General features: G+C 38.4%; 42 protein-coding genes (1 of these 42 only partly in view). 20 read left to right on the forward strand and 22 right to left on the reverse strand.

From position 1 onward, the window contains the following. The 17 genes from DRF67_RS08240 to DRF67_RS08320 all read right to left on the reverse strand — a co-directional run. Positions 1-275 carry the 5' end (the start) of a DUF2062 domain-containing protein gene (locus tag DRF67_RS08240; protein ID WP_115927816.1) on the reverse strand. The gene continues 898 nt to the left of window position 1, outside the view, so only the first 275 of its 1,173 coding nucleotides appear in the window; the start codon lies at positions 273-275; its stop codon lies off the left edge, out of view. 4 nt (positions 276-279) lie between these two features. Then, the gene (locus DRF67_RS08245; RefSeq protein WP_115927817.1) at positions 280-756 is read right to left on the reverse strand and encodes a hypothetical protein; all 477 of its coding nucleotides are present in this window, start codon (positions 754-756) and stop codon (positions 280-282) included. Further along, complete coding sequence (locus DRF67_RS08250; RefSeq protein ID WP_115927818.1) at positions 753-1,133, reverse strand: 3-hydroxyacyl-ACP dehydratase; 381 nt, start codon at positions 1,131-1,133, stop codon at positions 753-755. The genes DRF67_RS08245 and DRF67_RS08250 overlap by 4 nt, the downstream gene beginning before the upstream one ends. Before the next feature lie 4 nt (positions 1,134-1,137). Continuing rightward, positions 1,138-1,737, reverse strand: coding sequence for an outer membrane beta-barrel protein (locus DRF67_RS08255; protein WP_115927819.1), 600 nt, complete (start codon positions 1,735-1,737; stop codon positions 1,138-1,140). 10 nt (positions 1,738-1,747) lie between these two features. Next, complete coding sequence (locus DRF67_RS08260; RefSeq protein WP_115927820.1) at positions 1,748-2,383, reverse strand: hypothetical protein; 636 nt, start codon at positions 2,381-2,383, stop codon at positions 1,748-1,750. Beyond that, positions 2,349-2,975, reverse strand: coding sequence for a LolA family protein (locus DRF67_RS08265; protein ID WP_115927821.1), 627 nt, complete (start codon positions 2,973-2,975; stop codon positions 2,349-2,351). The genes DRF67_RS08260 and DRF67_RS08265 overlap by 35 nt, the downstream gene beginning before the upstream one ends. Further along, positions 2,968-3,723: a polysaccharide deacetylase family protein gene (locus DRF67_RS08270; RefSeq protein ID WP_115927822.1), complete on the reverse strand. Its 756-nt coding sequence runs from the start codon at positions 3,721-3,723 to the stop codon at positions 2,968-2,970. Before DRF67_RS08270 ends, DRF67_RS08265 begins: the two co-directional genes overlap by 8 nt. Before the next feature lie 66 nt (positions 3,724-3,789). Next, positions 3,790-4,851 carry a beta-ketoacyl synthase N-terminal-like domain-containing protein gene (locus tag DRF67_RS08275; protein WP_115927823.1) on the reverse strand — a complete coding sequence of 354 codons (1,062 nt, stop codon included), beginning with the start codon at positions 4,849-4,851 and terminating at the stop codon, positions 3,790-3,792. Further along, positions 4,848-6,047 (reverse strand): beta-ketoacyl-[acyl-carrier-protein] synthase family protein, encoded by a 1,200-nt coding sequence (locus DRF67_RS08280; RefSeq protein ID WP_115927824.1) that lies wholly within the window; start codon positions 6,045-6,047, stop codon positions 4,848-4,850. The genes DRF67_RS08275 and DRF67_RS08280 overlap by 4 nt, the downstream gene beginning before the upstream one ends. Before the next feature lie 76 nt (positions 6,048-6,123). Next, positions 6,124-6,381 carry a phosphopantetheine-binding protein gene (locus tag DRF67_RS08285; RefSeq protein WP_115927825.1) on the reverse strand — a complete coding sequence of 86 codons (258 nt, stop codon included), beginning with the start codon at positions 6,379-6,381 and terminating at the stop codon, positions 6,124-6,126. Positions 6,382-6,540: 159 nt separating this feature from the next. Continuing rightward, positions 6,541-7,080 carry a 3-oxoacyl-ACP synthase gene (locus DRF67_RS08290; RefSeq protein ID WP_115927866.1) on the reverse strand — a complete coding sequence of 180 codons (540 nt, stop codon included), beginning with the start codon at positions 7,078-7,080 and terminating at the stop codon, positions 6,541-6,543. 4 nt (positions 7,081-7,084) lie between these two features. Further along, positions 7,085-8,218, reverse strand: coding sequence for a beta-ketoacyl synthase N-terminal-like domain-containing protein (locus DRF67_RS08295; RefSeq protein WP_115927826.1), 1,134 nt, complete (start codon positions 8,216-8,218; stop codon positions 7,085-7,087). Then, positions 8,215-8,643, reverse strand: a complete 429-nt coding sequence (locus DRF67_RS08300; protein WP_115927827.1) for an acyl-CoA thioesterase — start codon at positions 8,641-8,643, stop codon at positions 8,215-8,217. The genes DRF67_RS08295 and DRF67_RS08300 overlap by 4 nt, the downstream gene beginning before the upstream one ends. Then, positions 8,633-9,901, reverse strand: a complete 1,269-nt coding sequence (locus tag DRF67_RS08305; RefSeq protein ID WP_115927828.1) for an ABC transporter permease — start codon at positions 9,899-9,901, stop codon at positions 8,633-8,635. Before DRF67_RS08305 ends, DRF67_RS08300 begins: the two co-directional genes overlap by 11 nt. Continuing rightward, on the reverse strand, positions 9,888-10,646 hold the full coding sequence (locus tag DRF67_RS08310; protein ID WP_115927829.1) for an ABC transporter ATP-binding protein: 759 nt from the start codon (positions 10,644-10,646) through the stop codon (positions 9,888-9,890). The genes DRF67_RS08305 and DRF67_RS08310 overlap by 14 nt, the downstream gene beginning before the upstream one ends. A gap of 1 nt (position 10,647) precedes the next feature. Further along, positions 10,648-11,643: a BtrH N-terminal domain-containing protein gene (locus tag DRF67_RS08315; protein WP_115927830.1), complete on the reverse strand. Its 996-nt coding sequence runs from the start codon at positions 11,641-11,643 to the stop codon at positions 10,648-10,650. 60 nt (positions 11,644-11,703) lie between these two features. After that, positions 11,704-12,108: a hypothetical protein gene (locus tag DRF67_RS08320; RefSeq protein ID WP_115927831.1), complete on the reverse strand. Its 405-nt coding sequence runs from the start codon at positions 12,106-12,108 to the stop codon at positions 11,704-11,706. A gap of 292 nt (positions 12,109-12,400) precedes the next feature. Between DRF67_RS08320 and DRF67_RS08325 the strand changes: the two genes are divergently transcribed. The 3 genes from DRF67_RS08325 (at position 12,401) to DRF67_RS08335 (ending at position 17,736) form a co-directional block, all read left to right on the forward strand. Further along, positions 12,401-13,210, forward strand: coding sequence for a helix-turn-helix domain-containing protein (locus DRF67_RS08325; RefSeq protein ID WP_115927832.1), 810 nt, complete (start codon positions 12,401-12,403; stop codon positions 13,208-13,210). A gap of 66 nt (positions 13,211-13,276) precedes the next feature. Then, positions 13,277-14,545, forward strand: coding sequence for an erythromycin esterase family protein (locus DRF67_RS08330; protein ID WP_228435764.1), 1,269 nt, complete (start codon positions 13,277-13,279; stop codon positions 14,543-14,545). A 278-nt stretch (positions 14,546-14,823) separates the two neighbouring features. After that, complete coding sequence (locus DRF67_RS08335; protein ID WP_115927833.1) at positions 14,824-17,736, forward strand: M16 family metallopeptidase; 2,913 nt, start codon at positions 14,824-14,826, stop codon at positions 17,734-17,736. A gap of 431 nt (positions 17,737-18,167) precedes the next feature. Here DRF67_RS08335 and DRF67_RS08340 read toward each other — a convergent pair whose 3' ends face one another. From DRF67_RS08340 to DRF67_RS08360, 5 genes are read right to left on the reverse strand one after another with little or no spacing between them, the layout of a single operon-like run. Next, positions 18,168-18,605, reverse strand: a complete 438-nt coding sequence (locus tag DRF67_RS08340; RefSeq protein WP_115927834.1) for an ABC transporter permease — start codon at positions 18,603-18,605, stop codon at positions 18,168-18,170. 6 nt (positions 18,606-18,611) lie between these two features. Next, positions 18,612-19,043 (reverse strand): hypothetical protein, encoded by a 432-nt coding sequence (locus tag DRF67_RS08345; protein ID WP_115927835.1) that lies wholly within the window; start codon positions 19,041-19,043, stop codon positions 18,612-18,614. Next, a complete protein-coding gene (locus DRF67_RS08350; protein ID WP_115927836.1) occupies positions 19,043-20,182 on the reverse strand; it encodes a beta-ketoacyl-ACP synthase III in 1,140 nt (379 codons plus the stop codon). The genes DRF67_RS08345 and DRF67_RS08350 overlap by 1 nt, the downstream gene beginning before the upstream one ends. A gap of 1 nt (position 20,183) precedes the next feature. Then, complete coding sequence (locus DRF67_RS08355; protein ID WP_115927837.1) at positions 20,184-21,098, reverse strand: hypothetical protein; 915 nt, start codon at positions 21,096-21,098, stop codon at positions 20,184-20,186. A 42-nt stretch (positions 21,099-21,140) separates the two neighbouring features. Further along, entirely contained in the window at positions 21,141-24,794 is a 3,654-nt protein-coding gene (locus tag DRF67_RS08360; RefSeq protein ID WP_115927838.1) for an MMPL family transporter, read from the reverse strand. 193 nt (positions 24,795-24,987) lie between these two features. On the opposite strand from DRF67_RS08360, the gene DRF67_RS08365 reads away from it, so the two are divergent. From DRF67_RS08365 to DRF67_RS08445, 17 genes are all read left to right on the forward strand, one after another. Beyond that, positions 24,988-25,995, forward strand: a complete 1,008-nt coding sequence (locus DRF67_RS08365) for a hypothetical protein (RefSeq protein WP_115927839.1) — start codon at positions 24,988-24,990, stop codon at positions 25,993-25,995. Between the two features lies 1 nt (position 25,996). Beyond that, positions 25,997-27,136 (forward strand): EpsG family protein, encoded by a 1,140-nt coding sequence (locus DRF67_RS08370; protein WP_228435765.1) that lies wholly within the window; start codon positions 25,997-25,999, stop codon positions 27,134-27,136. Between the two features lie 305 nt (positions 27,137-27,441). Next, entirely contained in the window at positions 27,442-30,864 is a 3,423-nt protein-coding gene (locus DRF67_RS08375; protein WP_123912716.1) for a T9SS type A sorting domain-containing protein, read from the forward strand. A 268-nt stretch (positions 30,865-31,132) separates the two neighbouring features. Next, positions 31,133-33,712: a type I DNA topoisomerase gene (topA, locus tag DRF67_RS08380; RefSeq protein ID WP_115927841.1), complete on the forward strand. Its 2,580-nt coding sequence runs from the start codon at positions 31,133-31,135 to the stop codon at positions 33,710-33,712. A 147-nt stretch (positions 33,713-33,859) separates the two neighbouring features. Continuing rightward, positions 33,860-34,930 carry a formimidoylglutamase gene (locus DRF67_RS08385; protein ID WP_115927842.1) on the forward strand — a complete coding sequence of 357 codons (1,071 nt, stop codon included), beginning with the start codon at positions 33,860-33,862 and terminating at the stop codon, positions 34,928-34,930. A 3-nt stretch (positions 34,931-34,933) separates the two neighbouring features. Then, positions 34,934-35,935: a glycosyltransferase family 2 protein gene (locus DRF67_RS08390; protein WP_115927843.1), complete on the forward strand. Its 1,002-nt coding sequence runs from the start codon at positions 34,934-34,936 to the stop codon at positions 35,933-35,935. Positions 35,936-36,047: 112 nt separating this feature from the next. Continuing rightward, positions 36,048-37,166 (forward strand): glycosyltransferase family 4 protein, encoded by a 1,119-nt coding sequence (locus DRF67_RS08395; protein ID WP_115927844.1) that lies wholly within the window; start codon positions 36,048-36,050, stop codon positions 37,164-37,166. Positions 37,167-37,201: 35 nt separating this feature from the next. Beyond that, entirely contained in the window at positions 37,202-38,083 is an 882-nt protein-coding gene (locus DRF67_RS08400; RefSeq protein WP_115927845.1) for a polysaccharide biosynthesis/export family protein, read from the forward strand. Between the two features lie 2 nt (positions 38,084-38,085). Then, positions 38,086-40,593, forward strand: coding sequence for an exopolysaccharide transport family protein (locus DRF67_RS08405; protein WP_115927846.1), 2,508 nt, complete (start codon positions 38,086-38,088; stop codon positions 40,591-40,593). Between the two features lie 213 nt (positions 40,594-40,806). Then, entirely contained in the window at positions 40,807-41,697 is an 891-nt protein-coding gene (porG, locus tag DRF67_RS08410; protein WP_115927847.1) for a type IX secretion system protein PorG, read from the forward strand. A 1-nt stretch (position 41,698) separates the two neighbouring features. After that, a complete protein-coding gene (locus DRF67_RS08415) occupies positions 41,699-42,448 on the forward strand; it encodes an isoprenyl transferase (protein ID WP_115927848.1) in 750 nt (249 codons plus the stop codon). Between the two features lie 28 nt (positions 42,449-42,476). After that, positions 42,477-45,011, forward strand: a complete 2,535-nt coding sequence (bamA, locus tag DRF67_RS08420; protein ID WP_115927849.1) for an outer membrane protein assembly factor BamA — start codon at positions 42,477-42,479, stop codon at positions 45,009-45,011. Positions 45,012-45,019: 8 nt separating this feature from the next. After that, positions 45,020-45,577: an OmpH family outer membrane protein gene (locus tag DRF67_RS08425; RefSeq protein WP_115927850.1), complete on the forward strand. Its 558-nt coding sequence runs from the start codon at positions 45,020-45,022 to the stop codon at positions 45,575-45,577. Positions 45,578-45,635: 58 nt separating this feature from the next. Further along, positions 45,636-46,139, forward strand: a complete 504-nt coding sequence (locus DRF67_RS08430; RefSeq protein WP_115927851.1) for an OmpH family outer membrane protein — start codon at positions 45,636-45,638, stop codon at positions 46,137-46,139. A 70-nt stretch (positions 46,140-46,209) separates the two neighbouring features. Next, on the forward strand, positions 46,210-46,695 hold the full coding sequence (locus DRF67_RS08435) for an acyl-CoA thioesterase (protein WP_115927852.1): 486 nt from the start codon (positions 46,210-46,212) through the stop codon (positions 46,693-46,695). 43 nt (positions 46,696-46,738) lie between these two features. Next, positions 46,739-47,602 carry a dTDP-4-dehydrorhamnose reductase gene (gene rfbD, locus DRF67_RS08440; protein ID WP_115927853.1) on the forward strand — a complete coding sequence of 288 codons (864 nt, stop codon included), beginning with the start codon at positions 46,739-46,741 and terminating at the stop codon, positions 47,600-47,602. A gap of 4 nt (positions 47,603-47,606) precedes the next feature. After that, a complete protein-coding gene (locus tag DRF67_RS08445) occupies positions 47,607-48,287 on the forward strand; it encodes a sugar phosphate isomerase family (protein ID WP_115927854.1) in 681 nt (226 codons plus the stop codon). Positions 48,288-48,529: the final 242 nt, after the last annotated feature.

The following is a 48,529-nucleotide window of genomic DNA, read 5'->3' on the forward strand; positions in this document are numbered from 1 at the left end:
TAGTCATAACCGATTTCAAGTGCTTTTCTGAAGCCTGTTTTAAGTGCGTTTCCTTTTCCTTTATTTTCGGAAAGGGTGATCACTGTAATCTGCGGATACTGAGCAAGAATATGTGATGTGGAATCTGTAGACCCGTCATTCACCACCAGAATGTTTCCGGTATAGAGTAAAACACCGTCAATGACCCTTTTCAGGGTTTTCTCGTTATTATAGGTGGGGATTAAAACGCAGATTTTCTTTTCAGAAATTGCATTTTGTACGTCAGGAAGGAGCATTGCTTTATTTTAAAGTGGCTCTTTCAGCCTCTGTAATGGTTTTAGACTGCATGGCAAACCTCTTGATATAGCTTTTCAGTGCCGTATTTTGTTTGCTGTAATTGTTCAGAAGAAATGCCTTATCATCTTTAAGGCTTCCACGATATCCTACAATTTTAGGGATATTTTCCTGTACACTTAGTCGGATCAGACGCAGTTCGGCGTTATTCGGATTGCTTTTGATGATGCTTTCCAGATTGGTAGCTCCTGTTTTCACCAGGGCTTTTCTGTTGCCTTTAGTGATCTTTGCTTCCATGATCTTTGCCGCTGCTTTATAGCCTAAGGTTACAGGGTCAGAACCTGTCTGCTTATCCGCAGTTTCGATGAAGCTTTCTGTATTGGCATTAGAACTGGTCGATTTGGCATAGCTGTTTCTCAAGGCCTCCATATCAGATTGAAAGAAAAAAACAAATGCCGTAACCAGTGATAAAATTAGTTTCATGACGGTAATTTTTTATAGCTTACAGACAATTTTAATGCAATAGTCTCGCCAAAGGAAGTCGTATTTTTCACTTTAACATCCTCACCGTTCTCATCAATATCCAGGTAAAGATCCAGATCAGGCGTCTCAAAAGGATTAATAATAGCCATGAATTTCACATTCGAGGCTGTTTTTAAGAATAATTTAGATCCAATAAATTCCTCAGTCAGTTCTTTGATGATCTGCATCATACAGACTCCTGGGGTTACCGGATTTCCCGGGAAATGGCCTTTGAAAATTTCATGATCCTTATTCAGGGTGATGTGGGCAACAAATTTTCCATCTGCTTCTTTTTCGTATGATGATAATGTATAAAAGTCTGTAAGAATCGTTTGCATGATCTTATTTTTTAAGATTAAATGTATAATAAACTCCAACCTGGAAGGTTACATTGGTATGGTTATTATTGATGTGAACAAATCCTTTTTTTATTCTGGCTTCAACACCTATATTTTTTGTGATATCATATCCTGCACCAGCCAGCAGCCCAAGATCGGCATCTGTAGGAAAATCAATCTCCTTATGATCGGTAAGAAATTCTAGAGTAGGACCGAAATGGATGTTAAACTTATCAAAATAAAACTTATTCACTACCGCACCGCCTACATATGAAAGTGTAACGTTTTTAGAAGCTACAGAAGGATTTTGACTTTCAAATTTTGCTCCTTGGCGTGTATAATAGATCTCCGGTTGAAGAGCATAGAATTTAGCAAAACGAATATTGGCCTGGAAGCCGATATAAAAATCAACTTTGGATTTGATGTCAAAGCCGTTGCTTGTATAATGATAGCCCTGGTTGTCATTGTAGTACCTGTAATCATAGGCCGGTCCGTCAGATAAATGCGAGATATTGGCACCTAACCTGATTCCCGGATTAAAGGTTACCTGTGCAATAGATAAAGAAGAGATAAGTAAAATAAGGAAGAAATATATTTTTTTCATGGGGGAAGTATTACTCCGTTTCGGTTATTTGAAATAGTTTTATATTGATCTTAAAGTCCTTGTGCCGGAGGTTTAAGCTATCCGCGAAGATAGGCTTTTTTGCATCAAAAGTGAAATCGATTTTCTCCTTGTTGTTTTTCGTGTAGATGACTTGTTTCAGTAAATGATCTTCTTTGCCAAAGAAGAGATAATATCCCCTATGATCGATTCTGGAAAGATAAATGACCGCATTTTTATTTTCGAAGGTTTCGCTTACCGGATATTTTCTTTTCAGAAGTTGCTGAAAATCATTTTTCAGGAAATTAATAACCATTTTTTTATCAAGATCCGGCAGGACGTAATTGAGCTTAAAGCGGTCGTCAGAAATTTCAAAATCAATCAGCTTATTTCCAAAATCTGAAGTGAGCGCCACACGGTGTGTGCTATCACTCATTTTTTTTATGATCAGAATGCCGCTTACATGATGTTTATAAATGTCCATCTGGCATTTGTACACATAATCTTCATTCGAAGAAAAGTATAAATTTTCAACCTTTTTTTGTGTTGTCGGAACTGGTTTCGCAGCAATAAGCTGATACGTCTTACAGGAAACCGTCAATAGGACGATGAGGCTATAAGCTAAACTCTGATGCAGGTATCGAAGCATTGATCTTGGTGTTTTTGAAAACGATATGGGTAGTATCTCCTGATGCTTCTGTCATATTAACCTGGGAAACCGTAGACTGGTTTTTTGGAAAATAAAGTTCAATCTGTCTGATGTATTTCAGCAGTTGGGTAGTTTTGGGAACGAACTTAGCAACGTGATAATTTCCGTTTTTAAAATAGGTAACCGTGAATTCAGGATCACTGAACATGGTGCCGTTTGAGCTTCCTACAATAAGTTTATTGATCTTCTCGAATGTTTTACTCTTCGCATCTACTGACGACTTTTTGCCCTGGTCGTTGATGAAAATTTTATTGCTTTTAAACACAATGCTGTACTGATAAGGTTTGGTGTACTTCCAGCTTAGCATATTGGGCGTCTGCAAAGACATTTTTCCATACGTTACAATATCTTTATCCAAAAAGTCCATTTTTTTGGTCTGGGTAAAGTCACTCTGAAGCGTTTTGATTTGCTTTGTTTCTGATGATATTTTGGATACGAATGCTTTGGCTTCAGCTCCCGACATTGCCGTATTTTGTGCAAAAAAGAAGCCTGAAACTAATAAAAATGTTCCAAAAGCAATATTTTTAATCATTTTTCTTTGAATTTGTAATTGAATCAACGGTAAAGGTTGAATATTTCTGGTCGTTCAAAAATACTAATAAATCTACCAGGACCCGGTATGTTTTTTCGGAAGTGTCATGCAGAAGGATTATGCTGCCTTTTTTCAGGCTTTTGGTAATTCTCCTGTAAATTTTCTTTTCATCATCAATCATGGTATCCAGAGAGCGGACATTCCACCCGATACTTTTTTTATGTGTTTTTTTTATTGCTTTTGCAATATTCGGATTGGTTACACCGAATGGTGGGCGGTAGAGGTCTGTGGTTATATTTCCTGTATTGCGTATGACTTCATCACACTTTTCAATCTCTTCAATCATTTTAGAGGTCGATAAAAAGCCTGTTGACCTGGCATGGGAAAGGGTGTGATTTCCTATGGTATGACCTTCGGCAATGATCCTCTGAAATGTATCAGGATATTGTTCAATCTGCTTCCCGATACAGAAAAAGGTCGCTTTTACGCCGTGTTCTTTTAAAAGATCTAAAAACTGTGGGGTGAATTCTGTAGGCCCGTCATCAAACGTTAAAGCTATTTCTTTGGTTTTTGTCCGGCGGTGGGTAATGCTGTTGACAAAATATTCCAGCCCGATATCAAATGATCCCCAAACCACGACTGCTGAAAATCCCAGAAAGCATACCAGGTAAACCCAAAAGCTTCCCTGGAACGCATAAATAAAAACGTTACAGAAAAGGTAAAACAGAATAAATGGGTAGTGTTTCATTGCTGGCTGTTTTTAGGGATGGTAATATAATAGGCAAATGAAGTCCGTTTTTTTGCTTTTCATCTATTAAGCCTTCTCCAATAGGACCAGGCTATGATCACTTCCTCCAAGATGGTTATACAGAAGGACATTTCTGATCTCTTCTTTCTGAACAGTATTGATCTTCATCACTTCCGGAATCTTCTGATCTCTGAGAATGTGACACGCCATAAATATAGAAAATCCACTGGCGGTATTGAATTCCCCACTCAGATGTTTGTAATACAGCTGTGATGAAGCTGGAAACAGCTTACTGGCTTTTGTATAGTAAGCATCTGAGCCTGCATCACCACTGAAGCCCAAAATAACAGCATCAATATCGTTATGAGAAAGGTTGTTTTGACTTAAGAAGTTCTGTATAAAAACCTCAACTTCGCCCAACAGGACACGGTTACTGATATTGATATTCTTAAGCTTTGCGTAAGTACTTTGGGTCTTCTCTTTTCCTACCACAAAGAAGCTGGCGCCCTCCCCCCAAACTACTCCGCTGGTGGAAGAGTTCAGATAATCTGCAGGGAGATCCGTTTCTTGTTTTATCGTATGATTGAGAACGTAGAGTTCCATTGTTCTGTCTGTTTGTTCATCGGTAGAGCCCACAAGAATATTTTGTGCTTCTCCGTCATTGATCTGAAGCTGCGCATCCAGTAATGAAAACTCCAGAGAAGAAGAGGTATTCACATACGTGAAGTTATAAGCATGGCACTGTAATCCGAGTGCAATCTGTCCGGCAACGGTGTTGTGGGTAGACTGGATAAAAAATGTAGGGGTTAAAAATTCCTCACCATGATCGATTACGTTTTTCAGAAATTTTTCAGAATCCTGGGAACAGCCCATTCCCGTTCCTACGATGATGGCATCCGGCTGATCGATTCCAGCTTCTTGTAATGCGTGATGAGAAGCGACAGAGCTCATTTTTACCGTTTTAGACATTCTCCTGATCATGGCAGGCGGAATAAACTCTTTATAGGGAGGTTCTATCGCTTTGATGATATTGGAAGAACTTACAGGCGTAAGGTTCTGAAGGATGTTTTCTTTTAAAGTGTCCTGAACTGAGATACAGGATGCACTGTTGATGTATACTGCGCTCATGACTTTGAAAAAATTAATGTTGAGCAGTTTCCTCCAAATCCAAATGAATTGGAAAGAACATGGTTAATGCTTTTCTCTTTCAATTCGGTTACAGGGGTAAGATCAAACTCTTCCATTTTGGTTTTGAAATTCAGGTTGGGGAAAATTAGGCTGTGCTGCATGGATAGAATAGAAAATACCGCTTCTATACCGGCTGCTGCGGCTAAAGTATGCCCTGTAAATGCTTTGGTTGAGCTGAACTCGGGCACCTGATTTTCACCGAAAATCCTGATCATTGCAATTCCCTCTGACAGATCATTGTTGGGTGTTGCAGTTCCGTGAACGTTGATATAATCGATATCATCTTTCTCCAGACCTGAAACCTTCAGAGCCTGCTGCATTGCCAGAAAAGCGCCCTGACCGTTTTCTGAAGAAGCGGTCTGATGATGAGCGTCATTGGCATTTCCATATCCGGAAAGATAGGCCAGAACAGGTTTATTTTCTTTTTTTACGGCTTCCTCGGATTCAAGAACCAGAAAAGCAGCAGCTTCTCCAAGATTCAGCCCCTTCCGGTCGTTGTCAAATGGGGTGTTGTATGAATCGGTAAGAATCATCAGGGTATTGAAACCATTCAAAGTAAACTTGGAGAGGGAATCTGTTCCCCCGACGATAACACGGTCTAAAACACCACTTTTAATAAGTTTTGCCCCCATCATGATGGCGTTGGCTGCGGATGAACAGGCTGTACTGATGGTAGAAACCATCCCTGTCAAACCGAGATAACCGGCAATTGCCAGTGAAGAGTTTCCCGCGTCGTGAGCATCAATGTATTTTTGCTTTTCAGGAAAGTTTTCATATGAGTAGAAATATTTTTCGGTAATATCCATCCCTCCTACACTGGTAGAAGAAATAAGCCCCGTCCTGCAGCTGTTGATATCTGAAATTCCCGCACTTTCTACCGCTTCTTTTGCTGCCATCATCCCCAATAAAGATGTTCTCGTTACGTTGTTGTCTTCTTTGAGCTGAAGTTTACGTATAAGTTCTTCATTAGATAACTTTATCTCACCGGTTTTGATGGAGCCTGCATGACGGGTTTCAAACATCTGGATGTCTGAAATGCCATGTTTCCCGGACTGCAGTGAAATAAAGTTCTCCTTCACTGTGTTTCCAATGGAGGAAATAATGCCCATTCCTGTTATGGCAATTTTTTGACTCATGGTATTCTATAATGTACCAATGCAACAGTATATCAATTTACCAATACTGCTACACTGTTAGATTGTTACATTAGTTTTATTTTGTTCTGTTCTCGTCAATGTATTTAGCCATAACATCGATGGATTGAAAAATTTCCTTTCCTTTTTTAGGATCGGCTAATTTTATTCCATAATCTTTATCAAGAAGAACGATCAGCTCCAAAGCATCGATAGAGTCCAGACCCAATCCGCCTCCGAATAATGGATCTGCATCTTTGATCTCCTCTACAGAAACATCTTCAAGGTTAAGGACTTCAATAATTTTGTGCTTCAATTCAGTTTTTAGGTTTTCCATAAAAGGTTTTAATTTGAAAATATGTTAATGAGATAATTTGAAAATATAGTGAACTCTATCAGACATTGGGTTTTAAATTAAAAAAAACTGTTAAGCAGTTATTTTACCTAATTCTAACATTTTACATTGTCGAATGAGCACATTTTCAAATTTTCAAATTTATAATGTGAGCAAATATACAAAAGCTTTATAATTTTCCCGGTACAATTCTACCCATCCGCATAATACCTTTTCGGCTTTTCCGGACTTCAGGATCTGTTCAGCATAATTGTTTAAAAATTTTTCGTCAAATTCATCCAGAACAAAAAAAGCATTCTCTGTCTGCATCCGGTGCCTGATACTTATTTCTCCTACACAGATGTTGGGTAGGGTATACACAAAAACAGCCGGGCTTGGATAGAAGTTTTCCTGATCGTTAATGCTTTCCTGGTATTTGACGTCGGTATCCAGGCTTGATGACCTGTTTGCAAAAACGATGGCTGTTCTGCTGTGATCTTCATCTTTCAGAAGCATTTCAGCAGCCAGAAAGGCCAATTTACTTAAACTGTCCATCTTATGGAACTTCGGATAGCTGATCTCCAATCCTTTATAAGCCTCTTTAGCGAATTCATGAAAATTGTCGCTCTGGCTTTCAAAAATAAGTTGGCCATCAGTGGTTATCCTGGAGTTTTCTACGATACAGGTGTGTGTGTACTTCATCTCTTTAACATTTTTCCAGTATAACAGCAGCATTGCATCCCCCAAAACCAGACGCTGTCTTTAAGATATGACTGATTGTGGCAGGCTGATTTTCTTTTATAATATTCAAAGGCTGAGAAACGCCCATTTCTTTAAAGTTTTTAGAGGGGATAAGGGTTTTGTGAAGAACGCTTTCCATTGAGATAATGCTTTCCAGAAGTCCCGAGGCTCCCAGGCAGTGTCCGTAGAATCCTTTCATACTGTTTAAGGGAATTTGCTGTAATCCCATTCTGTTGAAAGCGATGGCTTCCATTTCATCATTATATGCTGTAGCCGTACCGTGGGCTGAAATAAATCCGATCTGCTCAGGAGAAACACCGGCCTCTGTCATTGCGTTTCGGATACTGGCAAATAAGCCGTCTCCTGTTCTTGAGGGTCCGGAAATATGGTTGGCATCATTAACTGCGGAATCGCCCGCAATTTTAAATAAAAATTTTTCATCTTCAGATGGAGATGAGGTGACATAAACCGCTGCTGCGGCTTCACCAATATTGATTCCGTTTCTGTTTTTATCATAAGGCTTACACGGTTCACTGCCGATAGCCTGGAATGAGTTGAAACCGGAAATTACAAATTCTGAAATCTCATCACCAGCCAAGACAAACGCATCACGGTATCTCCCTGTCATGATGATGTTTTTCGCAACGGCAATAGCCATCACTCCGGAAACACATGCATTGGAAACTACAATAGGTTTTGTTTTGAATCCAAAGAAATCTGCAATTTTCTGAGCCAATTTTGATAGAAAAGCGCCTTCAGGTAGGTCAGGTTGATTTTTTAGTAAGCTGATATTTCCTTTTGTGGTTGAGAGAATAAAAGCCGTATCTTTTGTGATGGGGTGTTGTTCAATCAACGGTCGAAGACTGAGAAGCAACATTTTTTCCAGTCTTGTAAAGTTTTGATTCCCGAAAGAACGATTGAATTCCTCATTCAGCTTTTCAGAATCTATTTTCGAAGCATAATATGCATCCTGATTTTCAATAACCTTGTGTAGAGCGACACCTGATTTTCCTTTCAAAAGGGCATCCCAATTAGAACGTACGTCAAATCCCAGAGGAGTTACGCAGTTATAATCTGTAATATAAACGTCTTTCATCATGCTAATCCCATTTTATCTTTCCAGTTTTGAAAAAAATCAGGATTGTAAAGACACAGGCTCCCGTCACTGTCAAGGAACACCTGAATGGTTTCCCCACTGCACACTAACTTACCGTCCTGGTTGAAAAGTTCGTATGTGTAGATCAGTTTGGCAGAAACCGTGTTCACAAAAGTGGTTACAATCTTGAATGTTTCTCCATATTTTAGCGGAAGAAAATGTTCACAGGTACTTTTTACAATGGGTGTTACATATCCGGCATTCTGAATGTCAAGATAGGTAAGGCCGTGCTGGCGTCCGAAAGCTTCTCTTCCATCCTCAAAATAGACGATATAGTGGCCATGCCAGACAATTCCCAATGGATCGGTCTCGTTAAAACGTACTCGTACTTCTTCCGTACATGTTAATATATTCTCGTTAGACTGCATTTTGCTTTTTTTCGTAAAAAATGGAAATGGATACGGTTGCAAGGTAAAATAAAAACAGGAATACCAGTTCTTTGGCAATGCCTCCAATTCCGCTGTTTCTTAAAATAATATCGTAATAGGCATTTAAGCCCCAGTTCATAGGTGAAAATTTTGCTATGGTCTGCATGAATTCCGGCATCAGGAATACGGGTACCCAGATTCCGCCGATCGCTGCCAGAACAACTACGGAAGTGGCTCCAAAAGGAGCGGACTGTTCCTGTGTATCTGCGATTGTTCCCAGTAAAACACCAAACCCTATTGCTGCCAATCCTGCAAATAAAGTGACTATGATCAGCTGAAACATTTTTCCTGACACATCAAATGCCGGAAGATCCATATAGGGAAAGAGGTAGATTCCCACGGCGACCATAAGCAAAAACTGAATGACACAGATGATAAGGTAGGTAAATGTCTTTCCTAAAATATGGACAAAATACGGGGTAGGGCTTATCCTTGCCCTTACACTGGTCCCCTGGCTTTTCTCTTTAACGAGATTGATTGATAGGGGAACTACAATGAAAAAGATAGCAAAAAGGGTCCATGCCGGAACATTGTGCTGAACAGAATTCGGCATTACGTCCATTTCTCCTTTTTTTGGAGTAATCTCTTTAAAGCTGATCAGGTTTTTGTTTTCTTCAAGGTTTTCTTCGGTTCCCAGCTGATCCTGGAATGCTTTGTAAATCTTTTTGTTCTCAATCTCAAAAACCATTTTGTTGACAGAATTCATCACGGAATTTTTGAACCCTATATTGGTGGCAGGGTCAAAGTACAAATGAATTTCTTTGGCTTTTGGAGCAGCTGTTTTTGCTTTTGCAGAGTCACCTTCGAGCCCGAATGAGCTTACAATGGTCTGAACTTTAGCATCAATATTGGAATTTAAATCTTTGGTTAAATTTTCAGGAATGACGATGGCCATTTGGTAATCTCCGGCAAAGACAGCCTCCTGAGCGGATTTCTCACTGAAATTGGTCAGCAGCTGAAAAGTCTTGCTGTTTTCCAGCTCGGCTTTTATATTCTTTGAGACTTCAGATTGATCCTGATCAATAAAAATAATCGGGATTTTTGAGCCTTCAAGGTTTTTAAAGGTGGAATCCTGAATCAGGGTAATGGTAATAATCAAAAGCAAAGGCATGACAAAGATGATCACAATACCTCCGATATCTCTCTTCAACAGAAGGATTTCCTTGATGAAGCTTCTCCATAGTTTATACAACAACATCTCTTAATTCTTTTCCGGTTAATGAAATAAAAACATCCTCAAGGTTTTCTGCACTGGCTACTCTGTTTACCAATTCTTCAGGGGTTCCTACGGCATGAATTTTTCCATGGTCGATAATTGCAATTTTGGTACAGAACTCTTCAGCTTCTGATAAGTGGTGGGAAGTATAGATGATACAGGTTCCCTGTTTATTTAAATCCAGGAGATAGTCAATAATAGCCTTTTTAGACTGAACATCAACTCCAACAGTGGGTTCGTCCAGGAATAAGACTTTAGGATTGTGAAGTGTTCCTGCGATGAGGTTGCATCGGCGCTTCATTCCTCCCGAAAACTGTCCTACCTGTTTATTGGCAAATTTTGAAAGTCCCATAATTTCCAGGGACTCATCAATGGCCTTCTTTAGCTGGTTGTGCTTCAAACCATACAGACTTCCGAAAAACATCAGGTTTTCTTTAGCTGTGAGAGTAGGGTACAAGGCATATTCCTGAGGAACAATTCCGACAATCTGTCTGATTTTAAAACCATCTTTTTGCGGGGATAGCCCATTGATCTTAAACGTTCCTGAGGTAGGCTTTATCAATCCTGAAAGCATAGAGATCAATGTGGTTTTGCCAGCTCCATTGGGGCCAAGAATTCCGTAGATCTCATTTTTGCTGATATTCAATGTAATATCATTTACAGAAAACTCATCAGAATTTTTGTATTTTTTATATAAGCCCGTAATTTCAATCATATTCTCTGCCATATCAGATCGCTTTTCTCAGTTTTTTATAGAAAGCTTCTTCAAGATCTGCAATATGCAGCATCGTTTTAGACAATTCGTTATAGATATTGCTTTTGGAGTTTCTGTTTTTGTAGACTCTGGCAATATCTACCGCAAAATCTCTCCACAGATCCCCTATTGCAGTAATTTCCTTTGACAGTTCCTTCAATTCGTCATTTTTTAGGATTACTGCTGCTTCCTGAAGAAATGCGCCGTAGATAAACCTGAAGCCGCCACCGCCGGTTCCTATTTCCTCCTGCATTCTGATCAGTTGCCCCAGATAATGGTTGGTTACTTTTGTGCCTTTCTTTTCTGCCCATTTCGGAATGCTCTTCGCGACCCATCTCATGGCTTTCACACCGATAAGCGGTACCGGTGCCAGCATATTTTTGCAGGTATCCCTGATTCCTTTTTTGATGGCTTCTTCCAGATTGATATTTTCAGGGACATACACAGGATAGTACATATGGCCTTTTGGAGGAAGTGCCCCTTTGGCATATCGCACTTTTTCCAGTTCTGCTTCGGAGAGCGAGGTTACATAATCCATCACCGGATCACTGATGAGAAATTGTCCGTTTTCTTTTCCGTATACTACCAGGTTGTGGGCATTGAAATGGAACTTATATTCTTCCGGGAAATAAGTAAGGTTGAAAACTCCTACCTGAAGTCCTGTTGGGATGTTTTGTTCCAGATTTCTTTCCAAAGCCTTTTGGGCATCCTTAGGATTTGAGAATTTTTCTCTTTTTATTTTAATGCCTAACCTTTTGGCTGCTTTACTGAAAATTGCTCCTGGCATAGGGCGGTAGCTGAAACCCGGTGCAAAATTCACCTTTAGAAAAGGGAGGTAAACAAAGAACAGCCCGGATCCGATCCCGAAGATCATCGGTTCACTGAGTTTCAGTCCTTTATTAAGCAGTAGATTAGAGGCAACACCGTTTTCGCAATGTGCAGTCTGATGGTGTTCAAAGTTTAGTTTCATTGAGCTTGTATCTTTTTCCTTGGAAATTTGGATTATTGGATGTTATACATCCTGTACCATTTATTTTCCATCGAATTTTTTTAATTCATCCACTGAAATTCCGAATGCATCAGCATACTTTTTCAGTGCATTTTCGCTTAGTGTTTTAAATATACCTGGTTTAAAATGTCTTTTTACTCTCCATTGCCACATTCCCACATACGAGGCAAGGACAGCCGGATCCATTTTATTCAGTTCCATAAAATAAAGAATCGGACTTGCTGTATTATTAGCGACCTGTTGCCTGGCTTCCTCAATTCTTTCATGAATAAGTTCCATAGATTCGTCCAAAGCAGCTTTCTTCGCATCCCAGCCTGTACTGTTTGCGGTTGTATAATTATCATTGTCATCCGTCACATACAGAACTTCAGTCATATTGGCGGATTTCAGGTTACTTTCGTCTTGGGGTAGGTCTTGTTTTTTCATCTAAATAATGTTTAAACTTATAGATTCCAGATGGAAAATAGTTCACCTGTTTTGATTTTTTAATCAGGTGGCTAAAATAGTGAAAATACATTATATGTAAATCATATTAAACAGGAGGGTACTGTTGCCTCTAAGCATGGTGCTGCCATTGGGGATATTACGATTGAGAATACTATGATGTGAAGCTGTTCCTGTGGGTTTTCTATAGCAGTCAGTTTTTTAGGATAATATATTTGTATTTTTACAACTCGTCAAAAGAGTCTTATAGACATTTGAACAATTGCAGTATTATATGAAGATCAAAGTGAATTTTTATAAACCATCTGATACTATTCTGAGCAAATATATCGAAGGGTTTTATTTTATTTCCAAACAAGAGATTGACCATTCTTTTCAATACCAAACCTTTCCAAACAATTACAACATTGTTTCTATGTATCTGGATGCCACTGTGAAACTGGAAAAAGATAAAATTACAGTCTCTTCTGCTGAGCAGAAATTTACGTCAACCCTGGTCAAAAAATATATTACACCGCTGGAAGTCACCATTAATGCTATAGTGGATGAAATTACAATCTACTTTAAGCCTGCCGGACTTAATTACTTTATAGAGGAAATGTCTTCTTTGTTTGAAAATGACTATACCTATTTCAATCCTTTTGCTGATTATGAGGACGAAATGAAAAAGATATTCTTTACAGAAGAAAGAAGCCACCAATTGGAGCTGCTGGAGAAATACTGGATTTCAAAGCTTATTAAAAAAGACCTTGCACGGGTTGATGGCTGGCTTACGGATATCAATTCCCAAATGACCATCGAAGAAATAGCACATAAAAATCAGATGTCCAGACAATATCTGAACAAAACTTTTCAAAGATATGTAGGAAAGTCTCCTTCTGAATTTCGAAAGGTAAATAAATTCAGGAACTCTATTAACCAGAAAAACAACAATGATAATCTAATTGGTGTATCATTGGCCGCTGATTTTTATGATCAATCCCATTTCATCAGAAATTTTAAAGAACTGACTAAGATCAGTCCGGGATCTTTTTTCAATAGTGTTGATATCTCCAAAGAAAATATCTGGATGTTTAAAGAATAGTTTCCATTTGTACAATTATAATCATGCGGCGCTTTATATTTTTGTTTCAGCAATTATAAAACAAAAATGAAAAATAAGATTATAGCGATGTTACTGATGATTGGACTTGTCAATCTTAAAGCCCAGGATCATTCCGTTAAAACAATTGAGCTTAATTTAAGTAAAGATGCTCTGAAAATAGGAGCTCCGGTTGCAAAAGAAATCGGGAACAATACAATTGTCGGTCTCGGAGAAGGGACGCATGGAACCAAAGAATTTAATGAAATACGGGCTGCGATCTCAAAAAAATTGATAACTAAAGATCATTTCAGTATTGTCTGTTTCGAGGCCCCGTATGGTGATGTTTATTATTTGAATAAGGCTGTTAATTCCAACGCGGATATAAAAGCAGCTATGAAGCAATATCTTATTTCCATATGGCAGACCAAGGAAATTGAAGATTTCCTGTTATGGATAAGAGAGTATAACAGAAATAATAAAAATCAGATTTTGCTTTCCGGTGTCGATTTTAACTTTGTACTCAATTCTGTCAATATTCTTGAAAATGAGTTTAAAAATAAGCATACTCTAAAAGCATTAACAGATAGTCTGCTGCCAAAAGCTAGTTATCAGGATGAGATGTGGAAAAAACAAAATGATAAAAGCTTCCGAATCGATATGCCGTCGCTTATAAAGAGTGGTACTCAGGCTTATGGATTAGTTCAGAATATTGAAGAAACAGTAAAAAAAGAAAATATTAGCCTGTCCACTGGCGCAAAACTGGCGTTGGAAAATATAAAGTTAGGTTTTACTGTGATGTATGAAGCCAGCAAACAGAATTATGAGATTTCCAGGGATCAGATGATGGCAGGCATGGTTACCAAAACACACCAGCTATATGATAACAAAAAGGTTATTGTTATCGCTCATAATGGGCATGTCTCCTTCAAATTCCCTTTTTCTGAGGATATGGGTATGGGCGGATACCTTAAAAAGCAGTTTGGTGAAAAATACTTCGCATTGGCAACACTAACATCAACAGGTACCTATAGCGCTACTTTAGATAATATTGATACCAATGATAACAAATATAAGGCTTATCAGTTTCCCAATCCTTTAGAAGCCAGCTGGCAAAATTATTTTTCAAAATTTAAAAATGAAAATTTTTATCTGAATCTTCGGGAGAACAACGGAACTCTTAAACAAAATTTATCCTTAGCTTTTTGGGGGTATTTTTATCTGGATCCTATAAAATATGAGAAAAATATATACACGGAAAAGATCAGTAATCTAAATGACTACTTCGATGGTATCATTTTCATCAGAAAAACAAATGCCTCAGAGCATTTAAACTGATAGGGTAACCCCATGAGTCCTAATAAAGGAGCTGAATTCTAAAATTCAGCTCCTTTACTTTATACAGTAAACATTTGATATACTTTTCATATAAGTATAACCATATTATTTTTTATTTGAATGTAATTCCTGTTAAACAGCTCAAAGAATCTAATCTTATCTGAAGCAATATCATCTGTGATATACTTTTACAGCAGATGAGTTGTAACAAGTGAGTGACAACGTAAGACTAATGTTTTTGAAATTTGGATAGAAAAAAATATTAATAAATAACAGCTATGAAGAAGTTTTTTATTTCCGTATCGCTTTTCTGTATGTTGAGCGCAATGGCGCAGAAATTTGACACGCAGAAACTGACAGATGCTCAGGGATATACCTATGAAACCGTAAAGAATGACCAGGCCGGAGTAAGAGTTTATACTCTTAAAAATGGTCTTAAGGTGTATCTGGCAAAAAATGAGGATGCCCCGAGAATTCAGACCTATATTCCTGTAAGAACAGGATCCAATAATGACCCTGGTGATAATACCGGATTGGCTCACTACCTGGAACACATGGTCTTTAAGGGAACTTCCCACCTTGGAACTCAGGACTGGACTAAAGAAAAAGCCCTGTTGCAGCAGATCTCGGATCTGTATGAACAGCATAAGGCAGAAAGAGATCCTGCAAAGAAAAAAGAACTTTACAAAAAGATTGATGAGGTTTCCCAGGAAGCGTCAAAGTATGCAATTGCCAATGAGTATGATAAAGCAATCTCTTCATTAGGTGCAACCGGAACAAATGCACATACATGGCTTGATGAAACTGTTTATAAAAATAATATTCCGTCCAATGAACTGGAAAAATGGCTGAGGGTAGAAAAAGAACGTTTTTCAGAGCTGGTATTGCGTCTGTTCCATACAGAGCTTGAAGCGGTATACGAGGAATATAACAGGGCTCAGGATAACGACGGACGTCTGGTAAACTATGCTCTTATGGAGGCTCTTTTCCCGAAACATCCGAACGGACAACAAACAACCATTGGTACTTCTGAACACTTGAAGAGCCCTTCAATGGTCGCTATTCATAAGTATTTCGACACGTACTACGTGCCTAATAATATGGCTGTTGTGCTGGTGGGTGATCTTGATTTTGATAAAACTATAAAATTAGTTGATCAATATTTCGGTGCATTCAAATACAAGGAACTTCCGATGAAAAAAATGGTTTCGGAAGAGCCGATGACCCAGATTGTGTCCAGAACGGTAAAAAGCCCTTCTACACAAAGAATGACAATGGCCTGGAGAACCGATTCCTACGGGACCAAGGAAGCAAGATTGGCTGATGTAGTGGCTGAAATTCTAAGCAATAGGGGAGATGCAGGATTAATTGATCTTAATATTAACCAAAAGCAAAAGACTCTTGGTGCCGGAGCATATGAATCTCCTTTTAAGATGTATGGTTATTTTGGTTTGACGGTAACTCCTAAAGAAGGACAAAGCTTTGATGAAGCTAAAAAATTATTGCTGGATCAACTGGACCTTGTGAAAAAAGGACAATTTCCGGACTGGATGCTGAAAGCCATTGTCAATGATAAAAAAGTTCAGCGTATGAAGGGATTGGAAACAGCCGACGGATTAGCTACCGAACTATATGATTCCTATATCAAAGGAAGAACGTGGGAGCAGGAGCTGGATGAGATCAATCAGTATGAAAAGATCACTAAAGCTGATGTCGTGAAGTTTGCCAATGAGTTCTTTAAAAATAATTATGTCGTTGTTTATAAAGAAAAAGGCGTGAATGACAAGCTTGTTAGAGTGGAGAATCCTGGTATCACCCCGATTAAACTCAACAGGGAAGCACAATCTCCGTTCCTTAAAGACATTCTGAATACAAAAGTAGCAGAGATCAAGCCGGAGTTTATTGATTATAAAACGGCCATTCATACTTCGCAGGTAAAAGACAAGACGGTAAGTTTTGTGAAAAACAAGTACAACGAAATTGCTCAGGTAAGCTATGTGTTCCCTTTTGGAACAGATAACGACAAAGAGCTTTCTCTAGCAGGAACTCTTTTTGAATATCTGGGCACGGACAAATACAGCCCGGAACAGCTGAAAGAAGAATTTTATCAATTGGGAATCAGCTACAGCATCAGAACTTCCAATGACCAGGTGATCATTACCTTAAGTGGTCTTGAAAGCAATATGAAAAAAGGAGTAGCGCTGATGAACCACTGGATGAGCAATGTAAAAGCAGATAAAGCCGTGTACACTCAGACCGTAAAAACTATTCTGGAAGCAAGGGCTGCTGCTAAAAAAGATAAAGTAAGAATTATGGGAGCGCTATCAAATTATGCTAAGTATGGTAAAGACTCCAGAATGACCGATGTGATTTCAAAAGAACGCCTTGAAAGTATTGATGTTTCGGAATTGATGAAAAAGATAAAAACACTGAATCAATATCCTTACCAGGTTTTACTTTACGGGCAGGATAAGTCCGGGCTGGAGAAAGCGATTCAGCCTTTCATTGTCAATACAAGCCTGCAGCCTGCAAAAGCGAAGGAATATGCAGAACCTGCAACAACGGGAAAAGTATATTTTACGAATTATGATATGGTACAGATGGAAATGGCTAAAGTAGCCAAGGCAAGTCCTGTCAACCTGAATAACTTCGGGAAAGCAAATGTTTTCAACGAGTATTTCGGAAGAGGATTATCTTCTATTGTTTTCCAGGAAATCAGAGAGAGCAAATCATTGGCATATACTGCTTATGTTTCGTATGCTAATGCATCGGAAAAAGGACATGCTAACTATATTACCAACTATATCGGAACGCAGTCCAACAAGCTTCCTCTTGCTGTTACTGCTATGAATGAGCTGATGGTAGAATTGCCGCAGATCCCGGCGCAATTTGAAAATTCCAAAGGGTCTGCCCTTAAGCAGATCGCATCCAACAGGATCAACAGAACAAATATTTTCTTCAGCCAGCTGGCTCTGAAAAAACTGGGTGTAGATAATGACATCAGGAAAGATATTTACGCTGAAATCCAGGGACTGACGTTGCCACAGCTGACAGGCTTCTATAACACTGAGGTGAAACCTGTACAATATAATACAGCTATCATCGGGAAGAAAGAAAACCTGAATATGGAATCCATCAATAAAATGGGCCAATTCCAGGAAGTGTCCCTTGAAGAGATCTTCGGATACTAATATTCTAGTTTAAATAATAGGTAAAGTGGAGCAGAAATGTTCCACTTTTTTTGTTCAGATACGTCATGTTGCTACGAGCTTACGTTCCACAGTATTTTGTACAATGTTTCACGTGAAATATTTTGTTATATTGACGAAAATATCCGAATAGGATGCTATGATTTCCTGGGATTGTAAGGATGAGATCTGATAAGGCACGCGTTCGCAATAGAATGATCCATTATGGTATTTTCGATCGTAAAAGCGTTTTTACTTAGCAGCAAGTGCTATCGATGCATTAGTTGAATTTTAATTCAATAGAGGCGGGCTTTAGCCCGTCTAATTCATACGGCTTTACCAAAACCTAATAATGGTGAGCCGAATAAAGGCTAATCCTGAAAAAAATAAAGCTGAACAAACGTTCAGCTTTATGATTTTTTCTTTCTTTGAAATTATACCTCCTGAATAAACAGGTTGATTTCTGCTCTGATTAATAATTCGTCATTGTTAAATGTTTCACAGAAGATGTGACAGATATTTTCAAACTGGGAAATCAGTGATGCTTTAGAAATAATGGTGTCATTTACTTTGGGAAGGGCAAAAATTTCAATTTTTTTGATGTTGGTGATAAAACCTATTACTTTGGTGTCTGCTTCCGGGTTTTCAAAGAAGCTTTGTCCGAGAATAGATGAGCAGGTCTGGGCCAGGTTTTCAATTAAACCGGCTTCAACGAATTCACCATTGTGAACAAACACATTGTCTGCTTTTATATCAAAGGAGGTCACTACCTTTTCCTTGGTCAGTTCCAGGATATAGTCTGCCATCAGCATCGGTTCACGATGAGGTAAAAAGTTGTGGATATTGATGATTTGGTCCTCCCTTATTTTCATGATAAGTTATTTTACAGCCGTTTTCATTTGAGATTTTGCGATCACTTCACCATTCAGGCGGGTAATGATATCTACCAGGGTTACACCCATTACTTCATTGAGAATGGTAACTTCTGATGTCAGGAGATCTCCGGTTTTGGGCAATACTTCTGCTTCAAAAGACTTGATGGCCCCAATATATCCTGTTGGCGCGTCTTTGCCCAGCAAATGGTACTTATATCCGGTGTGCAAAGCAACACTTTGTGCCTGATGCTCTATAAGCCCTGAAGCCTGAAAAACGCCGTCCTGAATAAAAAGGTTGCCTTCCTTTATTTCAAATCCCGAAATGAGGTGGCTTTCTGAGTATTCTGACAGTTCATGTACCATTACAAAAGGGAAGCGCTGCGGAATAAGGCTTTCTACAAAATCTTTGTCGGATGTGGGCAGTCTGTTTTCCATTAGCAAACCGTTAACAGGGCACAAGAGTAAGCAAATCTTCCACTTTCAGGAACACACAGAAGTACTTTTTCCCCTTTCTTCAGCGTCCCTGAATTCATCAGTTCTTCCAAAGCAATAAAAATAGATCCTGCACCAATGTTTCCAACCTCAGAAAGATTATAGAACCACTTTTCCGGTGGGAAATCCATTCCTTTCTTGGCAAACTCTTCTCTTAATCCATCCTTAAAATATCCTGAAGAAATGTGTGCCAGTACATGATCAATTTTTTCAGGGTCCAAATTGTGCTTGTCAAAGGAAGACCTTAAACTTTCCGCTCCTTTTACAAGAATATATTTATCAAGAATTTTGGTGTCCTGTTTGATGGCAAAAATAGACTGCTTCAGCCACTCATCAGAAGGGTAGTCTGCCCAAGACTTCAGGCTTCCGTCTTCCTGCTTGTCACATCCTGCATACATGCAGGCTTCGATCTCATGTGCGTAAGAGTAAAAATCAATAAATTCTATCTTTAAAGAAGTGCTGTCGGCTCTCGGTTTGTTTTCCAGTAGGAAAGAACCGGCACCATCAGAAAGCATCCATCTTAGAAATTCTCTTTTGAAGGCAACGATGGGTCTTTCTTCCAGTAGTTTTAAATTTTCAGCTTCATGATTGAACTTGTCAGCAGTCATCCATGCAGACATTCTTTCAGAGCCTGCGCACACTGCATTTTCCTGTACTCCGGCTTTTACAGAGAGAAATCCGTAGTTAAGAGCGTTCATTCCGGAATTGCAGAGACCTGTAGCGGTATTGACCTCAATAGATTTTCCGATATTCAGTTCTCCATGTACCATAGAAGCATGTGAGGGCTGGATCTGGTCAGGAGACGTCGTTCCTACGGATAATAATTTCATATCCTCCTTTTTGAAGTGCTCATCAAAAAGACCTTCAATTGCTTTTGCAGTAAGCTGCGCATTGGTATGCGTAGGATTTCCTTCCCGGTCTATGGCGTAGTATCTTGTAGTAATTTTATTGTTTCTTAGGATAAGAGATTTTGCTTTAGAAGGCACATCATTGATAAGCCCAAGATAAGTCTCCATTTCATCATTCGCTACCGGCTCATTGGGTAAGTATGTTGATGCTTTAGTTATAAATACGTCGTACATTCTATTTTAAATTAATTCCTTGTAAATATCTTTTTTGTTTTTGTCTTTTAAACCAAAATATAGGGGTAGTAAGAAGGTGTAATACTAACACGATGGGAGAGATGATCCATATCGCTGCCATCAAATATACCTTAAAGAATTTTATCAGCAATGGACGTTTCTCTTTTTTCTTGATAATCAGATTAGACCAAACGGTAAAAATTTTATTTCCTACCTTTTCTACACGCACCAAAAACGGCCGTATTTCAATCGCTCCGTTGTCGACAAGCTCTGGCTGCAGGCTGCTCAGATCATTCGTTTTAAAATGTTTTTCTATAATCTTTCCGTATTTTACAGAACCTGTAATTTCTTCATCGGAGATTCCGGCAGCGGGCAGCAATCCCGATTTTTCCTTCTGGCCTGTTGTGAGCCAGCGAAGGATCGTCAATACACTGGTGTAATTGTCATGTCTGTCTACCAGTGCTATGTTTCCGACAAGCTGGGCCTGCAAATCCCTTAAATACACTTTCAGCTTTTCCTGGGAAAGCATCCACATATTTCTGGTTCCCGATATCGTGACCACGGGATTACCTTTCAGGATCCGGCTGGCGTAACTGCTCTTTAAAAATGAAATAATAGGAATAGACGGTGTCAGATACCAAACCTGGTAACCAAAAAGGATGAGATCATACTTTTTGCCCAGTATATCCTCTGATGGCGGAACGATCTCTTTTGGAATCTGTAAATAAGACTCCGGAAATGTATTGAAAAAAACATCACCCGGCCAGGGAAAAGGGAAATCTTCCTTCAGCTGAATATTATAATAGGTGACATCATATTCCTCCTTCAGATCCTCAAAAGGTCTGGCGATATTCTTCACGATATCTTCCAGCTGGCCGGTTTGTGAATAGTATATGACAAGTATATTCTTTTTCATTAGTTTCTATTAGCGTTTACAAAAATATGTTTTTCATATTTATTATTTGATTTTAAATACTTTTACTGCGTCAGAGCTGTATTTTAGTATATAATTTTCATTTTCAAATGAGGTATTGAGCGTATTGATAAAGATGAGGGTTTCCGGGAGCTCCTGAAGATCTCTCATCGGAAATTGGTCGTCAGATATCAGAAGTACATCAATTTTCTTATTTACCTCCGACAGATCTTTTACGTAGTGTATTTTTCTTTTTTTAACAAGGTAGCTGTGGGCTGCCGTAGCTCTCTTTTCATGATCTCTGATGAGTGTGAAAAACCTTCTACCTGCCTGATACAAAGTAAGTAATACATCTTTTTGTCCAAAATCATCGGCTATATGCAAAATATTGGCTTCTTTGGGAATATGCTTATTGAGCTCAAAGTACGCCGATTTGTGGGTGTTGAAATCCTTTTTTACGCTTTGTACAACATCGCTGTCTTTATATAAGAAGCTCAAAAACAAGGTCTTCTTAAAATAATTTTCATTTTCGATCTGCTCTCTCAATAGGGTAAACTGCTCCCTGAAATAGGCATTGATCTTTTTAGTTCGCTCCGAGTAGCTGACCCCAAAGCTGAAATCATCTTTACTTATTCTGTCACCTACTTTTACGGTAATGCTTCCGTCATATATAATGAAATCACCCTTTGGCAGCACTTCAGAATTTCCATGGATATACAGGGGAAGGATATCCAGCCCGAACTGTTCTGCCAGATAAAAGGCTCCTTTGTGGAATCTTTTAATCTCATTGCTATAAGAGCGTTCCGCTTCCGGGAAAACCACCAGGGAATATCCCTGTGCGATTTTTTCTTTCAACCGGTCCATGCCGTTTTCAATACCCTGCGAGACCGGATAGAATCCCAGTGCCCGTACCAGTTTTCCAAATACAGGAGACTGGTATACCCAGTCATTGACCAGGTATATGATTTTATGAGTAGCCATTGCGATGGCAAGGGTGTCCAGAAAAGAAGTATGGTTGGCAATAATCACAGCAGGCTTACTGAAATCTTCTGCAGGGTTTCTGATGACCCTTTTTTTCACAAAAGGATTTGAATAAAGAACTGAAGTTAAAAATTTAGCTAAAATCAGTTTGATAAGGTCCAGTGTTTTGCCTTTTGAGTTTTTTATAAAAAAGCTTCCGAATACGGAAAACAGCAAGCCTCCCAATCCATAATATAAGAATGAGACCACAGAATGCAAAAACAATCTGAAGGTAATGGGAGAAAGCCCTTTTTTTGCCCTGTTGGTAATCAGAAGCCTGAACCAGAAAGGATATAGGGTGGAGGTAATGATGATAACAGAAAACATCCCGATCAGAGCTACCAAAGCTAACGAATGTAGGGCAGGATGCTTGGCAAAGATCAGGGAACCGATAGAAAGAATGGTTGTAAACACAGCCAGAATAATAGAGGTCCGGTAGGTGGGCAGTTCATTCTTTCCGGTCGTATGTTCTTTCTGCATTGCCTTTGTGAGGAAAATACTGAAATCATCCCCTACTCCGAATACCAGGGTGCATACCACGGTGCTGAAAATGTTCAGCTCTAGGCCAAGGAAGTAAAGGATCCCGGCCGTAACCACTCCCGTTAAAACAATCGGAAACATGGTAAGAACCGTTAATTCAAAGTTTCTGAAAAACACAATGATCGTTAGGATAATGGCCAGAAGAGAATAATTGATCAGGGTAGTAAAATCCCGCTTTAGTAAGCCCAGGAAGTTTTCATTCATCTGCTGGCGGTCGATAGCAATAGCATCATGTTTTTTCTCAATATCTTTGATAAAGGCATCTCTTTTATTTTCGTCAACTTTTACGACATTCGAAACGGTATAGAATCCATTGTCATTACTTAAAAATTCTGAAACCTGCAACGCTTTTACCTGCTCATAATCTTTCAGGCTTATTGCAGAATAGTCCTTATTCAAAACCTCAGTGAAATTATCGAATGCAGCGCTGTTAAATCCAAATTCATTTCCGGTTCTCACAAGTTCAGAAAGAGTCTGCTTCTTTTTGTCCGTGTTCCAGAAGTTTTTCCATTCAGCAATCTTCTTTTGCTGGTCTTTTTCAGAAAGAACGATATTTCCAATGGAATTATAACTTAATATTTTGCCCTCTTTCTTTTCTTTCTCAAGGAAAGTAGCCAGCTGTGAATTGCGGGCTAATGCTTCCGCTTCAGAATTTCCATAAGAGATAGTATAGATCGATTTGGAGGTGATATCCGAAAGCTTCTGAAGTTTAGCCTCACTTATTTTTAGTTCTTTCGGGATATAGTTCAGATCACCGATGTCTTCATTAAAGCCTACATGTCTGAAGCCAAAGAGGCATGCAAGTATAATGAAGGAGCACCCTATGATCAGAGGTTTATTTTTCTCGTAAGGATAAGATCCGATCCTGTCAATGAAATTGGTATGATGCTTTTCTTTTTTTGTTTGAGGCTTATACAGCTGAGGTACAATAATCAGTGCGCTTACGGAGGATAAAATAACCGTAATGGCAGCAAACAATCCCAGATCTTTCAACGCCTCAGAGCGTACAAATACGAGGCAGAGAAATGAAACAGCTGTTGTTGCGCTGCTTAATATAATGGGTTGGGTAATTTCTTTATAAAGTTCTTCAATATTGTTGTTGTGTTTATAATGGGTGAGAATGTGCAGGGCATAATCAATGGTTATTCCGATAAGAATGGCACCGACACTTAATGAAATTGCAGAAATTTTATCTTTAATACAATATAAAATCAATAAGGCAAGCAATACAGAAAATACCGTTGGCAGGAAAACAATGATTGGAGTGAAGAAGTTCCTGAAGTAATAGATAAGCAATATCAAAAGGACCGTCATAGAAATAATGACCGTATTCTGAATATCTTTCTTAATTTGCTTGGCATTGGCTACGGCGATCACCGGAGAGCCAAAATAGCTGATTTCTGTTTTACCTTTATACTGTTTGTTGATGTTGTCCCTGATTATATTGAGCTGATCTACAAACGTTTCATTCGCTTTGGTGTCGTTGCTTTTATTTTTCGGATCTATGAACAGCAGAAGATTTTTTCCGTCCCTGGTTACGATATAGCTGTCTTCAAGTTTAAAGTCTTTGCTGATATTGAGGGCATTGAGCTTTTTAATTCCTAAAAAAGTAAGTCCAAGAGGATCTTTTTTAATAAACTCCTTAGTGACGAGGCTTGTAGGTGAAACCAATGAAACATAGTTTTCTTCTACCTTCCTGGCGATGCTGTCTTTATTTAATTTTGGGGAAATTTCCTTGTAATCATTTTCATCAAGAAACAATGGGAGATTCTGATTGACGAAATCGAAGGTTTCCGATATCTCATGATCATTTACCTTTCCCTGAACAGAGCCGATATATTTTTGCAGGGGCTCTATTTTTTGCAGAAATGTATCTGCGGTTTCAGATAGCTGGTAGCTGTCTTCATGGGATCTGTTCTCGATGATGACAATGATTTTGTCTGAAAAATTAAGCTGCTTCAGGACTTTTGCAGTAAGGTCTGACTTTTCATTTTTGGGGATGATCTGATTGATGTCTTCCTCGAAATTGATCTTTGCAGCAAAGAAAAGGCACAAAGCTGCAATTCCTGATGCAATAAGAACAGAAAGGATTTTATTTTTGGAAATCAGATAATATAAAAATATAAAAAAGCGATGCATTGCATTTAAATCAAGTCTGCAAATTTAATTTTTTAAGAATTAGTTCAAAAGACTTAGGCGATAAGTTTTACCTGAAAATCAATAAAATATTCTAGGAAGAATAAAAAAAAATTCTACTTTTGCAAAAGTTCCCCTTTAACGAAATGTATTTTAAATCACAATTATTATTAAAAAATAAGAATCTGTTTTAGATATGTTGAAAAAGAATGATGAAAAAATAAACGGATTTCTATTTGTACTAGTGCTTCCGCTTCTGCTGTTTGCCATGTCTTATTACGGGTTTGAATCTTCTTACACCAGATTAAAAACTTCAGAAAGACCTCCCGACTTTTTATTTACCTCGGTATATGCATACAGGGTTATACCCAATTATCTGAGTGTACAGATGACAGATCTTATGTATTATCTGATCAATGGGCCCTTATCCTCTTTTAAGAATTTTTTGTCTATAAACGGAACACCTTTTTACCATGGTCTTTTCCTGATGAATGCTGTTTTTTTCAGCTTGTGCTCCGTACTGCTCAATATGATATTCAAACTGAAAACTTCAGGTATTATTGTCAATATCAATGCAAGAAGGGTGGTCCATCTGCTGGCTGTTTTTTTTATGGTCATCACACAATATGCCCCGACAAATTGTGATACGATTGCTCTTTTCTGCTATATATCCGGTGTTTTCTTAACGTTACAATACCTCCATACGAAGAAAAATATATTGATGTACCTTTTGATAGGGCTTATAGTATTGTCTACATTGGTAAGGGAAACAGCATGCCTTAATATTGCTTTTTTCGCCGCCGTATTTTTCAATTTTAATGAATTGAAAAAAGGAAATTATCAAATCATCCTTAAAATCATTCCCCTGGTTATCGCTTTCATTGTTCCCTATCTGGGACTTAGAGTATTGATGGTACAGGACGAAACTACTTTTGTTGAAGGCTTCTATATTAATAGAAATTTTTCGAGCCCGTTCAATCTGGCCGGTCTTGTCTTTGCGGTGGTTGTTTTGTATTATATATATAAACAATGTACTGTCGAAGAAAACCGTAGTATTTTTGGAAAATATCTGTTTTTTTCTATTCCTTATCTTCTAATGATTACTTTAGTGGGGCTTTTTTGGGAAGTAAGATTATTTTTGCCTTTAATTCTAACGGGAATGGTAATAGCCTATCACCAGTTTAAAAAAACATCAGAGATCTAGCATGAGTTTATTACATCCATATTACATTATTGCGATTATCTACATGCTGATCTTCAGTATTCAGGAAGTCTATGGAGGAAAGGTGGATAAGAAATGGTTTTGGCTGCTGGGGGCATATTTTATTATTATTGTAGGGTTCAGAGATAATGTAGGACCGGATTATGGAAGCTACAGGGGTATTTATATTTATTCCGACACAAAGAGCTATTACAGTATCTTTATGAAAATGCTTCATTTGGAAGGGCCTGAAAACCTGGATGTGGAATGGCTTTATACGTTGATTAACAAAGTATTGCTCAATGTCTTTAATGCACCCTTCTATATTGTGACCTTCGTCATTGCAATTTTTGCGATGTATTATAAAGTAGAATATACAGAAGACAATACCTTCTATCCATTTACATTCACCCTGTTCATGTTTATTCCCAACTTTTTTATCGGAGAAAGCGGACAGATCAGACAGAATCTTGGAACTTTTATTGTCTATTTTGCCATCCGGTACATTAAAGATCAGAAGCTTTTGCCGTATCTGTTCTTTATCTTCTTGGGATCCGGGATCCACAGTGTTTGCTATCTTTTCTTACCCATGTACTGGCTGGCAAGAATACCACTGAACAAGACCATAATGCTGCTTATGATTATTGGTTCAATCTTTTTATCGCCGTTTGAAGTCTATAAGGTCTTTGGGGATTTTCTGGGAAATATGGCCTCTGAAAGCTCTCTTGTGGAAGGATTTAATGGATATGTTGATAAAAGTGTACAAAGGCTTAACGGAGGTTTCGGTATTCCGGAAGCGATGATGGCTATTCTTACTTTTTTCCTTTTTGTATTCGATAACCCGATGAAAAAATTGTATCCATACTATGAATATCACAGGAATTATGCTGTTATCGGGATTTGTCTATATTTTATTTTCAGAAATAACCCGATTTTCTCGTCCAGGCTTGCCGGTGCGTTTATCGGATTTTCATATATTATTATCCCTAACGCCATGTATGTGGTGTCCAGTAGGACCAAAAATCTGATTTATGCTTTCATTATTGCCCTTGTGGTCTTCAATTTTGTGGTTTTTGCATCCTTTAATAACATCAGGGCAGGTAAATTCTCTATTGATCTTTATAAAAACCATATTCTTCCATAAGCTATATTCACACATATAAATAATAAAGAAACAGTCTGAAAAATGACTGTTTTTTTTGTGGTCTGATAAACTAAAAATTTTCTGTTTGCTGTAGGGTGGATCGTTTTCTTATCAGTTTGATTACAGGTATATAGGTACTGATTATATGATTTTATTAATATATTATTGTGGTATTTGTAAATGTTTTATGTTTAATTATTTATAATTAATGTATAATATGTTATAAATATTCATAAAATAAATCTATTTTTGTTGATTTGGGCTTAAAGTTGTATTTCCGTAATAACACACCCAAATCCATAGATATGAATAGATTAATACTCAAATTAGTGGCATTTATTTGCCTGATATCGGTGGGGATTTCCTTTAAAGGTAATAGTGTTTCAAATAGAAAAAATCCCCGGGCAGGATATGTAAGTGAAGAATCTTTTATTAAGTATACTGATTCATTAGCTAGGTCTCTTCAATGGGCAGTAATTACCGATTGGAAAAAAGCACCCAACAGTTATATTTTTGACCCGTCTCAGGACAGCGAAGGCCTCTGGGTTCCGGTAAGAAAAGCATATGCAATGTGGAGTGGCGGCGGTCAAATCAATGGGTCAGGAATTCCGGCAGGAACGGCAACTGCCGAGGTCCTCTGGGAAGATACCCATGGTCTGATAAAATCCGGAGCCAATTATGCTCTAGAAATGGCAGGTTCGGGTCAGGAAGCTAAAATACGGGTTCCAGTCAATAAAACTAAAAAAGGAAATGCTGTTGTTGCCCTTAGAGTGAATGGAGAAATCTATTGGAGCTGGCATATCTGGGTAACCGATGACCCGACGAATGGTAGTACTTACAAGAGTTTTAATAACCTGAAAAGAGTGAGAGCCGATGGGACCGTCGAGGTGATTCCCGACTCGGACTGGAGATGGATGGATCGTAACCTGGGGGCGCTTACCCCCAACATTACTTCTTCAGACTGGAATAAAAGCATCGGGCTTCTCTATCAGTGGGGAAGAAAAGATCCTATTCCTCCGTTGGTTATGAGAGGGAATGATTTCTATGAAGTGTCAGGTGCACTAGGACGTGTCAGGCACAGAGGAGCAAAAAACATGACAGGTGCTGTAAGTATTGACGACCTTCGTAAATTTGTGTTGGTCTCAAACGCAGAGGTTACTAATAACATCAGGCTTTCTGTAAAAAATCCACTGAGTCTGATTTACATCAATAAAGATGATAATTCCGGACAGGCATATTACAACAACAATGTCAATCTTCCGGTCAACTGGTTTGGAAAAACAACCAGCCTTCCGGATAGCCGGCTTTCTGAACTCAACCTTTGGTCCGATAATTCTCAGGGAAAGATAGATACCGTATATAATACCGATGGCAGCGCTAAGCCCTATCATGATAAGTCTTCATATGATCCCTGTCCGAATGGATGGAGAATTCCTTCCGCATTGGTGGCAAATCTTGCTTCACAGAACTATATTGATGATGTAAGAATAGACTTTTCTCCGTTCGGGGTAAGAACCGATATGACGAAAAATGCTTTCGATGCTGCTAAATACAATATCATTAAGCCTACCGATTCAGGGGTTCCTGGGTTTATGAAGGGATTCAAAGTATATCCTAATTTGGGTTTTGATCTCTCGGCGGTGGGAGGATACGATATGGGAATTTTTCCAGGAACCGGCCAGCTGATCAGGAATGCACATTTGGGACAGTATAGTGATCAGCATCACATTGCTTTATGGACGGCTACGATGACAAGACATTTTGATGCCTCCCCGTCCGTAGGAGTCAGAGGGCTCTCAATGATCCCTGATAAAACTCAGCCTGATATTCCGGACCCCAATTACCCCAACATCAGAGGCCGCTATTTTTACTTTCCTCTTGCAGGCATGTATACCTCGGATGCTAATGGCTGCAGGTGTGTAAGAGATCCCCTTTACGTGGTGAATGATTATGATTTTCCCACAGAATACCTTCCGGCTGCGACGCAATATATGGAAGGGATGAATAACCCCAATTCTTATCAGATAGTAAAAAGTACATCAGCTTCCATCATAGAAATCCCTGTAAGTAAAGCTTTTTCTGTGCAAAGCCAACTGCTGAATAATAGTACTATTCTTAATCCTTCAAGTTTTAATAATTTAAAAGCAAATGTACTTTGGTCTACCAATGTCAATTTGATCAGCACTATAAAGATACTTAATCCATCCCCGTCGTCGCTTCAGAGCTTAAGTGCTTCCAGAATTTCTGTAGCAATAGCACCCAATCAAAGCGGGAATGCTGTCGTTACACTGCATAACGGAAGCATAACGGCTCCTGTCTATTGGAGCTGGCACATATGGGTGACCGATACCTCTATACAATCTACTCTATACACGACAGAACTTCCGGTAGCGGAAGCGGTCAACTATATGAATTATGTGCCCAAAGCTGATATCATTTTGCAGACCACTTTTATGGATAGAAACCTCGGAGCTACGGATGCTTTTCCTGTTGTTGCCAATCCGCTGACCCCTACCTCTGCGGAACTCGCAAAGATAAGGGCGTCTACAGGCTTACATTACCAGTGGGGAAGAAAAGATCCGCTGCCTACATTCCAGAACGCGGATAATAAAGCATCTTATAATGTATTCCTGGGGACAGCTTCGGAAAGCGGATCGATAACGTATACTACTCTTACTCCTGCTACCTATAATAACCTATCAGGAAGCTATATTATCCCGTATAATACGTACGCGGCAACAGAAAATGTGCAGACCGCAGATAAGCCTTCCGATAGGATCAGTAAGGTGTTATCTTACTCTGTGAAGAAGCCTCTGGTATATATGATTCCGAGTACATTTGCCACTTTCAACAGTTCATCTCCCAATTATACCAACGGAACAGACTGGCTGGCAAAAGAACCCAACCTGGCTCCGGAAAGATGGGGTAGAGGAGGAAAAAAATCGCCTTTTGATCCATGTCCTGAAGGGTGGAGAATACCCGACCTCATGAGTGTCGCGCTGGTCTCAGGTGCTGATTTTGGGCAGTCTCCGTGGTATAAGAAAGATAAGAATATAGCTACTGCCTATAGTGTGAGTGCGGATTATCTGGGAACGAGAGTTCGGAATCCTTCTACAACATCTACCATTGGCTATATATTCAACAATGCTTCGTATCGGGTTGGAAATTACCCGGACTCAGGATCCCGTGGATTCCGAAGTGTAACAGCAAACCAGTCTCCGCAGGGAACTTTCAATGTGATTAATTTTCAGTATCCCGGAGTTTGGATGGGTTCTCTCAATTCAAATTATATAGGTAGACCTGTTAATATACTTTTTGATGCAGCATCTTCTGCTAATCGATTTATCGCTTTTCATGACAATAACGATCCCTATTTCGGAATGAGCTGCCGGTGTGTAAAAATAAAATATGACGACAATGGTATTGAACAGGGGCCGGCCTCAAGAATGAGGGTTCTGCCACAGGGACCCACACTGAGTACTGCTGAATCCGAAATAGAATCTGTGGAAAATACTATTTCATTATATCCTAACCCGGTTGATGACATCCTTTATATAAAAGATCTGACGGACAAAGAATATCAGTATCAGATCTATAATGCATTGGGACAGCTGGTGAAGTCCGGGAGATTTGAAAATAAACAGACCAATGTCTCCGCTTTGATTGACGGTGTTTATCTGGTGAGAATCAATGATTCCCAGGATGTGGTGAAAATTATAAAAAAATAGATCCCCAAAAATGAATACATGCGGAATGTAGGCTCTACGTTCCGCTATTTTATGACTCTTCATATTTTCTGTGTCTATGAGCGTCGATGAAAAATTCTATATCACTGTATATTGAGTGGAATATCTGGTGTAATTCTAACAAAATGAATGACTTGTGTCGGTATTTAACCCTCGCGGGAAGGGGGTGTACACGTATCAGGTGGCTAAATAAAATCCGGCCAACAAAAAGTATATAATAAAAAAGCTTTACTTTTGCAAAAATTTTAGAATGTCGAAAAATTTAGTAATCGTAGAGTCCCCGGCAAAAGCAAAAACTATTCAGAAGTACTTAGGAAAGGATTTTGAAGTCAAATCCAGTTTTGGACATATCCGTGATCTGCCTAAAAAAGGAATGGGTATAGACCTTGCCACATTCAGTCCAGATTACGAAGTTTCAGCAGACAAAAAGAAATTGGTCACAGAATTAAAAGCTGCAGTAAAGAAAGCCGATATGGTATGGCTGGCTTCCGATGAAGACCGTGAAGGAGAAGCTATTGCATGGCACCTTGCTGATGAGCTGAAGCTGAAGCCTGAAAACAGAAAAAGGATTGTCTTCCACGAAATTACTAAAAATGCCATTCTAAAAGCAATTGAAAATCCAAGAGATATAGATCAGAACCTGGTGAATGCACAGCAGGCGCGAAGAGTTCTTGATAGAATCGTAGGTTTTGAGATGTCTCCGGTTTTATGGAAAAAAGTAAAACCCGGGTTGTCTGCAGGAAGAGTGCAGTCTGTAGCAGTACGCTTGATTGTTGAAAGAGAAAAAGAGATCCGTGAATTCATACCAAAGGCAAGCTTCAAGCTTGACGGTATTTTCTTAAATAAAGCAGAGCAGGAAATTGCAGCCAAACTAAAAAAAGACTTTGCAAAAGAAGAAGAGGCAGAAAAATTCCTTGAGCAGGCAAAAACAGCAGAATTCAAAGTACTTAATGTTGAAACAAAACCAGGTACACGTTCTGCATCTGCACCTTTCACCACGTCCACACTGCAGCAGGAAGCTTCATCAAGATTAGGATATAATGTGACAAATACGATGCGTCTGGCACAGAGGCTCTATGAAGAAGGGTTTATAACGTATATGAGAACAGATTCAGTAAATCTTTCTCAGGAAGCTATTGAAGGAGCGAAAAGACAAATTATTTCAGAATATGGAGCAGAATATTCTGCTCCAAGAAATTATACTACGAAATCCGCTTCTGCACAGGAGGCTCACGAAGCCATCCGTCCCACGGATTTCGCAGTAAAAAGTATAGGCGATGCCCAGCTGAACAAATTGTATCAATTGATCTACAGGAGGACACTGGCGTCACAGATGGCTAATGCCAAAATTGAAAAGACCGTTATTGAGATTGGTAATGCTACATTGCCCCATCATTTCGAAGCACAGGGAGAGGTTATCATTTTTGATGGTTTCCTGAAAGCTTACGGTATTGTAAAAGCAGAAGATGATGATGATGAAAATAATGATAAGCTGTTACCGAAAGTAAGTGTTGGAGAACTGTTAAATTATAAGACCATCACTGCTACTGAAAAGTTTACCAGACCAAGTGCAAGATATACCGAAGCAGGATTGGTAAGAAAACTGGAAGAACTGGGGATTGGTAGACCTTCTACTTATGCTCCTACTATCCAGACGATCCAGAACAGAGCGTATGTGGATAAGCGCGAAATTGAGCCGCAAACCCGCGAAGTAGTTAAGATGTCTTTGATAAAAGATAAGATCAAGAAGGTAGTTCTTGAAGAGAAATTCGGAGGCGACAAAAATAAATTTATTCCTACAGACATCGGTGAGGTAGTTAACGATTTCCTGACAGACAACTTTACGGAGATTTTAGATTATGGCTTTACAGCGAGAGTGGAGGAAGGTTTTGATGAAATTGCAAACGGTGATCAGAAATGGAAGGAGATGATGACGGATTTCTATTCCAAATTCCATCCGAGAATTGAAGATGTAGAAGAAAATGCAGACCGCGCTACAGGAGACAGGCTATTGGGAGTAGACCCTAAAACAGGTAAAAATGTTCATGCCAGAATCGGAAGATTTGGTGCGATGATCCAGATTGGAGAAACTGATGATGATGAAAAGCCAATCTTTGCTTCATTAATGACCGGACAGAATATTGCGACCATTACTTTTGAAGAGGCTATAGAACTGTTCAGATTGCCTTTCGATCTTCAGGAATTTGAAGGAAATCCCGTTTCGGTGGGTGTTGGAAGATTCGGTCCTTATGTGAAATGGGGAGAAACGTTCATCAGTATTCCCAAGGGTGAAGATCCGCTTTCTGTAGATCAGAAGCGTGCTGAAGAAATTATCAACGAAAAGAAAAAAGCCGATGCGCCGATTGCTTCGTATAAAGGAGAGCCGGTAACCAAAGGATCTGGAAGATTCGGGCCTTTTATCAAATACAAAGATATTTTTGTGAATGTTCCGAAAAAATACAATTTTGATAATCTTTCGCAGAGCGATATCGAGGAGCTGATTGATGCCAAGCTTGAAAAAGAGGCCAACCGTTACATCCAGCAGTGGGAAAAAGAAAAAATTTCCATTGAAAACGGAAGATGGGGTCCTTTCATCAAATTTGGGAAGGCGATGTTTAAAATTCCAAAGAAAAGTGATGATACAAAATATGATGGCGAAGAGTTGAAAGAAGTTTCTCTCGATGACGTTAAAAAATGGATCACAGACCAGGATAAAAATGCTTTTGCTGAAAAGAAAAAACCGGCAGCTAAGAAGACTGCCGCAGCTAAAAAGACAACAACTGCTAAAAAGGCTACTACTGCCAAAAAGCCTGCAGCCAAAAAAAAATAATAATAAAAACAATAGATAAGCCGTTAACAAATAAGTGTTAACGGCTTTTTTGTTGACAAAAACTTCCCGAGCCTGCCAAATTGATGAGGTTTTTTGTATGTTTGTTACATCAAGAATTTAATAAAATATTACATTTCAAATTACAATATGGATTTCGAAGACTTTATCATTTCACCAAGAAATTTCAAGACAGAAAGCTGGCAGATTGGAAGTCGGATAACAAAAGATATAAAAGAAGACAGTATTGTTCTTTTGTTTGTGTCGGATTACAGAGGAGCAAACGGTGAAGCTGAAGTGCAGGATTTTACAGCTGTTAGAAAAGAGTTTTACAGGCTTTCACAGCTGGATTTTGAAATTCCTTTGGTAGATCTCGGAGATTTGGTTTCTGGGAAATCGGTTCAGGATACCCATTATATTCTGCAGGAAGTCCTCTCGGCATGTCATTACAAAAGAGCACTTCCCGTGATTATCGGCGGCTCCAATGATTTTGCCTTTTCTTTGTTTTCTGCGCTTAATTTTCATAAGAAAGAGATCAACTATACTCAGATCAGTAACATTATTTCCCTGAAACAAGGCGAGGAGATCAATGAACATACTTTCCTGAGCAAAATTTTCGGGGCCAAAAATTTTTCCATTAAAAATTACCATCACCTGGGATATCAGAAGCATCTGAATGAAATGGATTCTATACGACTGATTAAAGAAGTAGAGTTTGACATTATAAGACTTGCTGAAATGATGAATTCTACAGAAAAAACAGAGCCCTTCTTCAGAAAAGCGGATCTTGTGACTGTCAATTGTGATGCGATCGAAAGTTTCAGTGAGCCATTTTCCATGAATCCGCAGGTTAATGGGCTCAACAGAAGAGAAGTCTGTGCATATATGAAAGAGATTGGGTTGAGTGAAGGTTTGAAATCTGTCGGGATATTTAACTATAACATCTATTCGGAAAACCAGCTCAATCACCAGCTTTTGGCGCAAATGCTATGGTATCTGATTGAAGGGGTCAATATTCAGAGATCTCATCCGAAAGAAAGGCATTACGAGCTGTTTTATGTGTTGGTAGATGATACCCAATATGCATTTAAGCGTGATACTTTCAGTAATTTATGGTATTTTGGTGATGATGATAATATTGAAAACTGCATTCCGTGTTCCAGGAAAGATTTTGATGAAGCCAAAAAAGGCTGGCTGAATGCACGATTGACGAAAATTTAATGTATGACAAACATTCCCTCAAAAGTTTCCATCATTGTTCCCGTTTATAATGTCGAGAATTACTTGGCAAAATGCCTTGATTCTTTAGTAGGACAAAGCCTACGGAATATAGAAATCATTGTGGTGAACGATGGAAGTAAAGACCGTTCCGAAGAAATTATGAACGGTTACGCCCAGAAATACCCTCATAAAATAAAGGCTTTTACCAAAGAAAACGGAGGCCTGAGTGATGCCCGGAACTTTGGTATCGATCAAGCAGGAGGCGAGTATATAGGTTTTGTAGACAGTGATGATTATGTCACCGAAACTATGTTCGAAGAAATGGTTCTGCTGGCAGAGAAATACCATTCTAAGATGGTCGTTTGCAACATACAGAAGGTGGACGAAAACGGAATGGTCACTCAAAAGCTGACACAGATTCCCCATATGCCTGAGAAAATAGAACTGGAAGAGCATTTTTCGGTCTTTTCGGATCTCAGTTATTTTGCCTGCAATAAACTGTTTAAAAAAGAGCTGTTTAATCAGAAAAGATTTAAAAAGGGAGCTCACTTTGAGGATATCCAGCTTATTCCGCAGCTGCTTTTGGAATGTGATGTGATTGCCCAGACCCAGAATTTTCATTATCAGTATCTGGAACGCACAGATTCCATTACAAAAACCCATACAGAAAGAGGTCTCGATATCCTGAAAGCAGTACAGGATTTGGAAACGGTCTTTGAAAAATCGAAATATTCTCACAAGAGAAAAGAACTGAAAAACTTCCAGATTTTTGAAGGAGTATATTCTTTTCTGGCCTATCTGGCATTTGTGAAGAAGGAAAAAACTTTCTATGAAATGGCTGATCAGCTTTATGTTTTCATGAAAGAAAGACATATAAAAATTCAAGATATCTTGAGTTATAGTCGTTTTGGTAAGAATTATCTTTTATCTTTGCCGGTGAAAAAAAAGATTTTTTATCTGTTATTTTTTGCGGGACAGAAAAAGTTGATAAGAAAATTAATATAAACACAAATGTAGGTGCTATTGTTTCGAACAGTAGAAAATTATGATGAAGTGTCTGTTAGGGGCTGCATTATTAATTTTTTAAGTTGAAGCCCATGTACTGGATAAGAAAAGAATGAAAAATTTTGAATTGTTCTTAAGCGGCTCGGGAATTCCTATTTTCTACGTGAAAATAGGATTAGGTTTCGTATTCTCCTTTTTAATTACTTTTTTCTCCATTCCAACCATTGTAAAGATTTCCAGAAGAAAAAATCTTATGGATGAACCGGGAGTACGGAGTTCTCATCTCAGGAAAATTCCTAATCTGGGTGGTATTGCCATATTTTATGCCATTGGAATTTGTGCTTCTATTTTTGCCTATGAGTTATTCGAACTCTACAAATTCTTGTTTGCATCATTGATTATTCTCCTGTACATTGGGGTGATGGATGATATTGTGGTCATGAGGGCGTATAAGAAACTGGTTGCCCAGATTGTCGTTTCTTCACTGGTCGTAATAGGATCAGATATCAGAATAAGGAGTTTGTTTGGGATATTCGGAGTCTATGAGCTAGGTTATTTGGTGAGTGTAGTGTTCAGTATTGTTACTTTTATTGTTTTGATCAATGCATTCAATCTTATTGACGGTATTGATGGGCTTGGCGGCGGCTACTCTGTAATTTGCAGTGCCATGTTTGGGATAAGCTATTACCGTCTCGGGGAATATAACTATCCCCTTGTGATCTTATCGGTAGTCATCATCGGAACAGTGCTGGCATTTTTATATTATAACCTTTCCAATTACAGAACCAATAAAATATTTATGGGTGATACCGGATCCATGCTTTTAGGTTTCTTACTGGCATTTACCTCCATTTGCTTTATTGATATTTTTATAGATAAGGAGCTGCCGGGAGTGCCGAGATATCACTTGCAGTCTGCGCCGGTAGTTGCTGTAGCTATTCTAATTTTACCAATTGTAGATACTTTAAATGTGATTTTTGTCCGGCTTTACAACAAAAAATCACCTTTTGATGCCGATAAAAACCATATCCATCACAAACTGCTGAAGCTCAACCTTACCCATAGAAGGTCCACATTTTATATTATACTGTATTATTTAATGATTGTGGGTATAGCCTACTTCTTACGGCATATGAATATCAACCTCCTTTTGCTGGTGGTTATTTCGCTTGGTTTTTTGGGAGCTTACTTACCGGATTTGCTATATCGGTTAAGAAATAACAAAAATTAACAATTAAGTATTACTTTTGTAAACAATATTCAAATATGATGAAGAACTTTAAGTATTTATTTTTAATATTACCTTTCTTAGTTATGTCATGTATCACAACAAAAGATGTGAGATACCTGCAGCCAAGCGAAAGTCTTGTTATTAACGAAGAAGGTCTTGTTCCCTACAACATTCCTGTATACAGGATTACAAAAAATGACATTCTCAACCTGAATATTGTGACAACCCCAAAAGGTGATGCTGCACAATTTTATTCTTCTTACAATACATCAGGAAGTACGGAGACACCTACTACCAACAATGTAGTAAGAGGTGGTACAGGTAATAATAGCGGATCGGGCGTTGGGTCAGGATCCGGAAATGGAGGGAATGTCAACTTTTATTTTAACGGATTAAAAGTTGATATCAATGGCGATATCAATGTGTTTGGTATAGGCTATGTCAAAGCCGAAGGCAGAACACTTGATGATGTACGAAAAGAAATCCAGGATAAGGTAAATGAAAATTTTCAGGAAGGAAAATCTGAAGTAAGATTAAATACCAACGGGATAACGTACTATATTCTCGGTGACGTCGAAACGACAGGTCTTTCTGGTGAGAAAGTTGCCCATAAAAATAGTCTTACCATCACTGAGGCTCTGGCGATCAACGGTGGTCTGAACAGAACGATTGACAGAAGAGAAGTGGTCATTCATAGAAAACTTCCGGAAGGGATTAAAATAGCAAAGATCGATCTTACCCGTGAAGATCTGATGAATTCTCCTTACTATTATGTACAGAACGGGGATGAAATTTATCTGAATACAAGAGGAAAGAGTCTGAACGGATTTGGAAAAGATCCGGTACAAACTTTAATCACCGGAGTTTCAGTAATCACAACGGCATTATCAATTTATCTGCTTCTTAAAAACCTTTAATCATGATTCCAGGAAAAGATACAACACAAGCAGGTAAAAACGAAGCTTCAAAAGAGAAGTTCGGGACATTTGCATTATTTGATATAGAACATTTTCTCAGAAGAATATTGAAAAACTGGTATTGGTTTGTTTTAATGCTGGTTACCGGGTATGCAATTTCTTGGGTGTACAGTAAATATTATGCCCAGAGTATATACGCTTCGAATTTGTCTCTTAGCGTATCCAACAATACCTCAAGTTACTTTACGCCCAACCAGTCTATTAATTTCATCTGGGGGCAGGGTGGAAATCAAGATGGGATCTATCTGAAGAAGATGCTCCTTTCGAGATCTCACAACGAATTCTTAGTCAAGGAATTAGATCTTTTTGTCAATTATTCTACCAAGGGAGTTATAAAATCGACTTATCTTGATAAAACCGATTCTCCTATTTTCCTTGAGATCGATAAAAAGCACGTTCAGCAGGTTAACTATCCGATTACCCTTATTCCAAAAAGCAACGGTGCTTACGAGGTAGTGCTTCCGGAAGAAGGTCAATCTGTAAATCTGTACAACTATGAAACCGAAGGTTTTCAGAACATTAATGCTTATGCCAGACCTGCCAACAAGGTGATCAGGATTAATGAATGGTATAGCGCTCCCAATCTGAGATTCAGACTTGTTTATAATCCTGTTTTACCTAAGATCAAGTTTGAAAATATCATTGTAAACCTGGGGACGGTGAACCAAACTGTTAATGATATTGTATCCACAATTGGAGTCGATTTTGATAAAGAGATTTCTACGATTATGATCATTACTAAAAAAGGATATAATCTTAACAGCACCGTAAACTTTCTTAATAAATCGGTTGCCGAACTTCAGAAAAAAAGACTTGAAGATAAAAATATCGTTAACAAAAATACTGCAGTATATCTTCAGGGAAATCTGAATAACATCCGGAAAAAGCTGGACTCCAGTGCCGCTGTTGTTAATTATCTGAAGACCTCAGAGAAACTCTATGACATCAAAGATAGGGATGAAAAATCTCTCACAGTAATAAAAGAACTTGAAGCCAAAAAAGCGGATATTATCAGTAAGATCAGCTCTCTGGATGACATCAGAAGAACTCTGGAATCTCAGAATTTTGATAAAATGATTGCAACGAATGCTGCAGGTTTCCAGGATGGAATGTTTTCAGCTACTGTTACTGAGCTTAAAGCACTGTATACCAAGAGAGCAGAAATGGCTCTCATCTACAAGCCTGGCTCTGAACCGATGAAAGAGATCAACAGGCTTATCAGCGAAGCAAGACTGGGATCTAATGGCAGCCTGAAAAGCTATTATGACAAATATTACGATGAGATCAGTAAAATAGACCGTAAGGTGGCAGAAGCCAACTCGGACTTATCTGCCTATCCTGAAAAAGAAAGACGATATCTTGATGCTGAAAGAGGCTATAACATGATTGAAGCTACCTATAACAGCCTTTTGGGAAGACAGAATGAGACCAAAATGAATGTAGCCACCAACCAGTCTGATATCACCGTGATTGACCCAGCGAAAAATCTTGGACAGGGCCCTATAGGTCCTAATGTGAAATTGGCAAAAACGGGGATCATTTTTGGAATGCTGCTGCTTCCTGTATTGTTTATCCTGATAGGCGAAGTCCTTGACAATAAGATCAGAAATATTAAAGAATTGCTGAATGCAACGAAAATTCCACTTCTTGGGGTTATCGGAAACAACAGTAATGAAAATATGCTTACCGTTCTGGAACAGCCGAAATCCTCAGTTTCAGAGGCTTTCAGGGGAATCAGGGCAAGTGTAAGATTCCTTATGGATAATTCTGAAGAAAAAGGGAAAGTGATCCTGGTCACTTCTTCCATCGGAGGAGAAGGGAAGACCTATATTTCCATAAACCTTGCTTCAGTGCTGGGATTGAGTGATAAAAAAACAATCCTGCTGGGAATGGACCTGAGAAAGCCAAAGATCTTCGGCGATTTTAAAATTGATAATAAATATGGTATTTCCAATTACCTTACCGGGGAAGTAGGAATCGATCAGATTATCAACAAAACCAAAATTCCGAATCTGGATGTGGCTACTTCCGGTCCCATTCCACCAAACCCTTCCGAGCTTTTGATGAGCCAGAGAAACATCCAGTTTATTGAAGAACTGAAAGAGATCTATGATTTTATTATTATAGATTCACCGCCGGTGGGTCTGGTAGCAGATTCTTATGAACTGATGAAGTATTCTGATGCGAATATCTACGTTGTACGTCATGAGTATACCGAAAAGTATATGCTGAAAATGATTACCGAAAAATATCATAATGACGAAATTGCTCATTTGGGACTTATCTATAATGATTATACGACCAAGCAGGGGTATGGCTACGGTTATGGATATGGCTACGGATATGGCTACGGCTATGGTTACGGCTATTTTGATGAAGATAAAAATTATAAAGAACCTTTACTGATAAGAATAAGGAATAAAGTACAGGCAATACTCAATAAAAAATAGAGCTTTAAACCCTCATGTAATGGGGGTTTTTTCATACTTGAAGTATTTTCATTCTATGAAAAAAAGAATATTTTTGCCACTTTGCCGTTTACTTTATAACAAATTATGTTTTTTTGTTTATTTTTAACTAAACATTAAGATTATCATTAATATAAAAATGTTTTATATTTGCAAAAATTAAATTTTAAAATAACCATAAATCCATATTCTTTTATGAATAAAAAATTATTGTTTAGCTTCCTTGCCTTCCTCGGAGTGGTAAGTGTCAAAGCACAAAGAAACGAATTGGGAGTTCGTCTAGGGATGAGTAACCTAGTGGGAGATGTAGGAAGGACAAATTATATTTTACAAAAGCCGTTGGATTTAAACAGAATGTCAGATTGGGGAATCCCTTTTTATGGAGGTGTGTTATACAGATTTAATTTTAATCCCTATCAGACCGTTAGATTAGATTTAGGATTTAATCAGATTCAGTTCAGCGATAAAGCTGCAAAAGAAGAATATAGAAGAAATAGAAACTCATATGGAAAAAATAATGTATTTGAAGCAAGCTTAATGTTTGAATACAATTTTTTTCCAGTTAATAACGAGCAGATAAGCATGGTAAGTCCATATATTTTCGGAGGTGTTGGTGCCTTGATGTTTGATGCACCCAAAGCTACTGTCGTCAATGACTTCAAAAGAGATGCGGATGGTGTTGCGCTGGCTCCTACCAATGAATTGGACTTTAAAACTACCACCGAATATTCATTAGGAAAAAAAGTAACCATGCATATTCCCTTCGGAGTAGGGTTGAAATATAAATTTAACCATACCTGGGCAATATTTGCTGAAGCCACATTCAGATATACCCTTACTGATCAGCTGGATCACAGTAAGATTCTTTCGGAAGATGTAAAAACTTCCTTTAACGGCGATATTCTGGACCCTGTTACAGGTGGTTCGTTATTGCAGTCAGGAAATTATTATGCGGTGGCTAAAGAAAGAGAAGCAGAGTTTATAAACAAGAGAAATATTGGAGATGGCAAATCTAAGGACTGGATGAATACGTTCAGCTTGGGGCTGACCTTTTCGTTTGGAAGACCTCCATGTTATTGTGATTAATATGTCGTTGATTAAAGATAAAATAAATTCTGAGAATTTACCGAAACACGTAGCCATCATTATGGATGGTAATGGAAGATGGGCAAAATCTCGTGGCGAAGAAAGAACCTTCGGTCACAAAAATGCCATTAATGCTGTTAGAAATGCTATTAATGCCTGTAATGAGATCAATATCCCTTATTTAACACTTTATACATTCTCTTCAGAAAACTGGAGCCGTCCGGCTGAAGAGGTGAGTACTCTCATGAATCTGCTTGTAGAGACTTTACTGCTTGAAGCAGAAGAGATCTTCAGCAAAGGATTGAGAATGCACGTTATAGGGAACCTTGATAAACTGCCTGCTTTAGTGAAGGACCAGTTGCAGCGTGTGGTAGAACTTACAAAAGAAAACACAAAAGGAAACCTTGTATTGGCAATTAGCTATGGCTCACAAAATGAGATACTGGAAGCCGTAAAGAATATAAGTTCTGATGTAAAAGAAGGAAAAGTAGCGATAGAGAATATTGATGAAAATTTATTCGAAAGCTATCTTTATACCAAAGACTTTCCTCCAGTAGATTTGCTGATCAGAACCAGCGGTGAAATACGAATAAGTAACTTCCTGCTTTGGCAGATTGCTTATGCCGAATTACAGTTCTTAAACGTGCTGTGGCCGGATTTTACCAAAGATATTTTCTTCCAGTGTATTGTAGATTATCAAAACAAGGAAAGAAGATACGGATTAACCGGAGAGCAGATCAAAGGCCAATAAAATTTTAAGAAAAGAAAGACTCGATAAAATGAAGTTTAGACTATTACCCATCATTATGTTTGCTGCGTCTGCACATTTTTATGGACAAGTAACTCCGCAGGACAGCACCAAAGTAAATAATGCTGTACACGCAGAAAATGAGGTAGGCACTTATACACTGAAAGACATTGTTGTAGATGGGGTAAAAAAATATACACCAGCTCAGATCTTACGATTTACAGGATTAGCCAAAGGCGAAGTCGTTGACATTCCTGGACAGAAGATCAGTAACGCTGTTAAAAAGCTTTGGGACACCCAATCATTTTCCGAAGTGGAAGTGTATGTTCAGAGCATTGAAGGGCAGACTGTTGTTCTGAGATTCTATCTTGAAGACCTGAAGGAACTGGGAGAAGTAAAATTCTCTGGAAAAGGTATCGGTAAATCAAAAAGTGAAAAACTGGCGAAAGACAACAATCTGAAGCCGGGAACTAAAATTACCCAAAACTTAGTTTCAAGCCTTAAAACCAATATTCCAAAAGATTACATCAAAAAAGGTTTTGCAGATGCCAAGATCACTATTCAGGATAAGGTAAATGCTGGAGATCCTGCTTTAGTAGACTGGACGATCAATGTAGAAAAAGGAAAGAGAATCAAAATCGATCATATCGAATTTGAAGGAAACGAAACGGTTACAGACAGCAAGCTAAGAAATAAGGCTTTTAAAGAAACCAAACAGAAACGTTTCGGAATCGGGGGAATCCTGAAGTCATCAAAATTCATTGAGGAAAAGTATCAGGAAGACAAGCAAAGCCTTATCAGCTACTATAACTCCTTGGGATATAGAGATGCAAAGATCGTTTCAGATTCCGTATGGAGAAATAAGAGAAACAACTACGAGATCAATGTAAAACTGAATGAAGGTAAAAAGTATTATATCGGAGACATCACGTTTACCGGAAATACAGTATACGCTACAGAATACTTACAAAGATTATTAGGATATAAAAAAGGAGATATCTACGATGCAGTAGGATTCAACAAAAAAGTTGGAGAAGACGGTGGTAAAGAAGATGATTCCGATATCAAATCCGTTTATATGAATAACGGTTACCTTTTCTCAAACGTGACTCCCGTTGAAAAATCAGTATCAGGAGATGCTGTGAATCTGGAAATCAGAATCAACGAAGGTGAGCAGGCTAGCTGGAATAAAGTAACTTGGCAGGGGAACACAACAACCCATGACCACGTTATTCTCAGAGCATTGAGAACAAAACCAGGAAACCTTTTTGCTAAAAGCGATATCAAAAGAACCTATTTTGATCTTGCTGGGATGACATTCTTTGACCCCCAGCAGATAGGACAGGATATTCAGCCTAATCCTCAAGATAATACCGTAGATGTCAACTGGAAACTTGTTGAAAAAGGATCTTCGCAGGTTCAGTTACAGGCAGGTTACGGAGGTAACAGTTTTATCGGAACTTTGGGACTGACATTCAATAATTTCTCACTGAAAAATTTCCTTAAGTTTAAAGACTTTAAACCTGTACCACAGGGAGACGGACAGACTTTCTCCATCCAGGTTCAGGCAGGTCAGTATTTCCAAAACTATGGAGTGTCATTTACCGAGCCTTGGTTGTTCGGAACAAGACAAACTGCTCTTTCGGTAAGTTTGAACAACTCGAGGGTTAAATACAATGATGCTTACGGAGGCTCTCAGAAGTTGAATATTTTCTCGGCTACAGTAGGTCTGAACAGATTACTGCACTGGCCGGATGATTATTTCTCACTGTACACAGGATTACAGTTCCAGAAGTACGACTTTAATAACTATCCGTTCCAGTTTGGTGATGCCACGGAGTACTACGGAAGTGCAAATAACTTCAGTATCAACCTGGGACTAAGCAGAAACTCTGCAGGGATTGACCCTATCTTCCCTACGGTAGGTTCCAATATTGAAGTGTCTGCTAAATTGACACCGCCATATTCATTATTCAGCAATAAAGACTATGGTTCCATGAAGCCTATCGACAAATACAAGTGGATGGAGTTTTACAAAATCAAGTTTAAAGCAGATGTTTATAACGAGATCGTAGGTAAGCTGGTATTGAGATCTTCCGCTGAAATGGGATTCATGGACGGATACAACAAACAGTTGGGAGCACCACCTTTTGAAAGATTCTATGTGGGAGGTACCGGTTTATTCGGAGGTAGATTTGATGGTAGAGAATTGATTCCTCTAAGAGGTTATGATAACGCAAGTACATACGGTGGAGAATCCACAGATATCACTCAAAAAGGGGGGGGAACCATCTACAACAGATTCACTCTGGAGCTAAGATACCCGATTTCCCTGAATCAGACAGCGAAAATCTATGCATTGACATTTGCTGAAGGAGGTAACGTATGGAATTCCTGGGGTAATTATAACCCGTTCCAGCTGAAAAGATCAGTAGGTGTTGGGGTGAGAGTATATATGGGAGCATTTGGATTGATCGGATTTGACTTTGCTTACGGATTCGATAAGACAATGTCCGGACAAAAATCAGGATGGCAAAACCACTTCCTGATGAACCAATCATTATAAGTATAACTATGAAGAACTTTAAATTAACTTTCACATTTGTATTGCTCTTATTTTTCGGGCTGAACAGCGCTCAGAAAATAGGTGTGGTGGATACTGATGAGATTTTGAATAAATTACCTCAGTATAAAGAAGCTGAAGCCAGGCTGAATGCGCAGATCGATACCTGGCATTCTGAACTTCAAAATCTTCAGTCGGAATACGAGAAAAAGAAGTCCGCATTTGAAAGTGAAAAAGTACTATTGATAGGAGACCAGTTAAAACTGAGAGAAAAAGAGGTAACAGATCTTGATAAGAATATCAAAACAACCACCAGCTTACGTTTTGGAGCCAATGGCGAAATTACTAAGCTGAGAACAAATCTTGTTCAGCCTTTTCAGGATCAGATCTGGGGAGCGATCAAAACAATGTCCGAAAAAAATGGCTTGGGCATAGTTCTTGATAAAAGCAATAACATTAGTGTTATTTTTCTTCAATCAAAATATGATTATACTGAAAAAGTATTGACTATTTTACTGAAAGGTACCGATAAGAAAGAAAAAACTAATAACAATAAAAGCAAAAAATAGATTAACTTTTGCTAAAATTTAGAATCTAAAAACAAATTAAATTATTTATTTACCAGTTATGAAAAAATTAAGTGTATTATTTGCAGCAGTAATGATGGTAGTATCAGTAGGTATGGCAAAAGCTCAAAAAATTGCTACTTTAGATGTAATGGGAGTTCTTAATGCAATGCCGGAAAAGAAAAAAGCAGATGCTGATCTTAAAACATTCTTAGATACAAAACAAGCTGAGATTAAGAAAAAGGCAGACGCCGGACAAGCTAAATTAAAGCAATACAGCGAAGAAGCTCCTAAGAAAACTGCAGAAGAAAACAAAGCTAGAGAAACTGAATTACAAAAAATTCAGGAAGAAATAGCACAAATGCAGGAAAAAGCTCAAAAAGATCTGCAAGCTAAACAAGATGTAGCTTTCGGACCGATTGAGAAAAAATTAAATGATGCTGTAGAAAAAGTAGCTAAAGCAAGCGGATACGAGTATATTATGGATGCAAACTCACCAGCATTCCTTTACAAATCAGGAGCTGATGCTACTGCAGCTGTAAAGAAAGAATTAGGAATCCAGTAATTTCAGCAAATTAACAAAGATTTATAAAACTAACCGCCTCTTTTAGAGGTGGTTTTTTTATTTTTGCGGAATGGAAAAAGAAGTATCAACTACGGTTAAGGTTAGGTTTAGTGACTGCGATCCTATCGGACATTTGAACAATGTGAAATATCTGGATTATATGTTCAATGCCAGAGAAGATCATGTAGAAACATTTTACGGATTTACATATGAAGAATATACTAAAAAAACCGGATGTACCTGGATTGCCATTCAGAATGAGATTGCTTATCTGAAAGAAGTAAGATACAATACCCAGGTCGTTATCAGTAGTAAAACAATCGATATACAGGACAGAACCGCAAAAGTTGAAATCCTAATGAAAAGTCTCGATGAGAAGACGGTTCATGCGGTGCTTTGGGTAACGGTGATCTATTTCAATGTAAAAACAAGGAGGTCCGAAATCCACCCCGAAGATATTAAAGAAGTGTTCCAGAAATTCTATGTAGATTTAATACAAAAAGATTTCCAGTCAAGAGTTAAGTTTTTAAGATCTCAAAATGCTAAGAACTCTTAGAAGATATTGAAGCCCGATAATTTAAAATAATAAATAATTGCAGATGAAAAAAATTGCGGTAATAGGCAGTAACGGACAGTTGGGAAACTGCATCAGAAAAATAGCTCCTGATTTTGAACATCAATATGAATTCCTGTTTACGGATTCTAAAACCCTTGATATCACCAATGAAGAGCAGGTCAATGATTTTTTTTATGACCATCAACCGGATTACTGCATCAACGCTTCAGCGTATACGGCTGTTGATCTGGCTGAAAAAGAAAAAGAAAAGGCTTTTGCAGTCAATGCCGACGGGGTGGCAAATCTTGCCCAGGCATGTGCAGAGTACAAAAGCATATTAATTCATGTGTCTACAGATTACGTTTTCGATGGCGATACCAACCTGCCCTATTCAGAAGATGATTTTACCAACCCAATAGGAGTATATGGTGAATCAAAAAGGAGAGGAGAAGAACTTGCACTGGAAATTAATCCTCAGACGGTTATTCTCAGAACATCATGGCTGTATTCAGAGTTTAATAAAAACTTTGTCAAAACAATGCTCAACCTCTTCTCCCAAAAAGATGAATTGGGAATTGTTGCCGATCAGTTTGGCCAGCCTACCAATGCAAACGATTTAGCCCAGGCTATAATGGAAATTATACAATCATCAAATAAAACTTTCGGGATTTTCCATTTTTCAAACTACCCTGAGACAACATGGTTTGAATTTGCAAAAAAAATTGCTGAGTTCTCAAAATCATCCGTAAAATTGAATCCTCTGACCACTGAACAATATCCAACGCCTGCGAAAAGACCTGTGAGAAGTACAATGTCTCTGGATAAAATAGAGGAGGCCTATAAAATAGAAGCCAGACATTGGGAAAATAGCCTGGAAGAATGTGTTGATATCCTTTCCCAACCTTAAACCTATGAAAAATATAGCCCTTATTTTTTCAGTATTGTGTATTCAGCTTTTTGGTGCACAGAATGTATACCTGACGAAAGTAGAGAAAACGATGGATAATTCGGATAAATTTCTCTATAAAAAAGATCAGGCCATCACCGATGCTGTTTATTTAGGTGAAGCCGAGGTTCAGGGATTTTCAAAAGATGATGCTGCCATTTTTGCGCTGGTCTACAAAAAAGCAAAAGAAATTGGTGCAAATACCTTTGAATGGAAACCTTTTGAAAATATAGACGGAACTCCCCAGGCGTTTAATCCTGCAAATTATAAAATAGCATTGTATTACACGCCCAAAGAAAAATTGACTGTCCAGAATGGCATGCTGTATATATTTGCTTCATCTGAAAAAAATCAGAAAATCAATATCAATAAAACAGACTATACCCTCGCTCCAAGATCATTTTTGAAAGTTAAAATAGTCCCGGGACAAGTGTATACCATCTCTACAAAGAAGCTTTTGGGGTCAACCGTTAAAGTTCAGCCAAAAGCAACCGATGACAATTTATATTTTCAGATTTCATCCCTCAAAGTAAAATCCGATACCTCAGGTGTGGGAGGATTAAATCTGAAGTCAGGCGATATTACTGGTTTGGAAAAGTCTTACGCAGAATTTTTAAGCGCAATTTATAAAGAAGATACACCATAAACATACGACCAGGACGTATTACTGTTTTGTTTGATAACAGATACATTCCGTATGAGCCTTTTATACATAAGGTTTTTACGGAATGTTTTTTAATATTACTGTGCTCAAGCCTACTCATTTTCCAACTTTCCAGCACAAATTTCCTCCAATCCTCGACTATATTCAGGAGCTAGATCCTGCTATCCACTCATACTCCTCGCGCCAACTCCCTCCAGTGCTTAATCCTTCACTTCTCCGATCCA

It is taken from the genome of Chryseobacterium pennipullorum, from assembly GCF_003384725.1.
In the GTDB taxonomy this organism is placed as follows: Bacteria; Bacteroidota; Bacteroidia; order Flavobacteriales; family Weeksellaceae; genus Chryseobacterium; species Chryseobacterium pennipullorum.

What these genes read in the sequence shown, in the direction of transcription:
- DRF67_RS08245 (WP_115927817.1), bottom strand. Translation starts at nt 756, where the DNA reads ATGAAACTAATTTTATCACTGGTTACGGCATTTGTTTTTTTCTTTCAA.
- DRF67_RS08250 (WP_115927818.1), bottom strand. Translation starts at nt 1,133, where the DNA reads ATGCAAACGATTCTTACAGACTTTTATACATTATCATCATACGAAAAA.
- DRF67_RS08255 (WP_115927819.1), bottom strand. Translation starts at nt 1,737, where the DNA reads ATGAAAAAAATATATTTCTTCCTTATTTTACTTATCTCTTCTTTATCT.
- DRF67_RS08260 (WP_115927820.1), bottom strand. Translation starts at nt 2,383, where the DNA reads ATGCTTCGATACCTGCATCAGAGTTTAGCTTATAGCCTCATCGTCCTA.
- DRF67_RS08265 (WP_115927821.1), bottom strand. Translation starts at nt 2,975, where the DNA reads ATGATTAAAAATATTGCTTTTGGAACATTTTTATTAGTTTCAGGCTTC.
- DRF67_RS08270 (WP_115927822.1), bottom strand. Translation starts at nt 3,723, where the DNA reads ATGAAACACTACCCATTTATTCTGTTTTACCTTTTCTGTAACGTTTTT.
- DRF67_RS08275 (WP_115927823.1), bottom strand. Translation starts at nt 4,851, where the DNA reads ATGAGCGCAGTATACATCAACAGTGCATCCTGTATCTCAGTTCAGGAC.
- DRF67_RS08280 (WP_115927824.1), bottom strand. Translation starts at nt 6,047, where the DNA reads ATGAGTCAAAAAATTGCCATAACAGGAATGGGCATTATTTCCTCCATT.
- DRF67_RS08285 (WP_115927825.1), bottom strand. Translation starts at nt 6,381, where the DNA reads ATGGAAAACCTAAAAACTGAATTGAAGCACAAAATTATTGAAGTCCTT.
- DRF67_RS08290 (WP_115927866.1), bottom strand. Translation starts at nt 7,080, where the DNA reads ATGAAGTACACACACACCTGTATCGTAGAAAACTCCAGGATAACCACT.
- DRF67_RS08295 (WP_115927826.1), bottom strand. Translation starts at nt 8,218, where the DNA reads ATGATGAAAGACGTTTATATTACAGATTATAACTGCGTAACTCCTCTG.
- DRF67_RS08300 (WP_115927827.1), bottom strand. Translation starts at nt 8,643, where the DNA reads ATGCAGTCTAACGAGAATATATTAACATGTACGGAAGAAGTACGAGTA.
- DRF67_RS08305 (WP_115927828.1), bottom strand. Translation starts at nt 9,901, where the DNA reads ATGTTGTTGTATAAACTATGGAGAAGCTTCATCAAGGAAATCCTTCTG.
- DRF67_RS08310 (WP_115927829.1), bottom strand. Translation starts at nt 10,646, where the DNA reads ATGGCAGAGAATATGATTGAAATTACGGGCTTATATAAAAAATACAAA.
- DRF67_RS08315 (WP_115927830.1), bottom strand. Translation starts at nt 11,643, where the DNA reads ATGAAACTAAACTTTGAACACCATCAGACTGCACATTGCGAAAACGGT.
- DRF67_RS08320 (WP_115927831.1), bottom strand. Translation starts at nt 12,108, where the DNA reads ATGAAAAAACAAGACCTACCCCAAGACGAAAGTAACCTGAAATCCGCC.
- DRF67_RS08325 (WP_115927832.1), top strand. Translation starts at nt 12,401, where the DNA reads ATGAAGATCAAAGTGAATTTTTATAAACCATCTGATACTATTCTGAGC.
- DRF67_RS08330 (WP_228435764.1), top strand. Translation starts at nt 13,277, where the DNA reads ATGAAAAATAAGATTATAGCGATGTTACTGATGATTGGACTTGTCAAT.
- DRF67_RS08335 (WP_115927833.1), top strand. Translation starts at nt 14,824, where the DNA reads ATGAAGAAGTTTTTTATTTCCGTATCGCTTTTCTGTATGTTGAGCGCA.
- DRF67_RS08340 (WP_115927834.1), bottom strand. Translation starts at nt 18,605, where the DNA reads ATGAAAATAAGGGAGGACCAAATCATCAATATCCACAACTTTTTACCT.
- DRF67_RS08345 (WP_115927835.1), bottom strand. Translation starts at nt 19,043, where the DNA reads ATGGAAAACAGACTGCCCACATCCGACAAAGATTTTGTAGAAAGCCTT.
- DRF67_RS08350 (WP_115927836.1), bottom strand. Translation starts at nt 20,182, where the DNA reads ATGTACGACGTATTTATAACTAAAGCATCAACATACTTACCCAATGAG.
- DRF67_RS08355 (WP_115927837.1), bottom strand. Translation starts at nt 21,098, where the DNA reads ATGAAAAAGAATATACTTGTCATATACTATTCACAAACCGGCCAGCTG.
- DRF67_RS08360 (WP_115927838.1), bottom strand. Translation starts at nt 24,794, where the DNA reads ATGCATCGCTTTTTTATATTTTTATATTATCTGATTTCCAAAAATAAA.
- DRF67_RS08365 (WP_115927839.1), top strand. Translation starts at nt 24,988, where the DNA reads ATGTTGAAAAAGAATGATGAAAAAATAAACGGATTTCTATTTGTACTA.
- DRF67_RS08370 (WP_228435765.1), top strand. Translation starts at nt 25,997, where the DNA reads ATGAGTTTATTACATCCATATTACATTATTGCGATTATCTACATGCTG.
- DRF67_RS08375 (WP_123912716.1), top strand. Translation starts at nt 27,442, where the DNA reads ATGAATAGATTAATACTCAAATTAGTGGCATTTATTTGCCTGATATCG.
- topA (WP_115927841.1), top strand. Translation starts at nt 31,133, where the DNA reads ATGTCGAAAAATTTAGTAATCGTAGAGTCCCCGGCAAAAGCAAAAACT.
- DRF67_RS08385 (WP_115927842.1), top strand. Translation starts at nt 33,860, where the DNA reads ATGGATTTCGAAGACTTTATCATTTCACCAAGAAATTTCAAGACAGAA.
- DRF67_RS08390 (WP_115927843.1), top strand. Translation starts at nt 34,934, where the DNA reads ATGACAAACATTCCCTCAAAAGTTTCCATCATTGTTCCCGTTTATAAT.
- DRF67_RS08395 (WP_115927844.1), top strand. Translation starts at nt 36,048, where the DNA reads ATGAAAAATTTTGAATTGTTCTTAAGCGGCTCGGGAATTCCTATTTTC.
- DRF67_RS08400 (WP_115927845.1), top strand. Translation starts at nt 37,202, where the DNA reads ATGATGAAGAACTTTAAGTATTTATTTTTAATATTACCTTTCTTAGTT.
- DRF67_RS08405 (WP_115927846.1), top strand. Translation starts at nt 38,086, where the DNA reads ATGATTCCAGGAAAAGATACAACACAAGCAGGTAAAAACGAAGCTTCA.
- porG (WP_115927847.1), top strand. Translation starts at nt 40,807, where the DNA reads ATGAATAAAAAATTATTGTTTAGCTTCCTTGCCTTCCTCGGAGTGGTA.
- DRF67_RS08415 (WP_115927848.1), top strand. Translation starts at nt 41,699, where the DNA reads ATGTCGTTGATTAAAGATAAAATAAATTCTGAGAATTTACCGAAACAC.
- bamA (WP_115927849.1), top strand. Translation starts at nt 42,477, where the DNA reads ATGAAGTTTAGACTATTACCCATCATTATGTTTGCTGCGTCTGCACAT.
- DRF67_RS08425 (WP_115927850.1), top strand. Translation starts at nt 45,020, where the DNA reads ATGAAGAACTTTAAATTAACTTTCACATTTGTATTGCTCTTATTTTTC.
- DRF67_RS08430 (WP_115927851.1), top strand. Translation starts at nt 45,636, where the DNA reads ATGAAAAAATTAAGTGTATTATTTGCAGCAGTAATGATGGTAGTATCA.
- DRF67_RS08435 (WP_115927852.1), top strand. Translation starts at nt 46,210, where the DNA reads ATGGAAAAAGAAGTATCAACTACGGTTAAGGTTAGGTTTAGTGACTGC.
- rfbD (WP_115927853.1), top strand. Translation starts at nt 46,739, where the DNA reads ATGAAAAAAATTGCGGTAATAGGCAGTAACGGACAGTTGGGAAACTGC.
- DRF67_RS08445 (WP_115927854.1), top strand. Translation starts at nt 47,607, where the DNA reads ATGAAAAATATAGCCCTTATTTTTTCAGTATTGTGTATTCAGCTTTTT.